The sequence below is a fragment of the Kitasatospora sp. NPDC088742 genome (genome assembly GCF_055584905.1).
Genome location: NZ_JBVJLD010000016.1, coordinates 1 through 54809 on the forward strand (window position 1 = coordinate 1; position 54809 = coordinate 54809).

Consider the following 54809-nt stretch of genomic DNA (forward strand, 5'->3'; position numbering starts at 1 on the left):
TTAGTTGCAGTAGTGGTTCCCATGAACGTTGTGTGCGCCTGCTGATGTATCGCAGGCGCATTTTTGTTTCCCGGCTCTTCCCCGGGTGGGTGCTCATCGCGGCGACTCGAAACGCACGCTGTGTGGGTTTCGGACAGCCCCTTGAAGGAGATTTTTTATGGCTAATGGCACTGTGAAGTGGTTCAACGCGGAAAAGGGCTTCGGCTTCATCGAGCAGGAGGGTGGCGGCCCGGACGTGTTCGCCCACTACTCGAACATCAACGCCAACGGCTTCCGTGAGCTGCTCGAGGGCCAGAAGGTCGAGTTCGACGTCACGCAGGGCCAGAAGGGCCCGCAGGCCGAGAACATTCGCCCGCTGTAGTTCTCTGTCGCGGCACCCGCCCGACAGCGAGGGGCCCGCACCGCGCAACACGCTCGGTGCGGGCCCTTCGGCATTGCACCACCGCGCTCCACCACCGGCCGTTCAGGCCCCTTGGCTCCGCCACCGGCAGCCATCCCCACGCGAGGCGCCCTGCGCCGCGTCCGGATCGGCGCCCTGCCGTGAGATCTCACGGTGCGAGGATCCGCCCTCCCGCCACCGGCGGCCGGGCAGACCTGAGGTGACGTGCCGCACGGTTTCACCGTCCACGCCCCGCCCGTTCCATACTTTCGGCCCGTCCCTTGCGGCCTCCTGCCGGCGCCTCGCGCTACGGAGCTACCTCGCGACGTGCCGGCCAGGAAGGTTTCCGATGAACCGCTCCAGTCGCTCCTCCTACCAGAACGCCAACTCCCGCTCCTCCCGCTCCCGCTCCGGCGAGGCCGGCTCCGGAGCGCGCTCCGGGTCGCGCTCCGGCGGCAGCTCCTTCTACGGCGACCGGCCCTCCGGTGGCCAGCGCTCCTCCGGCCGGAGTAGCCGTCAGGGCTCCGGCCCGCAGGGCGAGTTCGCGATGCCGGTCAGCACCACCCCGGCGCTGCCGGCCGTCGAGTCCTTCGACGAGCTGGACATGCCGAAGGCACTGCTGTCGGTGCTGACCCGCCAGGGCGTCACCACGCCGTTCCCGATCCAGGCCGCCACGCTGCCCAACTCGCTGGCCGGCCGCGACGTGCTGGGCCGGGGCCGCACCGGCTCCGGCAAGACCATCGCCTTCGGCCTCGCCGTGCTGGCCCGCACCGCCGGCCGCAAGGCCGAGCCCCGCCGCCCGCTGGCCCTGGTCCTGGTCCCCACCCGCGAGCTCGCGCAGCAGGTCACCGAGGCCCTCACCCCCTACGCCCACGCCGTCCGCCTGAAGATGGCGACCGTGGTCGGCGGGGTGTCCATCGGACGTCAGGCACAGGCGCTGAACCGCGGGGCGGAGGTCGTGGTGGCCACCCCCGGACGCCTCAAGGACCTGATCCAGCGCGGCGACTGCCAGCTCGACGGCGTCGGCGTGACCGTCCTCGACGAGGCCGACCAGATGGCCGACATGGGCTTCCTGCCGCAGGTCACCGAACTGCTCCAGCAGGTCGCCGAGGGCGGCCAGACGATGCTGTTCTCCGCCACCCTGGACCGCAACGTCGACCGGCTGGTGCGCACCTTCCTCAAGGACCCGGTCACCCACTCGGTCGACCCCTCCGCCGGGGCGGTCAGCACCATGGAGCACCACGTGCTGCACGTGCAGAGCAGCGACAAGGACGCCACCATCGCCCACATCGCCTCCCGCGAGGGCGGGGTGATCATGTTCACCGACACCAAGCACGGCGCGGACCGCCTGGTGCGGGACCTGCTCGCCAACGGGGTGAAGGCCGCGGCCCTGCACGGCGGCAAGTCCCAGCCGGAGCGCACCCGCACCCTGGAGCAGTTCCGCACCGGCGCGGTGACCGCGCTGATCGCCACCAACGTCGCCGCCCGGGGCATCCACGTCGACGGCCTCGACCTGGTCGTCAACCTCGACCCGCCGAGCGACCACAAGGACTACCTCCACCGGGCCGGCCGCACCGCGCGCGCGGGCGAGTCCGGCACCGTGGTCACCCTGGTGCTGCCCAACCAGCGCCGCCAGATGGCCCGGATGATGAGCACCGCCGCCATCACCCCCGAGTCCACCCGGCTGCACTCCACCGACGAGGAGCTGGCCCGCATCACCGGCGCCCGCGTCCCGACCGGCATCCCCACCGTCATCGCCGCGCCGGCCGTCGAGCGCCGCGGCCGCTCCACCGACGGGGGCCGCCGCGGCCGCCCCGGTACGGGCCGCGGCGCGCGGACCGGCGGCAGCCGCCGGGGAGCGCCCCGCCGTGTCGCCCTCGCCGCGTAGCCGATCGGGCGTCCCGCCTCACCGCGCACCCACCCGTACCCGAAGGAGCCGCCCGTGAGCATCACCCTGGAACGCCCGACCGCCGACACCACGGTCGGGGACCTCATGCAGCACCCCGGGCTGCAGATCAGCGACGACGCCACCGCCGACAAGGCCATGGACATCCTGCTCAGCTCCGGCGCCGACCACCTGCTGGTCCGCGACGAGGACGGTCACTGTGCCGGCCTGCTGACCCGCCTGCACCTGGCACCGTTCCAGGCCCGCTCCTGGTACACCGAACGGACCCCGGTCCGCGACATCGTCCACGACCGGGGTCCGTTCGCCACCGCCGACATGCCCGTGGGCACCGCGGTCACCGCCATGCGCTCGCGCGGCCTCGACTCCTGGCCGGTCATCGACCACGACGGCCACGCCATCGGCGTGTTCACCGCCTAGGACGTTCTCCCCGGCCGGTGACGTGGCGTCAGGCGAACTGGCCCGGACGGTAGTCGCCGGCCGGGGTCCGCAGGATGACGTTGGCGCGGTTGAAGGCGTTGATCAGGGCGATGGCCCCGATCAGGGCGCCGAGCTGGTCCTCGTCGAAGTGCCGGGCGGCGCGCTGCCAGACCTCGTCGCTGACGCCGCCGGCCGCGTCGGCGATCCGGGTGGCCTCTTCGGTGAGTTCGATGGCGGCGCGCTCGGCCTCGGTGAAGACGGTGGCCTCGCGCCAGGCGGCGACCAGGTTGAGCCGCTCGGGGTTCTCGCCGTGGTGGACGGCGTCCTTGAAGTGCATGTCGGTGCAGAAGCCGCAGCCGTTGATCTGGCTGGCGCGGAGCTTGACCAGCTCCTGGGTGGTGGCGGGGAGGCCCGAGTCCTCCAGGACCTTGCCGGCCGCGATGATGTGCTTGAAGACCTTGCCGAGGACCGGGTTGGTGTAGGGGTTGAGGCGGATCTCCATGGTGTGCTCCCTGTTTCGGTGCTCGTACCGCGTTGTCATCCCTTCGACGGAACGGACCGGCGAGGTGTGACAGCCTCCGGTTGTGACCCGCGTCACGGCCCGTCAGAGCCGGGGCGCCCCGGGGTGGTAGGCGCGCTGGCGCTCGACCGGGGCGGTGGCGAAGTCGCCGCTGCCGTTGACCACCTCGCCGGCCGCCAACTCCAGCCCCCGGGCCAGGCCGTTCCCCTTGAGCACCGCGCCGCGCCCGTCCGGATCGGGGTGGGTGTGGTCGCCGCCGCCCGCCAGCCGGACGGACTGGGCGGTGAGGGCGCCGATCACCTGGCAGCCGTCGCCGATCGCCGAACGGCCCACGATCTCGGGGCCGTTGAGCAGCCTGGTCCGGTCGCCGACGGCGACGACCGCGTCGGCCCGGTTGGCCTTGATCCGGGCGCCGCCGTCGCCGATCAGGTTCCCGTCGCCGATCCGGACCCGGCCGCCCGCCTCGGCGAGCACGGCGGTGCCCGGGCGCAGGACGTTGCCGGAGCCGATCGAGCAGCTACTGAGCCCGTCGCACTCCACCGTCACGCCCGGGTAGAAGACGTTGTCCTGACCGAGCGTCACCCGACGGGAGATCAGCACCGAGAACGGGTCGTGGACCACGTTCCCGTTCCCCGGCGCCAGCAGTTCGGTCACGGTGCGCAGCCCCGCCGCGGTCCGTACCGCGTCCAGCGCGGCGAGCCAGTTCTCCACGAAATCCCCCTCGGTCGTTGAGCTCCGTGCCCGATCGTGCCCCATCGCGGGAGGTGGAGGGGAAGTTGTTCGGACAACGGACACCCATGACGGGTGGCGCGTTCACGCGCCGTCGCTACGGTCACACCGCCCGGCGCTGTCCCGGGTGCGCGCACGGGTGGCTAGCCGGCCGGGTGCGCCGAACCTGTCGAGGAGACGAACCCCTATGCAGCGCAAGGCCTTCAAGGCCGCGTTGGTGCTCGTGACCGCGAGCGCCCTGGTGGGCGGCGCGGTGGTCACCGCCAACGCGGAGCCGTCCGAGCAGTACCGCAACGACCAGGGTCACGACGGCTGGTACGGCGGCGGCAACGACATCCGCAACGTCATCTACATGGTGGGCGACGGCATGGGCCGCACCCACGTGACGGCCGGCCGCGACCGGTTCTACGGTGCCGCGGGCCGCCTGAACATGGAGCGCTTGCCGGTCGTCGGCCAGGTCGCCACCTTCGCGGTCGAGAAGGGCAGCAACAAGCCCGCCCTGGTGACCGACTCGGCGTCCTCCGCCACCGCCTGGTCCTCCGGCGTGAAGACCTACAACGCGGCGCTCGGCGTGGACTCGTACGAGAAGCGCGTCGTGACGCTGATGGAGCAGGCCAAGGCGGCCGGCTTCTCGACCGGCAACGTCTCGACCGCCGAGATCACCGACGCCACCCCGGCCGGCCAGTTCAGCCACGTGCTGCTGCGCGGCTGCCAGGGACCGGTCTACTCGGACGCGGCCTGCCTGCCGAAGAACGCCGACGGCAGCTACGAGGCCAAGCCCTCGGACGCCACCCTGATCACCCCGGTGGCCGAGCAGATCGCCCGCAACGGCACGGCGGACGTCATCCTCGGCGGCGGCCTGGCCCGCTTCGAGCCGGACGACCAGAAGGCGCTGAAGGACCGCGGGTACCAGGTGCTCGGCAGCTTCGGCGACCCCGCGCTGCCCGCCCAGACCGCCGCCAGCCAGAAGGTCGCCACCAAGGCCGACCTGGACGCGGTGCGCAGCGGCAAGGTCGTCGGCCTGTTCAACCGCGGCAACCTGACGGTGGAGGCGGCCAAGTCCGCGCTGCCGGCCGGTGCCCCGGAGAAGGCCGAGCCGGCCCTGGCGGACCTCACCACCAAGGCGATCGACCTGCTCGGCAAGCGCAACCGCAAGGGCTTCTTCCTCCAGGTCGAGGGCGCCCAGATCGACAAGCGCTCGCACGCCAACGACGCCGCCCAGACCCTGGGCGAGATCAAGGCCTTCGACGACGCCGTGGCCAAGGCCGTGGAGTTCGCCAAGCGCGACGGCCACACCCTGGTGATCGTCACCGCCGACCACGAGTGCGCCGGCTTCAACATCATCGAGAAGGGCACCTTCACCAACGCGGAGGCCGCCGCCCCGCCGGTGAACGTGGACGCGGGCAACACCGCCAACAACAGCTCCCCCTCGCGCACCGGTGGCAACACCAAGGACGCGACCCGGTCCACCGGCATCGTGAACGGCGCCGGCTCCAAGGACCCGAAGAACTTCGCCCCGGCCACCTTCCGCACCCCGGACGACGCCGCGGGCGTGGCGGACGGCAGCCCCGAGGCCAGCCTCTGGCTGACCTACCTGTCCGGCAACCACACCGGCGCCGACGTGCCGCTGTTCGCCTTCGGCCCGGGCTCGCAGCGCTACGCCGCCAGCCAGGACAACACCGAGCTGTACGGCAAGATGTACCGCTCGCTCTTCAACCGCTCGCCGCGCTGACCCGCGCCGACACCCCGTCAGGACGGCTGACGACCCGTCCGACACCGGGGGCCGGGAGGGCGCACGCCCCCTCCCGGCCCCCGGCCGTACTCCCGCCCCCAGGAGCCCCGCCGTGCCCGTGAACCGCCGTGCCCTCGTCCTCCCCCTCCTCGCCCTGGCCCTGCTCACCGGCTGCACCTCCGCCACGACGGGGCCGCAGGAGGCCGCGGCGCCGCCCGCTCCGAGCCAGGTCTCGCTGCCGGCGCCCAAGGAGATCCCCTCCCCCACCGCCGCGCTGGCCGGTGCGGTCCGCCCCGGCGAGGTCCGGCTGGAGCAGGGCCCGTTCACCGACCGGGTCTCGCTGACCCGGCTGACCCTCGACAAGGGCTCCGCCGTCGGCGGCCACCTGACCATCACCTCGGACGTCAGCGACGTGCTGGCCCTGGAGCTGCGGGCCGCCTTCTACGACCAGCAGGGGCAGTTGGCCGGCACCGGCACCTTCCGCTACCAGGAGGAGGAGTCCGAGGGCGCCCACCTCGGCCCCCGCGCCGCCGAGTCCGGCATCGACTTCTCGATCCCGGCCGAGAAGCTCACCTCGACCCCGGTCACCGCGGTGCTCTCGCTGCCGGTCCTCGTCAATGAATGAGCGGGGTGACGAATGAGCGTGCCCGCCCCCCGGTGAGGGGGGACGGGCACGCCGTGGGGTGGTGACGTCGGGTCAGACGGCCGGGAAGGGGTCCAGGTCCGGCTTGAGGGTCTGGCCCGGGGCGGGCGGGGTGCGGTCGACCAGGTAGTCGGTGACCAGGGTGTTCAGGGCGGCGCTGCGGCCGACCGCGCAGTGCTCGATGGAGTCGACGGTGACCAGGACGGCGCTGCCGAGCTCGCGCTGCATGCGCTGGGCGAACTTGTACTGGGTGGCCGGGTCGTAGAGGTTGCCGATGACCATCACCGGGTTGGCGGTCTTCTTGTTCCACGGGCCGGTGTAGCGCTCGGAGGTGAGCGCCGGGGCCGGCCAGGTCGCGCACGGGGGCGCGTCGAAGGCCTGGTAGCGGCCGAAGGTCGGGGACTCGAGCTCCCAGGCGCGGGCCAGCAGCGGGAAGAGCTGCGGGACCGGCGGGTACGGCTTGTCCTGGCAGTTGACGCCGTAGTAGGAGTCGTCCGCGGTGTACGGGGTCTCGGCCGGGGCCTCCCGGAGGGCGGCCGGGGCGAGCTTGGCCAGCTGCGCGGCGGCGCCGATCAGCGGCTGACCGCCCGTCAGGGAGCGGGCGCCCTGGGCGTTGATCACGGTGTCCAGGTCCTGGATGGACTTGGCCAGCGGGGCCAGCCTGGTCTGCGCGTACAGCGCGTTGGCGACCTGGCTGGTGAAGGTGGAGAGGGTGACGACGGAGCCGTCGGGCAGGGTCACCGGGTTGGTGCGCAGGTGGTCCCGGATGGCGTCGAAGCGGGCCCGGGTGTCGCCCACGCCGAAGGCGCAGCGCGGGGCCGCGGCCGCGCTGCAGCGCTTGAGGAAGGCGTCCAGCGAGATCTCGAAGCCGTCGGCGCGCTCGCGGTCGTACTCCAGGCCGTCGGCCAGGCGCAGCTGCGGGTCGACGTTGCCGTCGACGATCACGGCGCGGACCTTGGACGGGTACATGTTGGCGTAGGTGGAGCCGATCAGGGTGCCGTAGGAGAAGCCCGCGAAGGTGAGCTGGGCGTCGCCGACGGCCTGCCGCATCCGGTCCAGGTCGCGCACCACGTTCATGGTCGACATGTGCTTGATCAGCGGGCCGGCGTTCTTGCCGCAGGCGGCCGAGTAGGCGCGGTTGGCGGCCATGGTGTCGCGGACCTCGGTCGCGGTGACCGGGACGCCGGTGGCCTTCGCGAAGACCGCGTCGGCCTCCTCGCCGGTGGTGAAGCATCGCAGCGGGTTGCTGCGGGCCACGCCGCGCGGGTCGAAGCCGACCAGGTCGAAGCGGTCCTGGACCTTCTTGGAGAAGCGGCTGGTGGTGGCCCAGAGGTAGCCGCTGCCGCCGGGGCCGCCGGGGTTGAGGAAGAGCGAACCTATTCGGTTGGCCGGGTCGGAGGCCCGGCGGCGCAGCATGGCGATGCCGATCTTCTCGCCGTTCGGCTTGGCGTAGTCCAGCGGCACCGGGTAGGTGGCGCAGTCGTAGATGCCCGGGTCCGGCTTGCTCGGATCGGGATTGCACGGTGTCCAGGACACCGGGTCCACCTTGGCCGGAGCTCCTCCGGCGGACGGCGCGGCGACGGCCACACCGGGTACCAACAACAGGGCGCTGGCCGCAGCCAGGCCCGCACTCCAGACACGAGACACGGAACCCCCCTCGACATGTCCAAATCAGGCGCGGCCAGCATGCCAGTTCGGAGATCGTCGAGGAAGGCCCCGGGCGGGATCGGTTCCGGTTCAGGCCAACAGCTTCGCCTTGGCCTGCTGGAACTCCTCCTCGGTCAGCGTGCCGCCGCTCCGCAGCTCCGCCAGCTTCGCCAACTCGTCGGCCTGGGTGGGCTTCTGACCCCCCGTCGGCTGTCCGCCGGCGGCCTCCTGGACGTAGGCCCGGAAGGCGGCCTCGCTGCGCTGCACCTGTTCGCGGTCCCGTTCGCCCATCGAGCGGCCTCGGGCGACCAGGTAGACCAGCACCCCGAGGTAGGGCAGCAGGATCACGAAGATCAGCCACCCGGCCTTGCCCCAGCCGCCCATGGTGTGGTCGCGGAAAATGTCCCCGATCACCTTGAACAGCAGGAAGAACCAGAGCACCCAGAGGAACAGCCAGAGCATCGTCCAGAAGAGGTTGAGCAGCGGGTAATCGTCCATCGGAACTCCCTCGGACCGCCGCCCGCACCGTGCGGACGGCGGTCCGATCATATGGAGACATTCAGGACATTACGGGCAGGCGCGCCCTGATCCGCTAGCCGACGTTCGGGGTGGTCCCGGCGAAGTACTGGCGGGCGACGTTGTACGCGTTGTTCGCCACGTTCCGGCCGAGCAGCGCGCCCTGCTCCTTGTCGAAGCGCCAGTGCACACCGCCGTAGAGGCGGGACATGCCGTCCTCGTCGGCCGCCTGGCTGAAGGTGTCCCACTTCAGCGTGACGTCCGCGGCCGGGGCGTTGGTGTCGTACTTCAGGCTGCCGGCCTTGACCACGGCGCTCTCGCCGTAGGTGTCGCTGCCGGTCCACAGCTTCATGTACTCGCCCCAGGTGGCGCCCCAGACCGAGTGGCCGGAGATGTACGAGGTGAAGGCCGGGGTCGGCAGGTAGGACTTCCAGTCCTTGCCGTCCATGGCGACGGTGCCCTGGCCGGGACCGCCGAAGGACTGGATCTGCCGGCCGTCGTAGGCGTAGCGCATCATGGTGAGCGGGCGGGCGTAGTCGAAGTACTTCTTCGACTCCCAGGCCGCGTTGCCGCTGTCGCCCATCGCCAGGTTGAGCCCGAAGAACATCTTCACGTCCTGGCTCAGGGTGTGGAAGTCGCGGCGGGCGACCCACTGGGCCTGGCGGTTCTGGTGACCGGTCGGGCCCTCCTTGGGCTCGATCCAGAACTCGGCTATCGCCTTCTGGCGGTCCGTCAGACCGGCGCTGATCTGGCGCAGCTCCTCGACCGCGGCGGTGGCCTGCGGGGTGCCGTAGGCCGGCGGGGCGATCGGCCGGAACTGGCTGTTGGAGCGCAGCGCGTACGGCTTGGTGGTCGCGAACTGGAGACCGGCGAACTTCTGGGTCACGCCGTTGACGATCAGCGGGCTCCAGCGGTCCGGGGCGATCACCTTCGACTTGTCGAAGGCGTTGAGGTCCTGCGCCGGGTTGAGCGGGGTGTAGCCGGAGGTGCCCGGGTCGGAGTAGGCGGGGGTGCCGAGCTGGTTGGCCCCGTCGTCGTGGCGGTAGTTCAGCACCGCGTCGCAGGCGGTGTGCGCGATGCCGGCCGGGGTGGAGGTGTTGACCTCGGCGTTGGCCGGGTCGTAGCCCTGCTGCTGGAGCAGCGCGTCGAAGCTCGCGGTCTGCTGCGGGAACAGGTCCTTCAGCGCGCGGTGCGCGGCGTAGGCGACGGCGGCCTTGCGGTTGGCGTAGCTCCGCTTCCACCAGACCTGGCGCAGCTGGCCGCCGAGGCGGGTGCCGATCGCCCGGGCGTCGTACGCGGCCCAGGCGTCGTAGGCACAGGTGGAGACGATCGCGTGGTAGCGGGCGGCGACCGTGGGAAGGACGTTGGGGGCGCCGTTCAGGTCCACCTGGGCGATGGTGGCCTGGACGGTCTTCTCGTTCCAGGCGAGCAGCAGGTTGGCCCCGCCGTCCTCGTACTCGGCCCAGCTCTCCTGCAGGGCGAACCGGCTGGCGGCCGAGTCCGCGGTGTCCTCGGCGGCGGTGGCGACGCCGGTGGCCAGGGTACCGGCGGACAGCACGGCCGCCACGGCGAGCACGGTGCTCCGGCGCAGGCCGGTGGCGAGGGTGGATCTCATGGATACGCGTCCCTTCGATCGGGTGGACCTCACGACGCGGGACACTCTCGACCGACGCGCCACGGCCCCTCCAGTCGAATTCCGACACTTCGTCAGAGTTGACCGGAGGGGCCGCTTCCCTTTCCGTTGAAGGGCAGTTGGGCGGTGGTGCGGGTGGATCAGCGGGCCGCCGCCGAGGTGAGGGACCGGAGCTCGGTACGGGCCGCGGTGCGCAGCATGTCGGAGGCGATGGCGTCGGCGTCCTGGCGGAAGAGGGTGTTGAGGCCCGGCTTGCCGCTGCCGACCTGGGTGAACCAGCGGGTGTGCTCGGTCGGGATGCCCAGCGCGTACAGGTCGGGGTGGACGGTGCCGTCGGCGGCGATCAGGCGGAACGGGGCCGGGGTGACGTTCAGACCGCCGGTGTAGACGATCCCGCCGGTCGTCTCGTCGACGTGCTGGTACTCGCCGATGGTGCCGTCGGCCAGCAGGGAGCGGGTCAGCGGGGAGGTGTCGCGGTAGAGGTCGGGGGTGGGGATGCGGGCGTCGATCAGGGCGGTGGCGGTCCGCTCGGAGCCGTTCACCTGCGGGGAGGAGATCCGGAAGGTGCCGCTCTGCTCGTCGGCGGCGAAGTCGGTTGCGGGGCCGGCCACCTCGACCACCCCGGCCTCGATCAGGGCGACCAGCTGCTCGACCCGGGCGATCGGCGGACCGGCCGAGAGCAGCGAGTTGACGGGCAGGAAGTCGCGCTGGAACTCGCGGGCGTAGCTGTCCGGGCGCAGGCCGCCGAAGTCGACCGCCTCGCGCACCACGTTGCGGATGTCGCGCAGCACGTCCAGCGCGGCCTTCAGCGGGCCCTCGGCGTTGCCCTGCTCTGCGGCGGCCAGGTCGGCCCGCATCACCTCCAGCAGGCGGGCCTCGAACTCCCGGCTGTCGGCGAAGAGTTCGCCCTGGAACGGGCGGGCCAGCGCCTGCAGGTCGATCGGCTCGGCCGGGGTGGTGGCGCCGGTGCGGCGGTGCGCCTCCTGGTGGACGTGGTCCACCTCCCGCATCAGCAGCGGCAGCACGTCCTCGTTGAAGACCAGCTGGCCGCTGCCGGTCTCGGCCAGCCGGCGGGCCCGGGCCTCGGCCACCGCCTGCTTGGTGAGGAAGACCGGGGTGTGGGTGTGGTCGGGGTCCTTCTGGTTGCGGCCGCGGGCCGGGATCGGCAGGCCGCTGCGCGAGCCGGTGACGATCTTCGGCTCCAGGCCGCTGGGCAGGTAGCGCAGCGCCTCGCCGTCCCGCTCGAACAGCCCGCCACGGCCGATGGTCAGACTGAGCATCACGTCGTAGAAGGAGAGCCCGAGACCGCGGATCGCGACGGTGGAGCCGGGGGCGATGGTGTCCTTGTCCAGCTTCATGTCGGCGGCGGAGTCCCCGCACAGGTAGGCGGTGCCCGGGTGGCGCTCGGTGAAGGCGAGCATCCGCCGCTCGAACTCGTCCGGCTGGTTGGTCGGGTGGCCGGTGGCCAGCAGCACCTTGTCTGCCTCGATCAGGTAGGGCACGTGGTACGGCGCCAGGTCGACCCGGAGCACGTGGCCGCCGGCGCCGCGCGGCACGATGTGCTCCACCCGGCCGTTCAGCTCGACCACCTCGACCCGCTCCGGCAGGCTGGCCAGGATGCTCCGGTAGACGGCCTGCTGGTACTGGCCGTAGCGCTGCCGGGAGGCGTAGTCGTCCGGGCCCAGCAGCGGCTCGCCGTGGGTGACGGCCCGCTCGGCGATCCACTGGCCCAGCGAGGGGCCGGCACCGGGGCGGGCCGGGCCGCCGTCCGGGTCACCCGAGTACATCGTCACCTGGCCGACCACCGTGTTCATCGTGAACCAGTCGTCCTGGTCCGTGCGCCACACCCGGCCGGAGCCGATCTCCACCGCGTCGATGACGTGGATGCGGACCTGACGGCCGCTCAGCTCACCGTCGTTCAGCCGGGCGGCCAGGCGCTCCAGTACGGAGAGGCCGCGCGGACCGGAACCGACGACGGCGATGGAGAGGGGCTCGGTGGCAGTGGCGTCAGTGGTCACGATTTCCGTCCTTGGTGAGGGTGCCGGTTTCGATGACACAAACGTACGGCCGAATTCCCGGCATTGTTCCCCGGGGCCGCCGATGGGGGATCTCGGAGAATCCGGTGATCCGAATTCTGGAATTCCCCCGGAAAAGCAAGAACCGGAGGACGGCGTCATCGCCGTCCCCCGGCCGGGGGAATCCGTTCAGCTCGGTGGGGCGAGGGTCGGTCAGGCCGTCACGGCGGCCGGCCGGACGTGCTCCAGCTCCTCGATCTGCTGCTGGAGCTGCCGGCGCTGACGCCGGTCCTGACGGGTCAGCACCAGGGCCGAGGTGACCGCCGCGATCAGCACCAGGTTCTTCAGGATGTACTGGCCCTCCAGCGTGCCGACCATCGGCATCACCCAGGTGACCTCGGGGAACAGGATCAGCGGGGCGGTCGTCCCGGCCATGTGGCCGAGGAACGCCAGGTAGGTGAGCCGGGGGATCCGGCCGCTCAGTAAGACCAGGCCGAAGCCGACCTCGAAGACCGCGATCAGCACGCAGGCGAGGTGCCCGTGCAGCACGCCGAAGGTCAGCGCCTCGGTGGTGCGGACCGCCAGCGGCTCGGCCGGACTGAGCCCGGGCCAGAACTTCGGCAGGCCGAACCAGATGAACACCAGGGCCACGCTCACCCTGAGCAGCAGCGAGAGGCGGCCCTCCATGCTGACGGGCAGGATTTCGGCGCGGATGCGCCTTCGGATCGTGACGGCGGAAGAGCGTTCTCTGGTGCTGGGCATCGTCGATTCTCGCTTTCTCGGAGACTCCGAGGGACGGGGAGTCCGCACCGAAATGGAAAGCGTGGTACTGCGTCTCCATTTCCTGTGGGTTTTCTACTTCCACAAATGTACGGTCCACGCTCGACCCGTGGCCGTTCGTCCCTTCGATGGGGGGTGCCCGGCAAACCCGATGGGCACCCCCTCCCGAGTCAGCGCTGACGCGCCGTCATCACCACTTGCTCCAGTCGATGTTCCAGCCGCTCATGCCGTTGGACGCGTCCACCTGCTTGCCCACGGAGTTCTTCACCGTCACCACGTCGCCGACGATCGAGGCGTCGTAGAAGCTGCCGGCCGGGGTGTCCGCCGAGCCGTCGCCGGCCGTGTCGTACAAGCCGATGCAGCCGTGGCTGGTGTTCTGGCTGCCGAAGACCGACCGGGCCACGTTCTTGCCGTGCACGTAGGTGCCGGTCGGGGTGAGCCGCAGGGCGTGCGGCATCTCGACCTTGTAGGCCGGGCCCTCGTGGTTGGGCACCGTGCTGGAGTCCATGGTGGTGGTGCCCTCCTTGGCCATCACCACCATGGTCCCGTTGAAGGTGTTCTGGGAGGCCGGCTCGCTGGCCCCCGCGCTGATCGGCACGGTGAACGGCGCCTTGCCCTCCTCCGTCACCACCATCTGCTTCGAGGTCGCGTCCGCGACGCTGACCCGGGAGCGGCCGATGTTGAAGGTCTGGGTGCTGTTGACCTCGCCGTAGACCCCGGGCGAGGTCTCCACGCTCTTGAGGTCGTACTTGACCGTCACCTTGCTGTTCGACTTCCAGTACTTCTCCGGGCGGAAGTCCACCCGCTGGGTGCCGAACCAGTGCGGCTTCACCACGGCGTTGTCGGCGGTCTGGAAGCTGACCGCCTTCTCCACCGCCTCCTTGTCCTTCACCGGGGTGGTGAAGGTGAGCGAGACGATCATGCCGACGCCGTAGGTCTGGTTGTCCGCGACGTTGTCCCGCGGGCCCGCGCCCTTCTTCGGGGTCAGCGTGGTGAAGGTGCTCTTCTTACTGGCCGCCACGCCCTTGTCGTCCACCGCCTGGGCGTCCACCTGGTAGTCGGTGGAGACCTCCAGGTTGTTCTTCGGCGCCCAGCCCAGACCGTCCGCGGTCAGCTCGCCCGGCACCTCGGCGCCGTCCTTGCCGGTCACCTTGACGGTGGTCAGCTTGCCGCCCGCCACCGCCACCTTCAGCACGCCGGACGGCTTGACCTCCTTGGTCCCGTCCGCCGGCTCCACGCTCACCACGGCCGCCGAGGTCTTCGGCGCCTCCGACGACGGCTTCCCGCCACCTTCACCACCGCTGCCACCACTGCCACTGCCGCCGCCGGTACTGCCGCTGCACGCCGCCGTCAGCATCAGCACGCCGCCGACCACGCCCGCAACCAGGGCCCTGTCTGCCCGCCTCATCCGTGTACTCCCCACATCGCCTACGGTCTCTGTATACGTCCACACGGGGGGTGAAGGTTGCGTCAGGTGACCCAGTCCTTGTCACGAATGGGCAACAGCTGCACGGACCGCCCCACGACGGCTCGGTGAACGCCCGGCAGCCGGCCGGGTCACCCGCCCATCATGCGGCCCGACTCCTCGGCGGCGGCGGCTGGGGTCCCCCTCACCACTCCCCCGGCGGACGGGCGGACGGCTCGGCCGCGGCCAGCTCGACGGCGGTGCGGGAGGCCGTCAGGCCCGGCAGGGTCCGGACGTCCGCACCGGTCAACTGCCGCCAGCGCAGCAGCTGCTGCTCCAGCTCCTCCGTCGGCAGCCGCAGGGCGCGAGCCGCCCTCGGCGGGTCGAAGCCGTGGTCGGCGAAGGCCCGGACCGCCTCGGCCAGGTACGGGTACGTGCGGGCGGCCGCCACCGCCGGGGCCAGCAGCGGATCCAGCCGGTCCACGGCGGCGGCCGTCACCGCCAGCGGCCACAGCTCCGCGTACCGCCACACGCCCGGGCGACCCGCCGCCAGCCGGTGCGCGGCCCGGGCGTCCCGCACCGAGCGGCGGGCCGCCTCCGGGCCGATCCGCTCCAGGCCGACGGCCACGCAGCCGCCGCCGAGCAGTGCGGTCACGGCCCGCTCCTCCGCCCCCTGACCCAGGATCAGCCAGCCTCCCGGCGGGCCGTCCGGAGCCACCACCGCGAACCGGCCCGGCACCCGGCCCAGCCGCTCCCGCAGCCGCTCCGCCCCCGCCTCGCCCGGGGCCGCCGCCGCCCGGCCGGCCAGCCACGCCTGGAAGGACACCGCCGGATCGAACCCCGCCGCCTCCGCCCCCGCCCGCAGCTCCCCCTCCGGGCCCGCCCCGGCCGCCAGCCGCACCAACCGCTCCCGCGCGGCCAGCACCTCCCGGTGCCCGTGCACCAGCGCCGCCACCACCCCGGCCGCCCCCTCCCCCGGGTACGCCCGCCGGTACCCCGCCAGCACGGCCGCGAGCCCGGCCCCCTCCGCCGCCCCGGCCGCCCCGTACCGCCGGGCCGCCTCCTCCTCGATGCTCACCACCCACGCCCCTCCCGCCCCAGGAGCGACCAACATAACGGCCCCGAACGGTCACGCCCAGGGGCTCAGGTTGGTGAGGCCGGGGGCGCGAGGAACTGCGCGCGGGGGAACGGCAGCACGTGCAACTGGCTGACGTGCCCTCAGTTTCAGGTGAGCCGTCTTCCGAACTAGCGCCCCCGGGCGCACGTCCGCGGCACGTCGGTACGGTGGGCCGGTCGTCGTTGGTGGGTGGAGGGCATGGCGTGAGTGCGTTCGTGGTGGTCGGGGAGAGCGTGGCGGACATCGTGCGGGTGGCCGGGCGGGAGGACGTGGTGCATGCCGGGGGGAGTCCGGCGAACGTCGCGTACGGGCTGGCCAGGCTGGGGCGGCGGGCCGCGCTGCTGACGCAGTTGGGGGCCGACCCGGTCGGGGAGCTGATCGCGGCTCACCTGCGCGGCGCCGGGGTGGAGCTGCTGACGGACGGTCAGACCGGGGTGGCGACCCCCACCGCCGTGGTGACGCTGGGGCCGGACGGGCAGCCGTCCTACGACCTGGACGTGCGCTGGACCCTCGCGGACACGGAGGCGGCGCCCGCCGACCATCTGCACCTGGGCTCGGTGTCCGCCGTGCTGGCGCCCGGCGCCGCCGCGGTGCTGGCCCTCGCGGAGCGGATGCGCGCCGCCGGAGCGAGCGTCAGCTACGACCCCAACGTCCGCCCCGCCCTGCTCGGCACCCCGGACATCGCGCTGCCGCGGGTGGAGCGCTGCGTCGCGGTGGCCGACCTGGTGAAGGCCAGCGACGAGGACCTGGCCTGGCTGTACCCGGGCCGGACGGAGCGGGAGGTGGCCGAGCACTGGCTGGCCCTCGGCCCGGCCGTGGTGCTGGTGACCCGGGGCGCCGCCGGCTCCGCCGCGTACACCCGGTACGCCGAGGCCGAGCAGGCCGCCGCCCCGGCCGAGGTGGTGGACACGGTCGGGGCGGGGGACGCGTTCACGGCGGCGGCGCTGGACCGGCTGGCCTCCCGGGGGCTGCTGGGTGCGGCGGCCCGGCCGACGCTGGCGGTGCTCGACCAGCGGGAGCTGATCCGGCTGCTGCGGCACGCGGGCCGGGCCGCCGCCCTCACCGTCTCCCGGGCGGGCGCCAACCCGCCGAGCGCGGCCGAGCTCTCAGCCCGCTGACATCAGCCGGACGACACCGCCGGCATCGGGTGCGCGGCACCGGCGATCTCCAGCACGCAGACCGGCGGGTCGCTCGGGCCGATCCGGACGGTGAACGGCACCGGCGGGTCCTCGGGCAGGGTGTCCTCCAGGGTCCACGGCCCCTTGCCGGTCAGCCGGAGGCTGCCGACCTCCTTGCCGTCGACCAGCAGCTCGGCCTCGGCGTGCAGGCCCTGCCGGAGGAAGACGGTGACGGAGTGCCCGCCCTGGTCGCGGTGAAATCGGTGACGGCGCATACCGAACCCCTCTCGCCGCTTCCATCGTCCCCCGCCACCGGGAGGCCGTCCATCTGCCGCCCGGCCCGGGATGCCGGATACTGACCACCCTCACATACTGGGACAAAACTGGCACTCCGTCAGTTCGCTCCCAGGAGGCAGCCATGGCCCAGGCGTCCGGCCCGCTCTACGACCCGTCAGGCCCCGTACCGTCCCGGGGCGGTGCGCGCCGGTCCAACTCCGGGGCGGTCACCGGCCTGGTGCTGTTCGCCGGCGTGATGATGGCGGTCAGCGGGGTGATCGGGATCCTCCAGGGCGTGGTGGCGCTCGCCAAGGACGACGTCTACCTGACCACGCCGAACTACACCTTCTCGTTCAGCCTGACGTCCTGGGGCTGGATCCACCTGCTGCTCGGCGCGGTGCTCGCCCTGGTCGGCTTCGGGATGCTCACCGGCGCGGCCTGGGCGAGGGTGGTCGGCATCGCCCTGGTCTCGCTGCACCTGGTGCTGAACTTCCTCTTCCTGCCCTACTACCCGCTCTGGTCGCTGATCGCCATCGCGATCGACGCCTTCGTGGTCTGGGCCCTCTGCACCTACCGCGACTGACGCCCGGCAGGCCCCCAGAGGGCCCGGACCACGGCCGGTCACATGTTGATCATGTGGCCGGCCAGGCCGTGCACGGCCTCCTTGACGGCCTCGCCGAGGGTCGGGTGGGCGTGCACGTTGCGGGCCACCTCGTGCACGGTGAGGTCCCACTGCTGGGCCAGCGTCAGCTCGGGCAGCAGCTCGGTGACCTCGGGGCCGATCATGTGGGCGCCGAGCAGCTCGCCGTGGGTCTCGTCGCTGATCACCTTGACGAAGCCGACCGGGTGGCCCAGCCCGTGCGCCTTGCCGTTGGCGGTGAACGGGAACTTGGAGACCTTCACCGCGTAGCCGAGCTCGCGGGCCTGGGCCTCGGTGTAGCCGAAGCTGGCGATCTGCGGCTGGCAGTAGGTGGCGCGCGGGATCATCGCGAAGTCCACCTCCATGGTCTCCGCGTCGCCGATGGTCTCGGCCGCGATGATCGCCATCGCCTCGGCGGCGTGAGCCAGCATCAGCTTCGCGGTCACGTCGCCGATCGCGAAGATGTGGTCCACGCTGGTGCGGCCCCGGCCGTCGATCGCGATGGCGCCGCGGTCGGTGAGCTTGACCCCGGCGTTCTCCAGGCCGTAGCCCTGGGTGCGCGGCGCGAAGCCGATCGCCTGGAGCACCTTGTCGGCCTCCAGCACCTGCTGCACGCCGTCCTTGGTGACGGTGACCTTCACCTTGGCCGCCGGGTCGCTGTCGTCGATCGACTCGACCCGGGTGGAGGTGAGCACCTGGATGCCCAGCTTCTTGTACTGCTTCGCCAGCTCGGCCGAGACCTCGGCGTCCTCCAGCGGCACCATCCGGTCGAGGAACTCGACGATGGTGACCTGCACGCCGTAGTTGTGCAGCACGTAGGCGAACTCGACGCCGATCGCGCCGGCGCCCGCGATGATGATGCTGCCGGGCAGCTGGTCGGTGAGGATCTGCTCCTCGTACGTCACCACCCGGTCGCTCAGGCTGGTGCCGGGCAGCAGGCGGGTGGAGGCGCCGGTGGCGATGACGCAGTGGTCGAAGGTGACCAGCTCGAAGCCGCCGCCGTTCAGCTCGACCTGGAGGGTGTGGTCGTCGACGAAGGTGCCACGGCCGTCGTACTCCGTGATCCCGTTCTTCTTCATCAGGTAGTGGACGCCCTTGACCCGGCCGTCGGCGACCGTGCGGCTGCGCTTGAACGCCTCGGTGTAGTCGAAGCTGACCGAGCCCTCGACCTTGATGCCGAAGGTCTTGGCCTCCTTGGTGAAGATGTGCGCCAGCTCGGCGTTGCGCAGCAGCGCCTTGGACGGGATGCAGCCGACGTTCAGACAGACGCCGCCCCAGTACTTGGACTCGATCACGGCCGTGCGCAGGCCCAGTTGGGCTGAGCGGACGGCCGCGGTGTAGCCACCGGGCCCGGCACCGAGGACGACGACGTCGTAGTGTGCTGCGCTGCTCATGCGGATGTGCTCCTGCGGTCGCTGGATTGAGGGCGGTGATCAGATTGTCATGCCAGCCGCTCTCCGGCCATCCGCTCCAGCCGGGAGATCCGCTCGGCCATCGGCGGGTGGGTGGCGAACAGCCGGGTGCCTGCCTCGCCGGTGCGGAACGGGCTGGCGATCATCATGTGGCTGGCGGTCTTCAGCCCGGGCTCGGGCGGCAGCGGCAGGCGCTGGGTGCCGCCCTCCAGCTTGCGCAGCGCGCTGGCCAGGGCCAGCGGGTCCCCGGTGATCCTGGCTCCGTCGGCGTCGGCCTGGTACTCCCGGGAGCGGCTGACGGCCAGTTGGATCAGGGAGGCGGCCAGCGGGCCGAGGACCATCATGGCCAGCATCCCGAACAGGCCCGGGCCGTCGTCGTCCTCGCTGCGGCCGAACGGGATCAGCCAGGCGAAGTTGACCAGGAACATCACCACCGAGGCCAGCGCGCCGGCCACCGAGGAGATCAGGATGTCCCGGTTGTGGACGTGGCTGAGCTCGTGGCCGAGCACCCCGCGCAGCTCGCGCTCGTCCAGCAGCCGCAGGATGCCCTCGGTGCAGCAGACGGCGGCGTGCCGCGGGTCGCGGCCGGTGGCGAAGGCGTTCGGCGCGTCGGTGGGCGAGATGTAGAGCCGGGGCATCGGCTGGCGGGCGGAGGTGGAGAGCTCGCGGACGATCCGGTAGAGCTGCGGCGCCTCGATCTCGCTGACCGGGCGGGCCCGCATGGCGCGCAGCGCGAGCTTGTCGCTGTTCCAGTACGCGTAGGCGTTGGTGCCGAGGGCGACCAGCAGCGCGAGGACGAAGCCCGCCCGGCCGAAGAAGCTGCCGATCACCAGGATCAGCGCCGACAACCCGCCGAGCAGCGCGGCCGTCCTCAACCCGTTGTGCCGGTGCACGCAGGCCCTCCAGGTGGTGCGGTGGGAAGCCCTTCTGACCTCATCCCTACTACGAGATCAACGTGCCCGCACGGGCCCTTCGTTCCCTGAGCAGTTCCGGTACGTCAGAACAGCGAGCCGGAGACCACCTGGAGGACGAGCTGCGGGGCCACCGACAGCACGCCGGCCACTGCGGCCGTCAGGGCGATGCCGGCCTTGAGCGGGCCCGGGACCTGACGGACCGTCCCCTCGCCCGGGGCGAAGAGCTTCGCGGTCCAGGTGAGGTAGTAGTAGAGGGCGATCACCACGTTGGCCGCCATCACCACGGCCAGCCAGCCCAGGCCCGCGTCCACCGCCGCCCGGAAGACCACCACCTTGCCGAACAGGCCGACCACGCCCGGCGGCAGGCCGGCCAGGCAGAGCAGGAAGAAGGCCAGCGCCAGCGCGGACCAGCGGTTGCGGGCGAACAGGCCCCGGTAGGAGTCCAGCGCACCGCCGCCGCAGACCGCGACCACCGCGAAGGCACCGAGGTTCACGGCCCCGTAGACCAGCGCGTACGCGGCGGTCGCCCCGACCGGCTCGGCCGTCCCGGCGTACCCGGCGGCGGCCAGCGGCACCAGCAGGTAGCCGGCCTGGCTGACGGAGGACCAGGCGAGCAGCCGGACCGCCCCGTCCCGGTCCGCGCCGCGCTGGCGCAGCGCCGCGACGTTGCCGGCGGTCATGGTGACGGCGGCCAGCACCGCGAGCACCAGGCCCCAGGTGTGCCCGTACGGACGGAAGGCCAGCGTGGTGACCAGGGCCAGACCGGCCAGACCGGCCGCCTTGCCGACCACCGAGAGGTAGGCCGCGACGGGCACCGGGGAGCCGACGTAGGTGTCCGGCACCCAGAAGTGGAAGGGGACGGCGGCGGTCTTGAAGGCGAAGCCGACCAGGGTGAGCACCGCACCCGCCTCGGCCAGGTGGCGCAGCTGTGCCGGAGCCTGCGTCAGGCCCTCGGCCACGGCGGAGAAGTGGAGGCTGCCGGAGGCGGCGTAGACGAAGCCGACGCCGAGCAGCATCACGGCGGTGGCCGTGACGGAGGAGAGGAAGAACTTCATCGCGGCCTCGGCGCCCCGCCCGTCCCGGCGCAGCGCGACCAGCGCGAAGGACGGCAGGGTGACGACCTCCAGGGCGACCACCAGGGTGGCCAGGTCCCGGGCGGCGGGCAGCAGGGCGGCGCCGGCGGCGCTGCTCAGCAGCAGGAACCAGTACTCGCCGTCGGGCAGCTGCTCGGAACTGACGGTGTGTACGGAGAGCAGGGTGACCAGCAGCGCGCCGGCCAGCGCCAGCAGCTGGAAGACCAGCGCGAAGTCGTCGGCCACGTAGGAGCAGCCGGAGCCGGTGATGCAGAAGGTCGAGCGCGGGTCGCCGAGCGCGAGCGGCAGCAGCGCGGCCAGCGCGAGCACCAGGGACCCGCCCGCCAGCCAGGAGAGCAGCCGCTTCTGACTCCCCTTCAAACTGTGCTCTTTCAAAAACAGGTCCGCCACCAGCACCACCAGCGCCCCCAGCGCGGCGATCAGCGGCGGGGCGATCGCCACCCAGTCGACGGACTGGATCAGCGAGCCCGGGTCGGCGGCGGCGAGAGGAGTCATGACGGTCCGTCCCGGGGAGGTGGGGAGGAAGGTGAGCACGGGTCAGCCACCCCCGAGCAGGTGCTTGACGGCCGGGTCGGAGAGCCCGAGGAGCAGTGCGGGCCAGAGCCCGGCCAGCAGGGTGAGGGCGGCCAGCGGGGTCCAGCTGACGGCCTCGTAGGCCTTGATGTCCGCGAGCTCCGGCCCGTCCTGCTTCGGGTCGCCCATGCAGACCCGCTTGACCACGACCAGCAGGTAGGCCGCGGTCAGCAGGGTGCCGAGCCCGGCCAGCACCAGGTAGGTGAGGAAGGCGGGGCGGGAGAGCCCGGCGGCCGGGTCGAAGGCGCCGTACATGGCGAGCAGTTCGCCCCAGAAGCCGGCCAGGCCGGGCAGGCCGAGGCTGGCCACGGCGGCGAAGGCGAGCAGCCCGCCGATCCGCGGCGCCCGGCCGTAGAGCGCGCCGCCCGTCGCGCCGGCGAGGGTGTCCAGGTCGGCGGTGCCGTAGCGGTCCTTGACGGCGCCGACCAGGAAGAACAGCAGGCCGGTGATCAGACCGTGGGCGATGTTGGCGAACAGCGCGCCGTTCACCCCGCTCGGGGTGAGGGAGGCGATGCCGAGCAGCACGAAGCCCATGTGGCCGACCGAGGAGTACGCGATCAGCCGCTTGAGGTCGCCCTTGGCGCCGGGCCGGGCCAGCGCCAGGCAGGCCAGCGAGCCGTAGACGATGCCGACGGCGGCCAGCGCCCCGAGGTACGGGGCCAGCGTGACGGTGCCGTCCGGGACCACCGGGAGCAGCACCCGGACCAGGCCGTAGGTGCCCATCTTGAGCATCACGCCGGCCAGCAGCACCGAACCGGCCGTGGGCGCGGCGGTGTGCGCGTCCGGCAGCCAGCTGTGCAGCGGGAAGGCCGGGGCCTTCACGGCGAGGCCGATCATGATCGCCAGGGCGGCGGTCACCTGGGTCCCGTGGCTCAGGCCGGAGCCGTGACGCTGCGCCAGCTCGGTCATGTCGAAGGTGCCCGCCTGATGGCCGATCAGCAGGAAGCCGAGCAGCATCACGGCGGAACCGAGCAGGGTGTAGAGGATGAAGCGGTTGGCCGCCGGGACCCGCCGGCCGCTGCCCCAGCGGGCGATCAGGAAGTACATCGGAATCAGCACGATCTCGAAGGCCAGGAAGAACAGCACCAGGTCGAGCACCAGGAAGGTGGCGAGCATGCCGGTCTCCAGCAGCAGCACCAGCCCGGTGAAGGCGCGGGCGCCGGGGCCGTCCGGCAGGCGCTTGGTGGAGTAGACGGCGCACAGGAAGGTGAGCAGCGCCGTCAGCACCACCAGCGGCAGCGAGATGCCGTCCACCCCGAGGTGGAAGCGGACGCCGATGGCCGGGATCCAGGCCACGTCGGTGACGCCCTGGATCCGCGCCGGGCGGTCGTGGTCGAAGGCGGCGGCCAGCCCGATCGAGCCGAGCAGCACCGCGCCGGTGACGCCGACGCCGAGCCGCAGCGCGGCCCGCTCGCCGAGCGGCGCCAGGGTGGCGGCGGCGCCGAGCAGGGGCACGGCCAGGAGCGCGATGAGGAGCACGTTCATCGACGGCCTCCGACGAAGTGGTGAGAGAGGGTCACGAGCCCACCGCCACCAGGACGGTGAGCACCACCACGGCGGCCAGCAGCGCGCTCAGGTAGGTCTGGACGTTGCCGGTCTGGGTGCGGCGGACGGCCCAGCCGAGCAGCTTGGCGCCCTGGCCGCTGCCCTGGACGTAGGTCTCGACGACCTCGCGGTCCAGGAAGCGCACCAGCCGGGCGGCCGCGACGGTCGGCCGGACGAAGAGCGCCGAGTAGAGCGCGTCCACGTGGAAGCCGTGCAGCGCGGGCCCGTACAGCGGGCCGAGCAGCAGGCGCCCCGGGTCGGTGGCCGGAGCGGGCTGGGGGGCGGCGGGCGTCAGCGACTCGGCGGCCGGGGCCCCCGGCTGCTCGGGCACCCGGGCGGCGGCGTCGACGGCGCGGGAGGTGACGGTCCGCCAGGCGGCCCAGCCGATCAGCAGACCGGCCACGGCCAGGCCGGTGCCGATCACGGCCGTCGCGGTGGACGGGCGGAGCTCGCCGCCGTCCAGCAGCGCGGGCAGCCAGTCGGCGCGCAGGCCCGCGATGCCGAAGGCCATGGCCGGCAGCGCCAGCACCCAGAGCGGCCAGCGCATCGCGGCGGGCTCGGCGTGCTGCGGGTCGGCCTCGTCGACCTCCGGGGAGTACGGGGCGTGGGCTGGGCGGCCGAGCGGAACGTCCGAGCTGTGGAAGGCAAGCAGCCAGAGCCGGGCCGCGTACGCGGCGGTGAGCAGCGCGGTGAGCCCGGCGGAGACCAGCACGATCCAGCCGGCGGCGGCCGGGACGGCGGACGCCGGGCCGAGGCCGTTGGTCAGCGCCTCGCCGGTGGCGGCGTGCTCGGCGGCGGTGAGCACCGACTCCTTGGTGAAGAACCCGGTGAACGGCGGCAGGCCGACCAGGGCGACCAGCGCGATGCCCAGTGTCCAGTAGGCGTCCGGGACCTTCTTGCGCAGGTCGGGGATCCGGGCCATGGCCGAGAGCGAGTTGGTGTGCGCGGCGTGGATGACCACACCGGCCGCCAGGAAGAGCAGGGCCTTGAAGGCGCCGTGGCCGACCAGGTGGAAGACGGCGGCCTGCCGGTCACCGGCGGCCAGCGCGCCCGCCATGTAGCCGAGCTGACCGACCGTCGAGTAGGCGAGGACCCGCTTGAGGTCGTCCTGCGCGAGGGCGCAGAGCGCGGACCCGACCATGGTGACGGCGGCCATCACGGCCAGCACCACCAGCGCGGCGGTGGAGGCCAGGAAGACCGGCAGCAGCCGGGCCACCAGGTAGATGCCGGCCGCGACCATGGTGGCCGCGTGGATCAGCGCGGAGACCGGCGTCGGGCCGGCCATCGCGTCCGGGAGCCAGGTGTGCAGCGGGAACTGCGCGCTCTTGCCCGCCACGCCGCCGAGCAGCAGCAGCGCGGTGAGGGTCGGGTGCGAGAGCTGGCCCTCGGTGGCGGCCTTGAGCACGCCCTCGATCCGGAAGGTGCCCGCGTCGGCGCCGAGCAGGAAGATGCCGATCAGGAACGGCACGTCGCCGAGCTTGGTGACCAGGAAGGCCTTGAGGCTGGCGGAGCGGGCGTCGGCGGTCTCCCAGTGATGGCCGATCAGGAAGTACGAGCAGATGCCCATCACCTCCCAGCCGACCAGCAGGACGACGAGGTCCCCGGAGTAGACGACCAGGAACATCGCGGCGGTGAAGAGCGAGACCAGCGCCGCGTACGAGGGGTAGCGCGGGTCGTCCTTGAGGTAGGCGGTCGAGTACACCTGCACGCAGGTCGCGACCAGGCCGACCAGCACCGAGATCAGTGAGCTGTAGCCGTCCAGGTGGAGGGCGAGCGAGAGGTCCGGGCCGCCGGTCGGGGCCAGCCGGGTGGCGGCGTCCAGGGTGCCGTCGGTGCCGAGCTGGAGCGCGACCACCAGGGCCAGCACCGCCGAGGCGAGCACCGGCAGCACGGCCAGCGGCCGGGCCAGGCCGGGGGCGCGGCGGCCGGTCGCCAGGGTGGCGGCGGCGCCCAGCGCGGGGAGCACCGGGACCAGGATCGGGAGGGCGAGGTTCATGCGGCGGCCTCCGCCGGCTCTGCTTCATCGGCTGACGTGTCGTCACCCAGGCCGTTGACCCGGTCGACGTCGGCGGTGCCGCGGGTGCGGAAGACCAGCAGCACGATGGCCAGGCCGAGACCGATCTCGGCGGCGGCCAGCGTGATCGTGAACAGGGTGAGCGCCTGACCGGCGTGCAGGGTGTCCCGCAGCCAGACGTCGAAGGCGACCAGGTTGAGGTTGACGGCGTTGAGCATCAGCTCGACGGACATCAGGACCAGGACGGTGTTGCGCCGGGCGAGCACGCCGTAGACGCCGACACCGAACAGCAGCGCGGCAAGCACGACGGGGTAGGCGAGGTGCATCGCGCTCAGCGCTCCTTCTGACTGGTGGCCTTGCCGGCCCGTAGCTTGCCGGCGCGGGGCTTCGGCTTGCCGGCGTCCTTGCTGCGGGAGAGCACGATGGCGCCGACCAGCGCGGCCAGCAGCAGCACCGAGAGCGCCTCGAAGGGCAGCACCCAGTGCCGGAACAGGTACTGGCCGGTGGCCTTCGCGCTGCCGCCGCCCGCACCGAGGTCGATCCAGCTGGTGCGGAACGCGTCCACCACCAGGGTCACCAGCACGGCGGCGCTGCCCAGGCCGACCGCGAGGGCGGCCCAGCGGTTGCCCGAGTCGGCGTCCGGGGAGCGGCCGATCGGGGCCCTGGTCAGCATCAGCCCGAAGAGCACCAGGACCACCACCGAGCCCAGGTAGATCAGCACCTGCACCCAGGCGATGAACTCGGCAGTGAGGAGCAGGAACTCCACGGCCAGGCCACCGAGCGCGACCACCAGCCAGAGCGCGGCGTGCACCAGCTGACGGGTGGTCACGGTGAGCACGGCCGCGCCCAGCACGGCGACGCCGACCAGCAGGAAGACGATCTCCGCCCCGGTCGGCGAGAGGAAGGAACGGGTGGCCGGCTCCAGCGAACCGGCCGCGGTCGAGAGCAGGCTCACTGGTCGTCAGCCTCCTTGGCGAGCGCTGCCGCCGCCTTCTCGGCGGCCTTGCGGGCCATCGCGATCTCCTTGGGCTCCTCGGCCGCCGGGTCCAGCGCGGGCGGTGCGGGCACCGTCCACATCCAGTCGCGCAGCCGCTCCTTCTCGTGGGTGAGCTCCAGGATGTCGGTCTCCGCGTACTCGAACTCCGGGGACCAGAACAGCGCGTCGAAGGGGCAGACCTCGATGCAGATCCCGCAGTACATGCAGAGCGAGAAGTCGATCGCGAAGCGGTCCAGCACGTTGCGGGTGCGGGCTCGGGCGTTCGGGTCGGCGGCGGGCAGCGTCTCCTTGTGGGAGTCGATGTAGATGCACCAGTCCGGGCACTCGCGGGCGCAGAGCATGCAGACCGTGCAGTTCTCCTCCAGCAGCGCGATCACGCCGCGGGTGCGGGGAGCGAGCTCGGGCTGGACGTCCGGGTACTGCGCGGTGACGGTCTTCTTCGTCATCGTGCGGAGCGTGACGGCGAGGCCCTTGGCCAGGCCGGAGCCGGGAAGCTTCATTTACTGGATCGCCACCTTCACGATGCCGGTCAGCGCGAGCTGCGCCAGGGCCAGCGGGATCAGCCTGGTCCAGGCGAACTTCATCAGCTGGTCCTCGCGCAGGCGGGGCCAGGTGACGCGCAGCCAGATCACCACCAGGGCGAGCGCGAAGGTCTTCACGATCGTCCAGAGCCAGCCGAGCTGGTCCTCGAACGGACCGTGCCAGCCGCCCAGGAAGAGGACGGAGGTGAGCGCGGAGACGACCAGGATGCCCGCGTACTCGGAGAGCAGGAAGAACGCGAAGCGGATGCCGGTGTACTCGGTGTAGGCGCCGAAGATGATCTCGGAGTCGGCCACCGGCATGTCGAACGGCGGCCGCTGGAGCTCTGCCAGGCCCGCGACGAAGAACACGAAGGCGCCGGTGAGCTGCCACGGCACCCACCACCACTGGAAGCTCTCCACGATCCCGGGCAGGGAGAGGGTGCCGGCCGCCATCGCCACGGAGGCGGCGGCCAGCAGCATCGGGAGCTCGTACGCCATCAGCTGGGCGGCGGTGCGGAGCCCTCCGAGGAGGGAGAACTTGTTGGCCGAGGCCCAGCCCGCCATCAGGGAGCCGAGCACGCCGATGCCCATCACTGCGAGCACGAAGAAGATGCCCGCGTCGATGCTCTGGCCGACGAAGCCGTCCGGGCCGACCGGGATCGCCAGCAGCACGATCAGGTACGGGAGGAGGGCGACGGCGGGCGCGAGCTGGAACACGCGGCGGTCGGCCTCGGCCGGGACCACGTCCTCCTTCTGCACGAACTTCACGCCGTCGGCCACCAGCTGGGCCCAGCCGTGGAACCCGCCCGCGTACATCGGGCCGAGGCGGCCCTGCATGTGCGCCATCACCTTGTGCTCGGTCTGGCCGATCAGCAGCGGGGCGACCAGGAAGACCACCAGCACGGCGACGCAGCGCAGCAGCGTTTCGAGGAGGCTCACGCGCCCTCTCCTTCCTGCGGCTCGGACCCGGCAGCGGGCTTCGCCTCCGGCGTGGGGTCCGCCTCCGGCGTGGGGTCCGCCTCCGGCGTGGGGTTCGCCTCCGGCGTGGGGGCGGGCTCCGCCTCCGGCGCCGGTGCAGCCGCAGGCGTCGGCGGGACCGCCGGGGCGCCAGGGCCGCCGCTGACCGGCGGGGCCGGGGGTGCGGGGCGGGTCGGGGCGGGGGCCGGCTGGTCGGTCGACGGGGCCGGGTTGTGCCACGGGGCGTCGGAGGAGCGGGGGGCCGGGCGTGACGGGGTGTCAGCCGGCGGGGTGGCCTCGGCCTGGCTGACGGAGCCGTCGCTGATCGACCGGGTACGGCGCTGGCGCGGGGCGGCTTCGGGCACCGCAGCACCCTCGGCGGCCTGGCTGACCGAACCGTCGTCGATGGAGCGGGTACGGCGCGGACGCGCCTCCGCGCCTTCCGCTCCGGCGGCGGCCGCCGCCGCGCGGGGCGTACGGGCGGCCCGGGCGGGGCGTTCGGCGACCGGCGGGAGGGTGCCCTTGAGCGGGCCCCACTCGTTCGGGTCCGGCACACCGGCCGGCTGCATCTTCCGCCGGGCCGGGCCGTCGCCCTCGCTCTCTCCCGGCTCCTTCGCGCCGGGCCAGGCCTTGGCGACCCGGGCCGCGAGCACGAACTCCTTGCGCAGCGGGTGGCCCTCGAAGCCGTCCGGCAGCAGCAGGGTGATCAGGTGCGGGTGGCCGGTGAAGTCGATGCCGAACATCTCGGCCGTCTCCCGCTCGTGCCACCCCGCCCCGGCGTACACGCCGATGGCGGTGGGCAGCGCGGCGGCGGCGCGCGGCACCCGGGTGCGGAGCAGCAGGTGGCGGACCGGGCCGGAGCCCGCGTCGGCCAGGTGGGCGGCGACGGAGAAGCCGTCGGCCAGTTCGTCCACCGCGCTGAGCCAGTCGAAGAAGGCCAGGCCGAGGGTGTCCCGGGCGGCGGTGAGCGCCTCGATCCAGCGTTCGGCGGGCACGTCCACCGTCAGCAGCTGGTACGCCTCGGCGGCGGTGGCCCACTCGCCGAAGACCTCGGACGCGCTCTCGGCGGTGATCTGGGGGTGCGTCACTTCTGCTCCGCCTCCGGGCCGGCCACCAGCGGGCGGCGCAGGGCGGCATCCGGCGCCGCGTACCGCTGCGGCAGCGACTCGGCCGCGATCTTCTCCTGGAGCTTGAGGATGCCCTGGAGCAGCGCCTCGGGCCGCGGCGGGCAGCCGGGCACGTAGACGTCGACCGGGATGATCTGGTCCACGCCCTTGGTGACGGAGTACGAATCCCAGTACGGGCCGCCGGAGTTGGCGCAGGCGCCGAAGGAGATCACGTACTTCGGCTCGGGCATCTGCTCGTACAGCCGCTTGACGGCCGGGGCCATCTTGTCGGTGACGGTGCCGGAGACGATCATCAGGTCGGCCTGACGCGGGCCGGGGGCGAACGGGATCACACCCATCCGGATGAAGTCGTGCTTGGCCATCGACGCGGCGATGAACTCGATCGCGCAGCAGGCCAGTCCGAAGTTGAAGCACCAGAGGCTGTACCGGCGGCCCCAGTTGAGCACCACCTTGACCGGGTCGGGCGCCAGCCGGGCCAGCGGGCCGACCCTGCGGACCTCCACCGCGCCGGGGTTGGCCGGGTCCGGGATGCCCAGGGGCACCGGACCGCCGTGGTCGTGGCTCAGGTCCATTCCAGAACGCCCTTCTTCCAGGCGTACAGCAGACCGACCGCCAGGAAGCCGATGAAGACGAACATCTCGATCAGGGTGGCCGCGCCGTAGCCCGGGTCGGCGAAGACCGTCGCCCACGGGAACAGGTAGATCGCGTCCACCGCGAAGATGACGTAGAGGAACGCGTAGACGTAGTACCGGACCTGGGTGTGCGCCCAGCCCTCGCCCACCGGGTCGACGCCGCACTCGTACGCGAGCAGCTTCTCCGGTGAGTGCACCACCGGCCGGAGCAGGCGGTTCACGGTGAACGAGACCGCGACGAACAGCACGCCGACCACGGCGAGCAGCCCCACGGCCGCGTAGGCGTCGAAATAGCCGGCTCCCGCAGCAGGGTCGGCAGCGGCCAACTGCCCCTCCATGCGTCCGCCCTTCTCCTACTACTCACGCTGTCCCAGCGATGTCAGAGCGTGAGTCTATGTGCACCGCCCCCTCCCGCCTCACCCTGCCCGACCAGCAAGACGGTCCGTGGACGGGAGGGGGTGGGGATATCCCCACCCTGTGGACACCCACAGCCCTCATGGCCTCCTCCGGTCCCGCCCCGCCATGCTGGGCGCGGAAGATCTACTGAGAGGCTTGGCACGTGATGAAGGAGAACCAGAACCTCCGCCCCCCGCTGTACGGCAAGCTGATGTGGCGGCAGGTCCAGCACCTGCTGCTCAACCTGCCGGTGGGGGTCGTGGGGTTCGCCGTCACCTCGGTCCTGCTGGTGGCCGGGCTCGGGCTCTCCGTCACCGTGATCGGGCTGCCGCTGCTCGCCTTCGGCCTCGGCACCTGCCGCCGCCTCGGCGCGCTCGGCCGCCGACGCTCCGCCCTGGTCACCGGCGAGCCCCCCGTCCTCGCGCCGCCCGCCCAGCTCACCCGCCCCGGCCTGGCCGGCCGGGTGACCGCCCAGATCACCGACTCGCTCTCCTGGCGCTCGGCGCTCTACTGCCTGGTGATGGTGCCCTGGGGCATCCTCTCCTTCGTCCTCACGCTGGTGATGCTCATCGTCGGGTGGCCGGTCCTCCCCTGGGCGATGCGCTTCCTGTTCGCCACCGACCGGGTGCTGACGGACAGTCTGCTGATGCCCAGTGCCCTCTCCGAGCGGGTCCGCGAGCTGGAGGACGACCGGGGTGTGGTGGTGGACACCGCCGCCGCCGACCTCCGCCGGATCGAACGCGACCTCCACGACGGCGCCCAGGCCCGCCTGGTCGCCCTCGCCATGGACCTGGGCCTCGCCAAGGAGAAGCTCACCGAGACCTCCGACCCCCAGAGCCTGGCGTCCGCCGCTCAGATGGTCGGCGCCGCCCACGGCGAGGTGAAGCTCGCCCTCCAGGAGCTCCGCGACCTGGCCCGCGGCATCCACCCCGCCGTCCTCACCGACCGCGGCCTGGACGCCGCCCTCTCCGCCGTCGCCGCCCGCTGCACCGTCCCCGGCGGCGTCACCGTCCACGTCGACCTCCCCGACCGCCCGGCCTCCGCCGTCGAGGGCATCGCCTACTTCACCGTCAGCGAGCTGCTCACCAACATCTCCAAGCACGCCCGCGCCACCACCGCCAGCGTCGAGGCCTGGCGCTCCGCCGACCGCCTCATCCTCCAGGTCAAGGACGACGGCCAGGGCGGCGCCACCCCCCACCCCAACTCCGGGCTGGCCGGCCTCACCGACCGCATCACCGCCGTCGACGGCCTCCTCCTCATCGACAGCCCGGCAGGCGGCCCCACCACCATCACCGTCGAACTCCCCTGGCACACCCGCACCCAGCGAAGCTGACCTCCGGTCAGGTCGCAGCGGTGTGCCCACCCGGAGGCGCCTCATCGGGCCCCCGGGTGTCGTGCGCCCTGAACACGAAGGCCGAGGAGTCACCGTCCAGGGCGATCGTCAGCGAGGCCTCCAGTGCCTTCGCGAGCCGTGTGAGCAGCGGCAGCGTGGGCACCGAGTCCCCACCCTCGACATTGGAGATCTGCGGCTGGGTCATTCCGGCCCGCCGCGCCACCTCCGCCTGCGACAGCCCCAACTCGGTCCGGCGGTCGTACACGGCCTGCCCGAGGGCGAAGGCGTAGCCCGCCTCCACGTACGCCTGGGACTCCTCAACCGGCTCGCCGAGAAGCTTCCTGGTCCGACGGGTCTTCCACTCCGCGTGGCTCATGCTCTCTCCTCCTTGGCCCGGTCGTAGCTGTGCTCGGCTGCGCCGTGCTCCGCCTCGCAGAGTCGGTCTCGCGCTGGCGGGTCTTGCGGAAGACCGTGAGCAGGACGATCCGCTGATCCGACGTCAGCCAGTACGTGATCCGCACGGCGTTGCCGTCCATGGCGAAGCGCAGCTCTCTCAGCTTGCCACCGAGATGCCGCGAGTAGGGCTCGCCCAACGTGGTCGGCCGTGCCGCGAGCATGTCCGCCGCGCTTTCCGCCTTTCCGGTTCGATCTCGATCCGCCAGAGGTCGGCCACAGCACTCAGTATATGGAAATCTGTATATGCGGGCCATCTCCCGGCATGACCGGGCCCGGCAGGGTGGGGTCCCGTTCCCTTGCGCGGTTCGGGGGGCCTGCCGGGCCCGGGGTCGAGGGGGTGTCAGGTCGTCGGGAGGGTGCCGAGGGTGACGGTGGCGGTGGAGGTCTTGCCGTCGCGTTGGTAGGTGACGGGGACCTGGGCGCCGGGCTGGAGGGAGGCCAGGGCGGTGGTGAGGGTGTTCATGGTGGTGATGGGGGTGTCGCCGAGCTTGGTGATGACGTCGCCGGCCTGGAGTCCGGCGTTGGCGGCGGGGCCGCCGGAGGTGACGGAGGCGATGACGACGCCGGCGGGGCGGAAGTCGGCGTCGAAGTAGGTGCGGGCGGTGATGCCGAGGGCGGCGCGGCCGGAGTTGGTGACCTTGCCGTCCTTGATGAGCTGGTCGGCGATGCTGGTGATGGTCGCGGCCGGGATGGCGAAGCCGATGCCGGGGGCGGCACCGCCGTTCATGTCGGGGTCGGTGGCGGCGAGGGTGTTGATGCCGATCACCTGGCTGGCGAGGTTGACCAGGGCGCCGCCGCTGTTGCCGGGGTTGATGGCGGCGGAGGTCTGCACCATGTTGCCGATGGTGGCGCCCGGGGAGTCGCCGCCCTTGGGTTCGGAGACGGTCCGGCCGGTGGCCGAGACGATGCCCTGGGTCACAGAGGAGGAGAGGCCGAGCGGGCTGCCCATGGCGAGGGTGATCTGGCCGACCTCGACCTTGCCGGAGTCGCCGAAGGTGGCGGGCTTGAGGCCGCTCGGCGGGTTGGTGAGCTTGATGACCGCGAGGTCGGACTCGGGGTAGCTGGCGACCAGGGTGGCGTCGAGCGGCTTGCTGCTGTTGGCCAGGGTGACGGTGAAGGTCTTGGCGCTGCCGACCACGTGGGCGTTGGTGACGACGTGGCCCTTGTCGTCGTAGACGATGCCGGAGCCGAGCCCGGTGCCGGTGGTGATCTGCACCACCGTGGGCAGCACGTTGGCGATCACCTTCTGGTAGTCGTCCTGGAGCGAGTTGGAGGCGGTGGGCGCCGCCGAGGTGGAGGAGGCCGAGGCGGAGGCCGAGGACGACGAGGAGGAGGACGAGGCGGAGGACGAGGAACTGCTGCTGGTACAGCCGCTGACCAGCGCGACGGCCGCCAGCAGGGCGGCCCCGGGAAGCAACAGCCGTGGTCCGGTCGGACGGGGGCCGGCCGGGATCGGGCGGGTGGGTTCCTTCTTGGGGTGCACCTGGGATTCCTCCGGTTCCGTGCGCGGGCCGCTGCCGGCAGGCGTGGGCAGCTTTGGCAGGATTGCACCTTTATGTCCGGATATCAGGAACCGACGCGCTGTCAGCCGCCGCTCCCGGAGCGGTGGGTCGGCGGCATAGGCTCTCGGACATGACCTGGTTGATCACCGGCGGAGCCGGTTACATCGGCGGACATGTCGTACGGGAGCTGGTCGCGACCGGGCGGCGGGTGGTCGTGCTGGACGACCTGAGCAGCGGATCGGCGTCCCGGCTGCCGGAGGGCGTGCCGCTGGTGGTCGGCTCCACGCTGGACCGCGCCGCCCTGGACGCGGTGATCGCCGGGCACGGGGTCACCGGCGTGGTGCACATCGCGGCCAAGAAGGCGGTCGGCGAGTCGGTCGAGCAGCCGCTGCGGTACTACCGGGAGAACCTCACGGGCCTTCAGACCGTGCTGGAGGCCGCGGTGGACGGCGGCCTGCGGCACGTGCTGTTCTCCTCCTCCGCCGCCGTCTACGGCATGCCGGACGTGGAGCTGGTCACCGAGGCCACCCCCTGCGACCCGATGAACCCGTACGGCGAGAGCAAGCTGGCCGGCGAGTGGATGGTGAAGGCCGTCGGCCGCGCCCACGGTCTGTCCACCGTCTCGCTGCGCTACTTCAACGTGGCCGGCACCGCCGCCCCCGAGCTGGCCGACGACGGGGTCTCCAACCTGGTGCCGATGGTGCTCCAGCGGCTGACGGACGGTCAGGCGCCGCTGGTCTTCGGCGACGACTACGCGACGCCCGACGGCACCTGCGTGCGCGACTACATCCACGTCGCGGACATCGCCTCCGCCCACGTGGCGGCCGTCGAGCGGCTGGAGGCCACCGGGGAGCAGCTCGCGCTGACCCTCAACATCGGCCGGGGCGAGGGCGTCTCGGTCAAGGAGATGATCTCCGCCATCGCCCGGATCACCGGGCTGGACACCCCGCCGCTGATCGCCCCGCGCCGCGCGGGGGACCCGGCCAGCGTGGTGGCCTCGGCCGAGCTGATCCACCGTGAGCTGGGCTGGAAGGCCGCCCACGACCTGGAGTCGATGATCGGCTCGGCCTGGGAGGCCTGGCAGCGCCGCGGCTGACGGACAGCCGGCGGACGTCAGGCGGACGGCTGACGGAGGCTCAGCAGTCCGCCCCGACGAGGGCCGGGGCCGGGCCCGGGACGCCCAGCACCAGGCGGTAGCAGCGCTTGGCGGTCAAGCGCATCGGCACGGGTGACGAGGTGTAGCCCCGCTCCACCCGCAGCCGCACCTCGGCCGTCCAGCCCGGCCCCGGCCGGACCTCGCTCAGCCGGACCTTGCCGGCGGCCGCCGCGGCCTCCAGGCGGTCCTTCGGCACGCCCTGGGTGTAGTCCAGGCCCGAGACCGAGGCGACGAACGCCTCGGCCGCCCGGTCCGCCTCCGTCGCCGCCCTGGACTTCGCGTTCCGCTCCTGCACGGCGGAGGCCACCACCGCGCCGCCGGCCGCCAGCACCGGCAGCAGGGCCACTCCGACGCAGCCCAGTGCCAACCCGTGCCGTCTCCGGCGCCGCCGACGCCGCCGGAGGCGCTCGGCCTGCTCGACCGCCTTGGCCAGCTTCGCCTGCGCGGCGCGCTCCGCCCGCTCGGCCTGCTCCACCTGCTCGTCGGGCGCCTCGGGCTCAGGCTGCTCCCGCTCCTGCTCCTGCTCCGCGAGCTCCGGCTCCGTCTTCATCTCCGCCATCCCCCGTCATCCCCCCGTCATGACCCGTCAGTTCGGCACGGCCGTGCCGTAGAAGGCGTCCAGAGCGTAGACGCACCGGTCCTTGGACCCGACGAAGACCCTCCCCCCGACGGCCACCGGGGAGCCGGTGAGCTCGCCCTTGGTGCCCAGCTCCCAGCGGAGCTGACCGGTGGTCAGGTCCAGGGTGTGCAGGGAGTGGTCCCGGCTGCCGAGGTGGACCAGGCCGTCGGCGACGGCCGGGGTGCCGACGAGGTCGCCCCGGGCGCGGTAGCGCCAGCGCTCGTGGCCGGAGGCGGTGTCGAAGGCGTGCAGGGTGTCCCCGGCGCCGACCAGGACGGTGCCGCCCGCGACCACCACCGGTTCGGCGCCCTGGCGGCTGCCGGTACGGCCGCGCCAGCGGTCCCGGCCGGTGGCGGCGTCCAGCGAGTAGACGGTGCCGAGGTAGTCGGCGACGTAGACCGCGCCGTTGTCGACGGCGGGCGGGGTGAAGAGCACCACGGCCGCCTCGAACCGCCAGCGCTCGGCGCCGGTGGCGGCGTCCAGGGCGAACACCCGGGTGCCGGAAGTCAGGTAGAGGGTGCCGCCGTGCTCGACCGGACGGGACGGCACGCCCTCGCCGACCGGGATGGCCCAGCGGATGCCGCCGCCGCGCGGGTCGACGCAGCGCAGCCGTCCGCCGCCGTGGTAGTACATCGCGCCGGCCACCAGGGCCGGGCCGGACTGCGGGTTCTCGTAGTCCTGCTGGGCGTCGTCGGCCCGCCAGAGCTCTGCGCCGCTGGCGGCCGAACGGAGCTGCACGCCACCGCCCCTGACGCCGCAGCAGAGCACGCCGTCGGCGGCGTCCAGGGAGTAGATCCAGCCGTCCAGCGAGTTCCGCCAGCGCTCGGTGCCGTCCCGGACGTCCACGGTGTACAGGTGCGGGCCGTCGGCGGCGTGCACCCGGCCGGAGTCCACGGCGAGCGCCCAGGCCACGTCCCGGGTCTTGTAGCGGCGCTGGCCGGAGCCGATGTCGAGGGCGTGCACCTCGAAGCTGGAGACGAACAGGGTGCCCTCGGCGACCACCGGGGTCCCCCAGACGTCGTTGGACATCCGGAACCGCCAGGGGCGCCAGCGCGGAGCCGGGGGCTCGGCGTCGGCGGGCTGCACGGCCCCGGCGGGCGTCGCGCGTCGCACCCAGTCGGTGCCGGGCCCGGCCATCCCGCCGGGCGCCGCCTCGGCCCGGGGGCCGGGCCCTATCGGCACCGCCGCCCCGGCCAGCCGGACGGCCCCCTGGGCGGGCGCTCCGTGACCCGGGGCGCCCTGGCCGGGGACGCCCTGCGGCGGGCGCCCGGCGATCTTCTCGGTGGCCCGCTCGTACGGCTCGCCGGACTGCCCGGGGTGACCGGCCGGCGGCCCCCCGTGCGGATGGGGCTGCGGATGGGGCTGGGGTTGCGGCTGGGGCTGCGGGACGGGCGGCGGCACGACGGTCCGGCGGTTGCGCTTCTGCTCGATCAGGTCGATCGCGCTGACGGGCAGCCAGTCGTCCGCCTCCCCGGCCCCGTCGTCCCGGGAGAACAGGTGCGGGGCCAGCTCGGCCTGGATCTGGGCCGGGGTCGGCCGCTCCATTGCCTCCTGCCGCATGCAGGCCCGGACCAGGTCGTGCAGCTCGGCCGGAAGGCCGGTCAGGTCGGCCTGGTCGCGCAGCAGTTGGAAGACGGTCTCGACCGGGTTGGCGCCCCGGTAGGGGGCGTGGCCGGTGGCGCAGAAGACCAGCAGCGACCCGAGCGAGTAGACGTCGCTGGCGCCGGTCACGCTGCGGCTGTCCTTGGCCTGCTCGGGCGACATGTAGGCGGGGGTGCCGACCGCGACGTTGGTCATGGTGAGCCGGGAGCTGGAGACCCCGGCGGCGATGCCGAAGTCGATCACCCGGGGGCCGTCCTCGACCACCAGCACGTTGGAGGGCTTGAGGTCCCGGTGGACCAGCCCGGCCGCGTGGATGGACTGCAGCGCCTCGGCGATGCCCGCGATCAGCCAGCGGACGGCGTCCACCGGGAGCGGCCCGCAGTGGGCGACCAGGTCCTCCAGGGACGGCGCCGGGACGTACGCGGTGGCCAGCCAGGGCACCCTGGCGTCGGCGTCGGCGTCCACCACGGCGGCGGTGTAGAAGCCGCCGACCGTCTTGGCCGCCGCGATCTCCCGGGCGAACCGGACCCGGAACAGGTCGTCCTCGGCCAGTTCGGCCCGCACCGTCTTGATCGCCACCCGGCGGCCGGAGGCCGAGCGTGCCAGATAGACCAGTCCCATCCCGCCCGCACCGAGCCGCCCGAGCACCTCGAAGGGCCCGATCCGCCTCGGATCGTGCGCCGAAAGCTGGTCCACTCCGTAGCCACCTCCCCGTCCTGCCGCCACCCGGTCGGGGGCGCGACGCCCCCGATTCTCCAATGCCCGCCCCGCCTGATCCAATCTCCCCCGCCGCAGCCCCGGCTGGGGCGGGTTCCGGCCTTCCCGAACGGGAACTGACGGACCGACGGACGACCGCCCCTCGACCGCCGCCGAGGCGGAACTTTTGGTTCCGTTACGGTCACTCTGCGCCACCCGACGGAGCCTCAGCCGACGACCCGTCACGCTGGGGTCCCGTCAGATCACGGGGGGGAACACCCAGGGCTTCCGGAGCTGAATATCCATCAACCCGAGCGGGCTAATAGTCGCATCACCGAATCGCGCCAAGATCTCGCCACGGTAAGCTGACGGCATGACAGGACAAGTTCGCACCGTCGACGGTCGCGTCGCCGGGCGACGCGGACAGGAGACGCGGCAGAAGCTGCTCGACTGCCTCCGCGAGATGCTCAGCACGTCTCCGTACCGGGACGTCAAGGTCATCGACGTCGCCCGGATGGCAGGCACCTCCCCCGCGACCTTCTACCAGTACTTCCCGGACGTCGAGGGCGCAGTCCTCGAAATCGCCGAGGAAATGGCCGAGGACAGCGTCGAGCTCAAGGAGCTCGTCGATGGAAAGTCCTGGGCGGGAAAGACCGGTCTCACCACGTCGGAAGACCTGGTGGAAGGTTTTCTCGCCTTCTGGCGCAAGAACGATGCCATTCTCCGAGTCGTCACTCTCGGTGCGGCCGAAGGGGACAAGCGGTTCTTCAAGATCCGCATGAAGGTCCTCAACTCGGTGGCCGGGCCCCTGGCCGAAGCCATTTCGGCGAACCAGGGGAAGACCGACAGGTCGGTCGACGCCTCCGGACTCTCCGGGGCCCTGGTCTCGCTGCTCGCCTCGGCGGCCGAGCATGCCAAGGCCTTCACCTCCTGGGGAGTGAAGGCCAAGGACCTCAAGCCCACGCTGGCGCTCCAGGTCTACCTGGGCGTCACCGGCAAGAAGCCGCCGAAGTAACCCACCCCGTCCACGCGTGCTCCGTCCCGGTTTCCTGTCCGGGACGTGCCGGACGCCGGCCGTGTCCTCGGGGGAGGTTGGCCGACCGTCACACCGCGCAGCACGCCCGACCAACGCGAAGGACCCCGGGCCCGTGAGGGCCCGGGGTCCTTCGCCGTCCCGGGGGTGCGTCCCGGGAGTCCTGGGTGGCGACGCCGGCGGGGCGCCGGGGCGGCGCCGACGGGGCGTCAGGGGCAGCGGACCACCTGGCCGGCGTAGGCCAGCCCGCCGCCGAAGCCGAACAGCAGCACCGGGTCGCCGCTGCGCAGCTCACCGCGCTCGACCAGCTTGGAGAGCGCCAGCGGGATCGAGGCGGCCGAGGTGTTGCCGGACTCCACCACGTCCCGGGCCACCACCGCGTCCTCGGCCAGGCCGAGCTTGGCCGCGATGGCGTCGATGATCCGCAGGTTGGCCTGGTGCGCCACGAAGCCGCGCAGCTCGGAGGGCTCCAGGCCGGCCTTGGCGCAGGCCGCCCGGGCCAGCGGGGCGAGCTGGGTGGTGGCCCAGCGGAAGACGGTCTGGCCCTGCTGACTGATCGTCGGGTCCCAGCCGGTGATGACCACCGCGTCGCCCTTGTCCGGTTCCGATCCCCAGAGCACCGGGCCGATGCCCGAGCGCTCGTCCGGGACGGCCTCCAGCACTGCGGCCCCGGCCCCGTCCGCGAAGATCACGCAGGTGGTGCGGTCGGACCAGTCGATGGTGTCGGACATCCGCTCGGCGCCGATCACCAGTGCCCGGGTGGCGGAGCCGGCCCGGATCGCGTGGTCGGCGGTGGCCAGCGCGTAGGAGAAGCCGGAGCAGACGGTGTTGATGTCGTACGCGGCCGGGCTCTTCACCCCGAGCCGGGCGGCCACGGCGGCGGCGGTGTACGGGCTGCGCTCGGTGGCGGTGCAGGTGGCCACCACCACCAGGTCGATCTGGTCGGCCGTCAGACCGCTGTTGGCCAGCGCCTTCTGGGCCGCCTCGGTGGCGAGGTCGACCAGGGTCTCGTCCTCCGCGATGTGGCGGGTGCGGATGCCGACCCGGGAGCGGATCCACTCGTCGTCGGTGTCGACCAGCGTCGCCAGGTCGTCGTTGGAGAGGACCTTGGGCGGCTGGTAGTGGCCGAGCGCCACGATGCGGGAGGCGGTCATACCACCCACTCAACATCGTTACCGGCGGGTCGCCCGGTCGCGCACCGGTACAACGTACGAGGTCAGATGCTGTAGGGGCTGGACAACTACCGTGCGGTAGAGCCTCCGTCAGGCGGCCAGCGAGGAGGCGTCGCCCATCACGATGGCCGGCTTGGCGGCCGGGTCCAGCGCCTTGATGAGCTCGACCATCTGCGCCTCGGGCAGCGAGATGCAGCCGTGGGTCGGGCCGCCGTGGTCCACGTGCAGCCAGATGCCGCCGCCCTTGGCCACGCCCATCGGGTACTTGGTGGAGAGCGGGGAGGTGCCGGGCACCCGGTTGTAGTTGATCGCCACCACGTAGTCGAAGGAGCCGGACAGCTGCTCGCCGTTGAAGCCGGTGCCGCCGATGACGAAGGCCTTGTCCTGGTCGTACGGCAGCTTCGAGCCCGGGTCGGCCTTGCGGCCGCCGGCGTCGCTCAGGGCGTAGACGCCGATCGGGCTGCGCAGGTCGCCCTGCTTCTTGTCGGTGGTCCAGCCCTTGTAGGCGTTGTGGCCCTGCCAGGTGGCGCCGGGCTTCCAGCGGTTGTCGGCGGTCCTGGTCCAGAGCACCACGGTGGTCTCGGAGGCCTCGGCCGCCTGGCCGGTGGCGACCACCAGCTGCTTGGTGTCGGCGGGGATCTGGGCGGCGAACTTCGGGCCGATGCCGGGGATCGCGGCGAAGGTGCCGTCTCCCCGGTCGGAGCGGTCCGCGGCGGGCTGCTCGGTCCGCTGGTCGGCCTTGGCCTGCGCCGGGTCGGCGGACGGGGTGACCCCCGACGGGCCGTCAGGGAGCGGGCGGTCCGGCACCCCGGCGGCGGACACCCGCGGCTCGGCGTTGCCGGGCCCGACGGCGAACCAGCCGGAGACGGCGGCCAGCAGGAAGGCGGTGGAGCCGAACGCGACCTTGCCGCCGTGGCTCTTCTTCTTGGGCTTGCGCCGGTGCCCGCGCGGACGCGCTCCTTCCTCCAGGGTCATGGGGGCCGCTGCTGCCCCGCCTCGAGGTTTGGCGCGATGGGAACCGGACATGGAGCGATCCTTCCAAAGCCTCGGGCCGGAACGGAACCCTTGGCGTGTGGTGAGCCTGTGAGCATACGCGCTCGGAAACGCACCGTCCCCCGACTCGGGTTTCCGATCGGGGGACGGTGTGACGGATCCGTCAGAGGCGCATGGCCTGCGGGGTCTCCCGGCGGTTCAGGTCGGGACCCTCGTACTCGCGGATGATCTCATAGCGGGTGTTGCGCTCCACCGGGCGGAAGCCGGCGTCGCGGATCAGGTCGAGCAGGTCGTCGCGGCCCAGCTTGTTCGGGGTGCCGAAGTTGTCCGCGTCGTGGGTGATCTTGTACTCGACCACCGAGCCGTCCATGTCGTCGGCACCGTGGCTGAGCGCCAGCTGCGCGGTGGTGACGCCGTGCATCACCCAGAAGACCTTGACGTGCGGGACGTTGTCGAAGAGCAGCCGGGAGACCGCGAAGGTCTTCAGCGCCTCGGCGCCGGTGGCCATCTCCGTACGGGCCATCAGCTTGTTGCGGACCACGCCGTCCTTGGAGTCGTGGAAGTCGTGCTGGTAGCGCAGCGGGATGAAGACCTGGAAGCCGCCGGTCTCGTCCTGGAGCTCACGCAGCCGCAGCACGTGGTCGACCCGGTGCCGGGGCTCCTCGATGTGGCCGTAGAGCATGGTGCTCGGGGTCTTGAGACCCTTCTCGTGCGCCAGGCGGTGGATCCGCGACCAGTCCTCCCAGTGGGTCTCGTGGTCGACGATGTGCTGGCGGACCTCCCAGTCGAAGATCTCCGCGCCGCCGCCGGTGAGCGACTCCAGGCCGGCGTCGATCAGCTCGTCCAGGATCTCACTGGCCGTCAGGCCGCTGATCCGCTCGAACCAGTGGATCTCGGTGGCGGTGAAGGCCTTCAGCGAGACGTTCGGCAGCGCGGCCTTGAGCTCCCGCAGGCTGCGCGGGTAGTAGCGCCAGGGCAGCGTCGGGTGCAGGCCGTTGACGATGTGGAGCTCGGTCAGCGAGTCGACCTCCATCGCCTTCGCGAGCCGCACCGCCTCCTCGATCCGCATGGTGTACGCGTCCTTCTCGCCCGGCTTGCGCTGGAACGAGCAGTACGCGCAGGAAGCGGCGCAGACGTTGGTCATGTTGAGGTGGCGGTTGACGTTGAAGTGGACGACGTCGCCGTTCTTCACCGTCCGCACGTGGTGCGCCAGACCACCGAGCCAGGCCAGGTCGTCGCTCTCGTAGAGGGCGATCCCGTCCTCGCGGGTCAGCCGCTCACCCGCGTAGACCTTCGCCTCCAGCTCGCGCTTGAGCCCTGCGTCCATGCGGTGCCCCGCCTCCTCAGTACCTCGGTTATCGACCGGAACGAGCCTACGCCTATGCCGCCAACAGCTCGGCCAGCAGCCCCGGGTCGACGTTGCCGCCGCTGATCACGGCGGCGAAGACCCGGCCGTCGAGTTCGGCCGCGCGGTGGAAGTAGGCGGCCGGGGCGACCGCTCCGGAGGGCTCGGCGACCAGGCGGCCGCGGCGGGCCAGCAGGGCGACGGTGGAGCGGATCTCCTCCTCGGAGACGGTCACGATGTCGTCCACGTAGGCCTGGATGTGGTCGAAGGGCAGCACCCCGACGCTCGGCGTGCGCAGCCCGTCGGCGATCGTCCGGTAGGTGAGGTCGGTGGACCAGCTGAGCCGCTCGCCGGCCCGGAAGCTGGCCTGGGCGTCGGCGGCCAGCTCGGGCTCCACCCCGATCACCCGGACGCCCGGGCAGGCCAGCTTGAGCGCGGCCGCGGTGCCGCTGATCAGGCCGCCGCCGCTGACCGGCACCAGGACGGTGTCCAGCTCGTCCGGGGCGTCCTCGGCGATCTCCAGGCCGACGGTGCCCTGGCCCGCGATGATGTAGGGGTCGTCGTACGGCGGCACCCAGACGTACCCGTGACGCTCCGCCAGCTCGGCGGGCAGGGTGTCCCGCTCGCCCGGAGCGACCAGGATCACCTCGGCGCCGAAGGCCCGGGTGTTCTCGACCTTGACGGTGGGTGAGACGTCCGGCATCACGATGACGGCCTTGATGCCGAGCAGCTGGGCGGCGTAGGCCACCGCCTGGGCGTGGTTGCCGCTGGACTGGGCGACCACCCCGCGGGCCCGCTCCGCCTCGCTCAGCGCGGCGAGGCGGTTGTACGCCCCGCGCAGCTTGAACGCGCCGGTCGGCTGGAGGCTCTCGGGCTTGAGCCAGAGCCTCCGGGCACCGTCCTCCGCCCAGGGGGCGGGCAGCAGCGGCGTGCGGACCGCCACTCCCTCGATGCGCTGCTGCGCGGCGCGCAGCTCCTCCAGGCCGACCAGTGCCATCGCTCTACTCCCCCGATTCCAAAGGCAGTTCGCTCACCCGGTTCTCCCACTTGGTGGAGAGCACCACGGTGGTCCTGGTTCGGGCCACCCCCTTGGTGCCGGAGAGCCGCTTGACCACCGACTCCAGGCCCTCCACGTCGGAGACCCGGACCTTCAGCATGTACGAGTCGTCACCCGCGATGAACCAGCAGTCCTCGACCTCGCCGAGGTCCTTCAGCCGGTGCGCCACGTCCTCGTGGTCGGCCGCGTCGGTCAGCTGGAGACCGATCAGCGCGGTGACCCCGAAGCCCAGCGAGGCCGGGTTGACGGTGGCCCGGTACCCGGTGATCACCCCGGCCTGCTCCAGCCGGTTGATCCGGTCCGTGACGCTGGGCCCGGACAGGCCGACCAGGCGGCCGAGTTCGGCGTAGGAGGCCCGGCCGTTCTCCCGGAGAGCCTGGATGAGCTGTCTGTCCACCGTGTCCATGTATCCGCCCGCGTCCTTCCGAACCTCTCCAGACCCACAGATCATTATCCGGATTCAAAGGCGACATGCGCAGATCGACCCGGATATCTCAGAGAACATACCTTCCCGCCGAGCGCTTGCTCACCCGACCTTCCCGCCGTCGCCCAACTCTCCATCCCAACGCCGGTAGAGCGTGTGCGGCACACCGACCGCGTCCAGCACCCGCCCGGCCACGAAGTCGACCAGCTCGCGGGCGGTCGAACCGCCGGCGTAGAAGCCCGGCGAGGCCGGCAGCACCACGGCCCCCTGGGCGTCCAGCTCCACCAGGTGCTTGAGCGTCACCCCGCTGAGCGGGGTCTCGCGCAGGCAGACCACCAGCGGGCGGCGCTCCTTGAGGGTGACGCTGGCGGCCCGCTGGAGCAGGTCCTTGCTCAGGCCCAGCGCGATCCCGGCCACCGCCCCGGTGGTGGCCGGCACCACCAGCATCCCCTTGGCGGGGTACGAGCCGCTGGACGGGCCGGCCGCGAAGTCGCCCGCCGGCCAGTACCGGACCTCGTCGAGGTCCTTGCTCCCGAGCCATTCGGCCAGGTCGTCCCGCCAGTGCGCGTCCCGGAAGGAGATGCCGGTCTCGTCCAGGATGGTGAGGCGGGCCGCCCGGCTCACCACCAGGTCCACGGCCTCCCCCGCCGCCAGCAGCGCCCGGATCACCGAGGCGGCGTACGGCGTCCCGGACGCTCCGGACACCCCGACCACCCAAGGCCGGCGGACGTTCTGCTGATCTGTGCTCATACCGGGCACATTAGGCGGTTCCCCCGCCGCCACTCCTACGCGGGCGGGACCCGGGTGGCGACCACCGTGCTCAGGTCGGGGGCCAGCCGGAGGTCCACCGCGCGCAGGGCCGGGTGGCCCAGCCAGTGCAGCCGGGCGGTGTCCGGTTCGCCCTGGTGGCGGGGCGGCCACTCGGCGCTCGGTGTGAAGTCGTCGACCACCAGGACCCCACCGACCGTCAGCAGCCGCTCCGGGTCGGCCGGTTCGGTCTGCTTGCCGTTGCCGCCGCCGTCCAGCACCAGCAGGTCGGACGGGGCGTGGCGGTAGACCTCGGTCCAGTCCCCGTGCACCACCCGGACGTTCGGGAGCTCGGCGAACACCTCCGCCGCCAGCTCGGCCCGCCCGGCGTCCCGCTCCACGCTCAGCAGCTCGACCCCGGGCCGGGCCGCGCTCGCCAGCCAGGCCAGCCCGACCCCGCACCCCGTCCCGGTCTCGGTGATCCGCCCGGCCGCCCCGGCGGCCAGCGCGTGCAGCAGCCGCCCCTGCTCGGGGCGGCAGGAGTTGCCGAAGCCGTGCGCCCGCGCGGCGGACAGTGCCCGCCGGACCAGCGGGGGCAGTTCGGTCTCGTCGCGGTAGGAGTCGGTGCCGTGAGTGGACATGCCCGCCATCCCATCAGCCCCGGGGCGGCCGCGTCCGGCGTTCGGGCTACCCGGCCTCCACGAGCGGTCCGCCGTCGCGGGCCGGTCCGTCCGGGACCGGGGAGGCGGCCTCCTGCGGCGGGCGCGTGGTCCCCGCTCCCAGTGCGAGTGCCGCCAAGAAGGCGGCCGTGCTGGCCAGCAGGGCGGCGAGCGGCTGGTTGACGGCCCGCAGGACACCCGGCAGGCCGTCCATCCCTCCGACCAGCAGGCCGAGCGCCCCGGCCACCAGCAACAGGACCGCCCCCGCGAAGAGGCCCCGGGCGGCCCGCTCCCGCCGTGTCGGCTCAGCCGTCATTCCCACGTCTCCCCCACCGCACATCCGTTCGTGTGAGGTGAGGGTACGTCAGGAGGGCGGCAGCGCGGCGGCCTTGTCGAGGACCGTCCGTTCGATTCCGCGGAGCAGCCGCTCCACCTCGGGCGGGGTGAACAGGCGGGAGTCGGCGGTCATGGCGATCTCCAGTCCGCCGGGCTGGTCGGCCATGTGCAGGACGTAGCTGACCCTGCCTCCGTGGTCGGTGGCGGGCTGCCAGTCGAGGGTGGCTGCGGGGGCGGCCTCCGGGGTCCAGGTCGGGTCGGGGGCGGGGAGCGGGGCGACGCGCTGGTCGTTGTACCAGCAGGAGCGCTCGAAGACCACGCCCGGATCCTCGGCGTACGGGGCGAGTTCGGCCTCCAGCGCGCTCTTGTCGTAGTAGGCGCTGCGGTAGGTGGCCAGCGAGGCGCGCTTGGTGCGGCCGAGGAGTTCGGCGAAGTCGGCGCCCTCGGTGTCGATGGCGAGGTAGCCCTCCATCGCGAGCGGGCCGGTGGCGCGGGCCAGACCGTTGTGGAACCGGTTGTTGACCATCAGTTGGAGCCCGCAGCGGCCGGTGCCGGCCCACTCGGCCATGGTGAGCGCGGTGGCGGCGAGCAGCACGGTGGGCGGGGTGGCCCGGACGGCCGGGCAGAGCCGGGCCAGGGCCTGCGGCAGGGCCGGGGAGAGCAGGTGGGCGCGGCGGTAGGGCGGGGTGACGGGGGTTGGATCCAGCGGAGTCGGGATCTTGGGGGCGCGGGCCCCGGCGGTGGCCGCGCGCCAGTGCCGGCGGGCAGCCGCGTCCAGTCGCCGGCCGCGGGCGGAGCGCTGTTCGGCGGCCTGCTCCAACGGTTGGAGCTCGGCGGCCGAGGCCTCCCTGACCTGCTCGCGGCCCGCGCCGGTGGAGAGCGCGACCAGGTCCTCCATCAGCCGGGGCAGGCCCCAGGCATCGGCGGCGGTGTGCGAGAAGACGGCGGCCAGGTGGTGCACCAGCCCGTCCTCCACCACCACGCCGAACCGGGCCTGCCACTCGCCCGCGTAGTCGAAGGCCCGGCCCCACAGCTCCTGCCGCAGCGCCGCGCCGAGCTCCGCGGCGGTCTCCGCCGTGCCCGGTCTCAGGTACAGCGTGGCACCGCCCTCGCCGTCCAGCTGCTGGCGCAGCTCACCGCCGGGGGCCTCCACCACCCGGGTGCGGAGGGCGTCGTGGACGTAGAGCAGGCCGCCGAGGGCCTGACGGACCGTCTCCAACGGAAGCGGCGGGGAGACGGGGCCGTCCACCGGGACGTTGTAGGCGTGGTCGCCGGGGCGCAGCGCCTGGAGCGCGTGCCAGATCGCGTACTGGCCCCAGGTGACGGGGCCCTCGCCGCTGCGGGCCCCGGTGCAGCTGACCCGCAGGGTGGTGGCTTCGGTCTTCACCGGACGTCCCTCCGGGCGGCGGAGGCACCGCCCCGTGACTCGACTGGAGCGCACCGCGTGCCGGGCGGGCGGCCGGGAGGGTTGGAGCTCGCTACGGTGTATCCGAACCACCGCTCCACGCAAGGATGTTGACTGACCCTCCGGGGCTCGCACCCCCGTCCGGCTCGCCCGGTAACCTACCGACCCCCCGATCGCCGGGCAAGGGTCGGCAGCGTCCTCCCGGCGGGCCCATGGGCCAGGATGGTGGGCATGACGGCGACGCTGATCGACCTGACCCATCCGGTCACCACCGGGATGCCGGTCTACCCCGGGGACCCGGAGGTGGTGGTGCGGCCCGCGCTGACCACGGCCGCCGACGGGGTCAACGTGCTGGCGCTGCACCTCGGTTCGCAGTCCGGCACGCACGTGGACGCGCCGTACCACGTGGACGTCACCTGGCCGACGCTGGACGGGCTGCCGCTGGCGCTGTTCACCGGCCCGGCGGTGCCGGCCGACCTGCGCGGGCTGGAGCCGCGCAGCGGGGTGACGGCGGATCAGCTGGCCCCGGCGCTGGCCGAGGTGACGGCGGGGAGCGTGCTGCTGCTGGTCACCGGCTGGGCCCGGCACTGGGGCACCGACCACTACCTCGCCCACCCCTACCTCACCCCGGAGGCCGCCGAGGCGGTGGTCGCGGCCGGGATCCGCTCGGTCGGGGTGGACGCGCTGAGCATCGACCTCACCCCGGAGCCGGCCCCGGCCGACCCGGCGGTGGCGGCCCTGCTGGACGCCCTCGCCGACAAGCACGACCCGACCCCGGAGCCCGGTTCGCTGGCCGCCCACCGGGCCCTGCTCGGCGCCCCCGGCGGCGCGGTGCTCTGCGAGAACCTGACCGACCTCACCCCCCTGCTGGAGGCCCACCGGGCAGGCCGCCCGGTGGCGGTCTCCTTCTTCCCGATCCGCCTCACCGCCGCCGACGGCGCCCCCGTCCGGGCAGTCGCCCGCCTGGGCTGAGCGGGCCCCGGCAAACGGACCGCACCGAACGGGGCACGGCCCGGCCACCTGTCATGGTCTAGACCAACTTCCGGTGCCGCCGCTACGCTCTCGTCATGGCAGAGATCATCGGCGTGATCGAGCGGCTGTGGCGCTACCCGGTCAAGTCGACCGGGGGCGAGCGGCTCGACTCCGTGGAGGTGGACGAGCGCGGGCTGGCCGGGGACCGGCTGTACGCCGTACGGGACGCGAGCGGGAAGCTCGGGTCCGGGAAGTCGACCCGGAGGTTCCGCCGGATGGACGGGCTGCTCCGGCTGGGCTCGCGGCTCGGCACCCGGCTGACCGCGCCCGAGCTGCTCGATCCGCTGGGCAAGCCGGTCGCCGATCCGGACGCCTTCCTCCGGGCCTACCTCCAGCGCGAGGACGTGGCGCTGGCCCGGGAGGACACCGTCTCGCACTTCGACCAGCTGCCGGTCAGCGTGCTGACCACCGCCACCCTGGACTGGCTGCGCGCCGAGCTGCCGCTGACGGCGCTGGACGAGCGCCGGTTCCGGCCGAACGTGCTGCTCCGCACCCCGCCGGGCACCGCCCCGTTCGCCGAGGACGGCTGGTTCGGCCGCACCGCAGCCGCGCCCACGGGGCTGGTGCTGGCCTTCGTCCGCTCCAGCGAACGGTGCGTCATGTCCGGTACCGCCCAGCCCGGTCTGCCGCACGCCCCGGAGATCCTGAAGACCATCACCCAGGTGCACGACGGCCGCCTCGACTCCCTGGCCACCGTGGCCCACCCGGGCCGCCTGCGGATCGGCGACCGGCTCAGCCTCCAGGACTGACCGGGGCCGGCCGGTCCGCCACCGCCCAGGCGGTGGCGGCCAGTGGGCGGGAGCGGGCAGTGGCCAGGCCCAGCGCGGTGGCCAGCACCCGCGCCGCGCTGGTGCTGCCGCTGCTGGCCGCCGCCGGCGGTCACGAACATCGTGGTGAGCCCGGCCGCGCCGGCCGAGCCGGTGGCCTGTTGCACCCAGACCGCCAGCGCGAGGGTGAGCAGGTAGCGGGCGGCGGCGGCGAGCAGACCGACGGTCAGGAAGAGCGGTAGCGGGCCGCGCGGCTGTGCCATGTGAAATGACACTAATGCGCGAAGGCGCGGGGGCCAACGGAGTTTCCGTCAGCCCCCGCGCGGCTCACGACGCTCGGGGTCAGCCGAGGCGGATCAGGCCGGCCCGGGCGGAGGAGGGCTTGAGGGTGGGGGTGCCCGCGAAGGTGGCCTGGTAGCCGCCGGAGAGGAGCACGGTGAGCAGCGGGACGAGGCCGCTGCAGGTGGCGGTGCCGTGCGCGTTGGTGACGGCGGTGCAGACCGTGCCGGCGCCGACCGAGAACCTGACGGTCTGTCCGGCCGCCGGGGTGTGGGTGGTGGTGTCGGTCAGGGTGGCGGAGAGCGTCAGGCCGACGGTCAGGCCGCCCGCGCCGACCGAGAACAGGGTGGGTGCGGCGCTCAGCGCGGTGGTGTGCGGGGTCCCGGGGTCGGTGACCACGGTGTAGGTGAAGCGGTCGGCCGACCCGGTGGCGCTGGTGCCGGCCGGGGTGGTGACGGTGACGTCGACGGTGCCGCTGCCCGCCGGGGCGACCGCGGTGAGCCGGTTGTCGGCCGCGACGCTGAACGAAGTGGCCTCCGTGGCACCGAACTTGACGGAGGTGGCGCCGGACAGGCCGGAGCCGTCGACGGTGACCACGGTGCCGCCGGCGGCCGGGCCGCCGGCCGGGGCGATGCCCGAGACCACGGGGGCGGGCGCCGGGGCCTGGGCCCGGACGAAGGCCAGGCCGTACGGGTCGGTGCCGACCGGGACCACGGCGGTCAGGGTGCGGGTGGCGGTGTCCACCACGGAGACCCGGTCGCCCGGGAAGTCGGTGGCGTAGAGGGTGGCACCGCTCGGGTCGAGCGCGAGGCCGCGCACCTTGCCGGCCGCCAGGCTGCCGCTGACGGTCTGGGTGAGGAGGTCCACCACGGTCAGGTTGGCGGCGGCGTTGAAGCTGCCGAGGTAGAGGCTGGCGCCGTCCGGGGAGACCGCCGCCGCGTTGGTGCCGGCGCCGACCGGCAGGGCCGAGACCACGGTGTTGGTGGCGGTGTCGATGGTGCTCAGGGTGGCACTGCTGTAGCCGCCGACGTAGACCGCGGAGCCGTCGGGGCTGACCGCGACGGCCTCCGGGAACTGGGCCACCGGGATGGTGGCGGTCACCGTGTTGCTCGCGGTGGAGATCACCGAGACGGTGTTGGAGTCGGAGTCGGCCACGTAGACCCGGGAGCCGTCCGGCGTGACCGCCAGGTTGAACGGCTGGGAGCCGACCGGGACGGTGGCGGTCACCGCGTTGCTCGCGGTGGAGATCACCGAGACGGTGTTGGCGTTGAAGTCGGTCACGTAGACCCGGGAGCCGTCGGGGCTGACGGCCAGTCCGTTGGGGCCGTCGCCGACCGGGACGGTGGCCGTCACGGTGTTGCTCGCCGTGGAGATCACCGAGACCGCGTCCGAGCCGCTGTCGGCGACGTAGACCCGGCCGCCGTCCGGGGCGGCGGCCACCCCGCGCGGGGCGTCGCCGACCGAGACGGTGGCGGTGACCGTGCCGGTGGCGGCGTCCACCACGGAGACGTCGTCGGTGCCGGAGTTGGCCACGTACAGGTAGCCGGTGCCGGTGACCGCCTGCGCGGTGGAGGCGGCGGCCAGGGTGACCGCGCCGGCCAGCGGGACGGTCAGCAGCAGTGCCGTCAGGCCCGCGGCAGGGCGGCGCAGTACAGCGGATATGGGCATGGGTGGTCTCTCTGCTCGGACGCCGCTCGGCACCGGCCGCCGGGTGTCCGGGGCCGGTGCGGTTCGGTGCGGGCGTCAACGGCGGTGGCCCGCACCGGAACTGACCGGGCCTCCGCTGGACGCCCTCCGTTCTAGGCGGCCCGCGCCGGGCGCGTCCACGGAACGTCGAACTCCGACCGGCCGTCACAGCTCCGCCACCGGCCGTCCACACCTCCCGCACCGGGCGGTGTCGCGGCGCGGGAGCGAGACCGCGCACCTCACGAGGCGTCCGCCACCCGGCCGGCCACGCCGGCCACAGCGCTCGCAGCAGGAGGCGCCCGCGAGAATTCGACCGGCGCGCGCCGCGCAGAACGCGCCGTGCAGCGGGCCGTGCGCGGGGAACACCCGAACGATCAGTGCGCCCGCACCAGACAGAACGGGTGCCCCGCCGGATCCACGTAGACCCGCCAGCCGGTCTCCACGTCCTTGCGGACCGCGCCGAGCGCCAGCACCCTCTCCTCGGCCACGTCCAGGTCCTCCACCTCGACGTCCAGGTGCAGCTGCTGGGGGTGGGCCGGGTCCGGCCACATCGGCGGGCGGTAGTCCTCCACCCGCTGGAACCCGAGCACCATCCCGCCGGGCACGTGCACGGTGGCCCACTCCTCGTCCAGCGACCAGCGCGGGTCCGGCCGGTCCAGCTCGCCGCCGAGCAGCTCGGCGTAGAAGTGGGCCAGCCCGGCCGGGTAGTGACAGTCCAGCACCACGCACTGCAGTTTGCCGATCATCATGCGCTCCCAAGGCTCGGACACGGGTGCTCCCAGCATCCCGCGCGGCCGCCGGACGGCCCGTCCCGACACGGCACCTGGGTGGCAGGACGACCCGCCGTACCGGAATCGCCGCAGGTCACAGGGGTGGAGACGGACCGTCAGGTGGCGTAATGCCGCCGCAACGAAAAACCCGCCGGTACGGCCCTATGGTTCTGGCGAACCGACCCCCTCCCCCCGGAGCACCACGATGACCAGCGAGAACGGCACCCGGCCGACGGCCCGGCGGCTGCGCGCCGACCGCGCCCGGCAGGTGGCCGACGTGCTGCGCCGCCAGGTGCTGGACGGCCGGGAGGCGGCCCGCTCGCTGCCGCACGAGGACCGGCTGGCCGAGGAGTTCGGGGCGTCCCGGAACACCGTCCGGGAGGCGCTGGACCTGCTCCGCGAAGAGGGCCTGATCCGCCGGGTGCCGGGCTCCGGGACCCTCGTGGTGGCGGAGAAGGTGCCGCACGGCCTGAACCGGCTGGAGGGCCTGGCCGAGACCCTGCACGAGCACGGCGAAGTGGTCAACGAGGTACGGGCGTTCGGCCCGGTCCGGGCCCCCGGCCCGGTGGCCCGCCGGTTCGGGCTGCCGGACGGCGCCGAGGTGGTCTACGTGGAACGGCTGCGGCGGCTGAACGGGCTGCCGCTCTCCCTCGACCTCACCTACCTGGCGCCGGACATTGGCGCCGGGCTGGACGCCGCCGACCTGGCCGGGCGGGACATCTTCCACCTGATCGAGGAGGTGGCCGGCCAACCGCTCGGCCGGGCGGACATCACCCTGGAGGCGGTCAACGCCGACCCGCACTCCGCCACCGTGCTCGAAGTCCCGCGCGGCGCCGCCCTGTTGATGCTGGAGCGGCTGACCACGCTGGCCGACGGCCGCCCCGTCGACCTGGAGTACGTCCGCTTCCGCGGCGACCGGCTCACCATGCGCGGGCAGCTCCTGCGCGACCTCCCCTGACACCCACCTCTCCGAGAGGCACTCCCATGGCACTCGCCGACCACCGCTCCGACGTGCCCGTGACCATCGACGCCTCGCTCTGCATCGAGGGCTGCACGCTCTGCGTGGAGATGTGCCCGCTGGACTCGCTGGCCATCGACCAGGAGAACGGCAAGGCCTACATGCACGTGGACGAGTGCTGGTACTGCGGCCCCTGCGCCGCCCGCTGCCCCACCGGCGCGGTCACCGTCAACATGCCTTATCTGCTGCGATAGTTGAGGAACGCCAGACCATGAGAGCACGCACCGGCGCCCTGCTGGCCGCCGCCACGCTGACCGCCGCCACCGCCTGCTCCTCCGCCGGGGCGGCCGGGGACGGCGCCACCGTCACCGTGGTGGTGGGCTACCAGTCCAAGACCATCAACACCGTCACGGCGGGCACCCTGCTGCGCGCCCAGGGGTACTTCGAGCAGCGCCTCGCCGGGCTGGGGAAGCAGAACGGCCGCACGTACAAGGTCAGTTGGCAGGACTACGACTCCGGCGCGCCGATCACCGCGCAGATGCTGGCCGACAAGACCGACATCGGCTCGATGGGCGACTACCCGCTGCTGATCAACGGCTCCCGGGCCCAGGAGGCCGGCGGCCCCGGCACCCGGCTGGTCTCGGTGACCGGCTACAACCTGCTCGGCGCCCTCAACTCCGTGGTGGTGCCCAAGGATTCGCCCGCGCACACGCTGGCCGACCTGAAGGGCAGGAAGGTCTCCACCTCGGTCGGCTCGGCCGCCGACGGCACCCTGGTGCAGGCGCTGCGCAAGGCCGGAGTGCCGGACGACGGCATCCAGAAGCAGAACCAGCAGCCCGCCGTCGGCGCCTCCGCGCTCAAGGCGGGCGGCGTGGACGCGCTGGCCCAGTTCGTCGCCTGGCCCGGTGCGGTGGTCTTCGCCGGGGACGGCCGGCTGCTGTACGACGGCGCCGCGCTGGCGAAGCCCACCCTGCACGGGGTGGTGATCCGGCAGAAGTTCGGAGCCGACAAGCCCGAGGTGGTGAACGCCTTCCTGAACGCCCAGCAGGACGCGACGAAGTACCTCAACGAGCAGCCGCTGGCCGCCAGTCGGAAGGTGGCCGAGGCCACCGGCCTGCCCGCCGAGGTGGTGCACCTCTACAACGGCCCGAACGGCATCGCCACCTTCGGCACCGAGCTGCGCCCCGAGCTGCTCACCGCGCTGCGCGAGGACGTGCCCTTCCTGAAGTCGGTCGGCGTGCTCAAGGCACTGGACCTGGACGCCTTCCTGGACCCGTCGTACCTGGCGAAGGCCGCGCTGCCCGCCGTCGCCCCGGCCCGGATCACCGGCGCCGACCAGCTCTGCGGCCGGCCGGTCACCGATCCGGCGACGGCCGGCGAACTCTGGCTGGAGGGCGAGGACGCCACCCGGCCGGCCGCCGACCCGGGCTGCCTGCTGAAGGCCGTGAAGGCCGCCGAGGCCGGCGGGAAGAAGGTCCGGGCCGCCTACCTGCCGGACACCGCCACCGGCACCCGCTGGTTCGCCGACCACGACCTCTGGGTCCGGGACGGTGAGAAGCTGCTGCCGTTCACCACCGAGGACGGCGCGAAGGCGTACCTGGCCGCGCACCCCGGGGCGCAGCAGCTCTCCTACCGGGAAGCCCTGGCCGCCTCATGACCCGGCGCCTGGTGCGGCTGGCCGCGCTGCTCGGCGCGGTCGGGCTCTGGCAGCTGCTGACGGCGCGGCAGGTCCGGCTCTGGGTGCGCTTCGACCACTTGCCGACGGCGGTCCAGGTCTGGCAGGCCTTCGGCCTGCGGCTGGGCACCGAGGAGTACTGGCAGGACCTGGCGGAGAGCCTGCGCCGGATCGGCACCGGCTTCCTGCTGGCCGGGCTGCTCGGCGTCGCCGCCGGGGTGCTCACCGCCCGCTCGCGCTGGGCCGCCGACCTGCTCGGCCCGGTGCTGGAGGTGATCCGGCCGGTGCCGGCGATCGCGCTGGTGCCCGTCGCCATCATGCTCTTCCCCGAGAACGAGCAGGGCATCGTGGCGATCACCTTCGCCGCCGCGTTCTTCCCCGTCACGGTGGCCACCCGGCACGCGGTGCGGGCCGTGCCGCCGCTCTGGGAGGAGGCCGTCCGCACCATGGGTGGCGGGCGCGGGCGGGTGCTGTGGAGCGTGGTGCTGCCGGCCGCCCTGCCCGGGGTGGTCGGCGGGCTCTCGGTCGGCCTCGGGGTCTCCTGGATCTGCGTGATCTCGGCCGAGATGATCTCCGGTCAGTTCGGCGTCGGCTACCGCACCTGGCAGGCGTACACCGTGCTGGACTACCCCGGCGTGTTCGTCGGGATCGCCACCATCGGCCTGCTCGGCTGGCTCACCTCCGGCGCGGTCGAGCTGCTCGGCCGCCGGCTGACCGCCTGGCTGCCACCGCGCCCCGGAGGTGCCGGATGAGCCTGCGACTGACCGCCCGGGGGCTCTCCCTCGGCCACCCCGGACACCCGGTGATCGAGGGCCTGGACCTGGAGGTCGCCCCCGGCGAACTGCTCACCGTGCTGGGCGCCTCCGGCTGCGGCAAGTCCACCCTGCTGCGCGCGCTGGCCGGCCTGCTGCCGCCCACCGGCGGCGAGCTGCTGGCCGACGGCGAGCCACTGCGCGGCCCGTCCGCCGAGCGCGCCCTGGTCTTCCAGGAGGACGGCCTGCTGCCCTGGCGCACCGCCCGGCGCAACGTCGAACTCCCGCTCGCCATCGCCGGGTCGCGCCGCTCCGAGCGGCGGGCCCCGGCGCTCGGCTGGCTGGACCGGGTCGGCCTGGCCGACCACCAGGACCGGCTGCCACGGCAGTTGTCCGGCGGGCAGCGGCAACGGGTGCAGCTGGCCCGGGCGTTGGCGGGCTCACCGAAGGCCCTGCTGATGGACGAGCCGTTCGGCGCGCTGGACGCGCAGAACCGGCACGCCATGCAGCAACTCCTGCTCACCGTCCGGGAGAAGGAGGGCTGCACGGTGGTCTTCGTCACCCACGACGTCGACGAGGCGCTGCTGCTCGGCGACCGGGTCGCGGTGCTCGGCGGCGGCCGGCTGCTGGCCCTGCACGAGGTGCCCCGGCCGGGCGCCTCCCGCCCCGAGCTGCGCGACCACCTGCTCACCACCCTCTC

At 72.8% G+C, this 54809-nt stretch carries 56 protein-coding genes (1 of these 56 running past the window's edge); 18 read left to right on the plus strand and 38 right to left on the minus strand.

Annotated elements, in window-relative coordinates; translation table 11 throughout:
* The first annotated feature begins 157 nt into the window (after positions 1-157).
* The 3 genes from ACZ6ZR_RS14935 (at position 158) to ACZ6ZR_RS14945 (ending at position 2702) form a co-directional block, all read left to right on the plus strand.
* Complete coding sequence (locus ACZ6ZR_RS14935; protein WP_030918248.1) at positions 158-361, plus strand: cold-shock protein; 204 nt, start codon at positions 158-160, stop codon at positions 359-361.
* A gap of 367 nt (positions 362-728) precedes the next feature.
* Positions 729-2267: a DEAD/DEAH box helicase gene (locus tag ACZ6ZR_RS14940; RefSeq protein ID WP_465642513.1), complete on the plus strand. Its 1539-nt coding sequence runs from the start codon at positions 729-731 to the stop codon at positions 2265-2267.
* A 54-nt stretch (positions 2268-2321) separates the two neighbouring features.
* Positions 2322-2702, plus strand: coding sequence for a CBS domain-containing protein (locus tag ACZ6ZR_RS14945; protein WP_465642514.1), 381 nt, complete (start codon positions 2322-2324; stop codon positions 2700-2702).
* 28 nt (positions 2703-2730) lie between these two features.
* On the opposite strand, the gene ACZ6ZR_RS14950 is transcribed toward ACZ6ZR_RS14945, so the two are convergent.
* The gene (locus ACZ6ZR_RS14950; protein ID WP_465642515.1) at positions 2731-3204 is read right to left on the minus strand and encodes a carboxymuconolactone decarboxylase family protein; all 474 of its coding nucleotides are present in this window, start codon (positions 3202-3204) and stop codon (positions 2731-2733) included.
* Positions 3205-3306: 102 nt separating this feature from the next.
* The gene (locus tag ACZ6ZR_RS14955; protein WP_465642516.1) at positions 3307-3933 is read right to left on the minus strand and encodes an LbetaH domain-containing protein; all 627 of its coding nucleotides are present in this window, start codon (positions 3931-3933) and stop codon (positions 3307-3309) included.
* A gap of 205 nt (positions 3934-4138) precedes the next feature.
* On the opposite strand from ACZ6ZR_RS14955, the gene ACZ6ZR_RS14960 reads away from it, so the two are divergent.
* Together ACZ6ZR_RS14960 and ACZ6ZR_RS14965 are read left to right on the plus strand one after the other, a co-directional pair.
* The gene (locus ACZ6ZR_RS14960) at positions 4139-5683 is read left to right on the plus strand and encodes an alkaline phosphatase (RefSeq protein ID WP_465642517.1); all 1545 of its coding nucleotides are present in this window, start codon (positions 4139-4141) and stop codon (positions 5681-5683) included.
* A gap of 112 nt (positions 5684-5795) precedes the next feature.
* Positions 5796-6308, plus strand: a complete 513-nt coding sequence (locus ACZ6ZR_RS14965) for a hypothetical protein (protein ID WP_465642518.1) — start codon at positions 5796-5798, stop codon at positions 6306-6308.
* A gap of 72 nt (positions 6309-6380) precedes the next feature.
* Here the strand turns inward: ACZ6ZR_RS14965 and ACZ6ZR_RS14970 are convergent, their stop codons facing one another.
* From ACZ6ZR_RS14970 to ACZ6ZR_RS15000, 7 genes are all read right to left on the minus strand, one after another.
* A complete protein-coding gene (locus tag ACZ6ZR_RS14970; RefSeq protein ID WP_465642519.1) occupies positions 6381-7862 on the minus strand; it encodes an alpha/beta hydrolase in 1482 nt (493 codons plus the stop codon).
* A 201-nt stretch (positions 7863-8063) separates the two neighbouring features.
* On the minus strand, positions 8064-8471 hold the full coding sequence (locus ACZ6ZR_RS14975) for an SHOCT domain-containing protein (RefSeq protein WP_465642520.1): 408 nt from the start codon (positions 8469-8471) through the stop codon (positions 8064-8066).
* 94 nt (positions 8472-8565) lie between these two features.
* On the minus strand, positions 8566-10104 hold the full coding sequence (locus ACZ6ZR_RS14980; protein ID WP_465642521.1) for a vanadium-dependent haloperoxidase: 1539 nt from the start codon (positions 10102-10104) through the stop codon (positions 8566-8568).
* Between the two features lie 158 nt (positions 10105-10262).
* Positions 10263-12140, minus strand: a complete 1878-nt coding sequence (locus tag ACZ6ZR_RS14985) for an FAD/NAD(P)-binding protein (RefSeq protein WP_465642522.1) — start codon at positions 12138-12140, stop codon at positions 10263-10265.
* A 210-nt stretch (positions 12141-12350) separates the two neighbouring features.
* Positions 12351-12899, minus strand: a complete 549-nt coding sequence (locus ACZ6ZR_RS14990; protein ID WP_465642523.1) for a DoxX family membrane protein — start codon at positions 12897-12899, stop codon at positions 12351-12353.
* 208 nt (positions 12900-13107) lie between these two features.
* Complete coding sequence (locus ACZ6ZR_RS14995) at positions 13108-14325, minus strand: L,D-transpeptidase (RefSeq protein ID WP_465642524.1); 1218 nt, start codon at positions 14323-14325, stop codon at positions 13108-13110.
* Positions 14326-14527: 202 nt separating this feature from the next.
* A complete protein-coding gene (locus tag ACZ6ZR_RS15000) occupies positions 14528-15400 on the minus strand; it encodes a hypothetical protein (RefSeq protein WP_465642525.1) in 873 nt (290 codons plus the stop codon).
* 242 nt (positions 15401-15642) lie between these two features.
* Between ACZ6ZR_RS15000 and ACZ6ZR_RS15005 the strand changes: the two genes are divergently transcribed.
* Positions 15643-16557 (plus strand): carbohydrate kinase family protein, encoded by a 915-nt coding sequence (locus tag ACZ6ZR_RS15005; RefSeq protein ID WP_465642526.1) that lies wholly within the window; start codon positions 15643-15645, stop codon positions 16555-16557.
* Between the two features lie 2 nt (positions 16558-16559).
* Here ACZ6ZR_RS15005 and ACZ6ZR_RS15010 read toward each other — a convergent pair whose 3' ends face one another.
* Positions 16560-16832, minus strand: coding sequence for a hypothetical protein (locus ACZ6ZR_RS15010; RefSeq protein WP_465642527.1), 273 nt, complete (start codon positions 16830-16832; stop codon positions 16560-16562).
* 143 nt (positions 16833-16975) lie between these two features.
* Between ACZ6ZR_RS15010 and ACZ6ZR_RS15015 the strand changes: the two genes are divergently transcribed.
* The gene (locus tag ACZ6ZR_RS15015) at positions 16976-17416 is read left to right on the plus strand and encodes a DUF7144 family membrane protein (protein WP_465642528.1); all 441 of its coding nucleotides are present in this window, start codon (positions 16976-16978) and stop codon (positions 17414-17416) included.
* 38 nt (positions 17417-17454) lie between these two features.
* Here the strand turns inward: ACZ6ZR_RS15015 and lpdA are convergent, their stop codons facing one another.
* From lpdA to ACZ6ZR_RS15075, 12 genes are all read right to left on the minus strand, one after another.
* Positions 17455-18867, minus strand: a complete 1413-nt coding sequence (gene lpdA / locus ACZ6ZR_RS15020) for a dihydrolipoyl dehydrogenase (RefSeq protein ID WP_465642529.1) — start codon at positions 18865-18867, stop codon at positions 17455-17457.
* Positions 18868-18914: 47 nt separating this feature from the next.
* Positions 18915-19778, minus strand: coding sequence for a zinc metalloprotease HtpX (gene htpX / locus ACZ6ZR_RS15025; protein WP_465642530.1), 864 nt, complete (start codon positions 19776-19778; stop codon positions 18915-18917).
* Positions 19779-19882: 104 nt separating this feature from the next.
* Positions 19883-21388 (minus strand): NADH-quinone oxidoreductase subunit N, encoded by a 1506-nt coding sequence (locus ACZ6ZR_RS15030; protein WP_465642531.1) that lies wholly within the window; start codon positions 21386-21388, stop codon positions 19883-19885.
* A 42-nt stretch (positions 21389-21430) separates the two neighbouring features.
* Positions 21431-22951, minus strand: a complete 1521-nt coding sequence (locus ACZ6ZR_RS15035) for a complex I subunit 4 family protein (protein ID WP_465642532.1) — start codon at positions 22949-22951, stop codon at positions 21431-21433.
* A 31-nt stretch (positions 22952-22982) separates the two neighbouring features.
* Positions 22983-25007 carry an NADH-quinone oxidoreductase subunit 5 family protein gene (locus ACZ6ZR_RS15040; protein ID WP_465642533.1) on the minus strand — a complete coding sequence of 675 codons (2025 nt, stop codon included), beginning with the start codon at positions 25005-25007 and terminating at the stop codon, positions 22983-22985.
* Positions 25004-25351, minus strand: a complete 348-nt coding sequence (gene nuoK, locus ACZ6ZR_RS15045; RefSeq protein WP_465642534.1) for an NADH-quinone oxidoreductase subunit NuoK — start codon at positions 25349-25351, stop codon at positions 25004-25006. Before nuoK ends, ACZ6ZR_RS15040 begins: the two co-directional genes overlap by 4 nt.
* Before the next feature lie 5 nt (positions 25352-25356).
* Positions 25357-25980: an NADH-quinone oxidoreductase subunit J family protein gene (locus ACZ6ZR_RS15050; protein ID WP_465642535.1), complete on the minus strand. Its 624-nt coding sequence runs from the start codon at positions 25978-25980 to the stop codon at positions 25357-25359.
* Complete coding sequence (locus tag ACZ6ZR_RS15055; protein ID WP_465642536.1) at positions 25977-26522, minus strand: NuoI/complex I 23 kDa subunit family protein; 546 nt, start codon at positions 26520-26522, stop codon at positions 25977-25979. The genes ACZ6ZR_RS15050 and ACZ6ZR_RS15055 overlap by 4 nt, the downstream gene beginning before the upstream one ends.
* Positions 26523-27482, minus strand: a complete 960-nt coding sequence (nuoH, locus tag ACZ6ZR_RS15060; RefSeq protein ID WP_465642537.1) for an NADH-quinone oxidoreductase subunit NuoH — start codon at positions 27480-27482, stop codon at positions 26523-26525. It abuts the gene before it with no gap.
* On the minus strand, positions 27479-28588 hold the full coding sequence (locus tag ACZ6ZR_RS15065; protein ID WP_465642538.1) for an NADH-quinone oxidoreductase subunit C: 1110 nt from the start codon (positions 28586-28588) through the stop codon (positions 27479-27481). Before ACZ6ZR_RS15065 ends, nuoH begins: the two co-directional genes overlap by 4 nt.
* Positions 28585-29199, minus strand: a complete 615-nt coding sequence (locus ACZ6ZR_RS15070) for an NADH-quinone oxidoreductase subunit B (protein ID WP_465642539.1) — start codon at positions 29197-29199, stop codon at positions 28585-28587. Before ACZ6ZR_RS15070 ends, ACZ6ZR_RS15065 begins: the two co-directional genes overlap by 4 nt.
* Positions 29190-29597, minus strand: a complete 408-nt coding sequence (locus ACZ6ZR_RS15075) for an NADH-quinone oxidoreductase subunit A (RefSeq protein ID WP_465642540.1) — start codon at positions 29595-29597, stop codon at positions 29190-29192. Before ACZ6ZR_RS15075 ends, ACZ6ZR_RS15070 begins: the two co-directional genes overlap by 10 nt.
* 224 nt (positions 29598-29821) lie before the next feature.
* Here ACZ6ZR_RS15075 and ACZ6ZR_RS15080 point away from each other — a divergent pair, with 224 nt between their 5' ends.
* A complete protein-coding gene (locus ACZ6ZR_RS15080; RefSeq protein WP_465642640.1) occupies positions 29822-30988 on the plus strand; it encodes a sensor histidine kinase in 1167 nt (388 codons plus the stop codon).
* Between the two features lie 7 nt (positions 30989-30995).
* Here ACZ6ZR_RS15080 and ACZ6ZR_RS15085 read toward each other — a convergent pair whose 3' ends face one another.
* From ACZ6ZR_RS15085 to ACZ6ZR_RS15095, 3 genes are all read right to left on the minus strand, one after another.
* On the minus strand, positions 30996-31364 hold the full coding sequence (locus tag ACZ6ZR_RS15085) for a helix-turn-helix domain-containing protein (RefSeq protein ID WP_465642541.1): 369 nt from the start codon (positions 31362-31364) through the stop codon (positions 30996-30998).
* Entirely contained in the window at positions 31306-31698 is a 393-nt protein-coding gene (locus tag ACZ6ZR_RS15090; RefSeq protein ID WP_465642542.1) for a type II toxin-antitoxin system RelE/ParE family toxin, read from the minus strand. Before ACZ6ZR_RS15090 ends, ACZ6ZR_RS15085 begins: the two co-directional genes overlap by 59 nt.
* Positions 31699-31784: 86 nt before the next feature.
* Positions 31785-32927 carry a S1C family serine protease gene (locus ACZ6ZR_RS15095; RefSeq protein ID WP_465642543.1) on the minus strand — a complete coding sequence of 381 codons (1143 nt, stop codon included), beginning with the start codon at positions 32925-32927 and terminating at the stop codon, positions 31785-31787.
* Between the two features lie 149 nt (positions 32928-33076).
* On the opposite strand from ACZ6ZR_RS15095, the gene galE reads away from it, so the two are divergent.
* Positions 33077-34042 (plus strand): UDP-glucose 4-epimerase GalE, encoded by a 966-nt coding sequence (gene galE / locus ACZ6ZR_RS15100; RefSeq protein WP_465642544.1) that lies wholly within the window; start codon positions 33077-33079, stop codon positions 34040-34042.
* A gap of 40 nt (positions 34043-34082) precedes the next feature.
* Here galE and ACZ6ZR_RS15105 read toward each other — a convergent pair whose 3' ends face one another.
* Both ACZ6ZR_RS15105 and ACZ6ZR_RS15110 read right to left on the minus strand, forming a co-directional pair.
* Complete coding sequence (locus ACZ6ZR_RS15105) at positions 34083-34652, minus strand: hypothetical protein (RefSeq protein WP_465642545.1); 570 nt, start codon at positions 34650-34652, stop codon at positions 34083-34085.
* Positions 34653-34688: 36 nt separating this feature from the next.
* Positions 34689-37019 carry an outer membrane protein assembly factor BamB family protein gene (locus ACZ6ZR_RS15110; protein WP_465642546.1) on the minus strand — a complete coding sequence of 777 codons (2331 nt, stop codon included), beginning with the start codon at positions 37017-37019 and terminating at the stop codon, positions 34689-34691.
* Between the two features lie 373 nt (positions 37020-37392).
* On the opposite strand from ACZ6ZR_RS15110, the gene ACZ6ZR_RS15115 reads away from it, so the two are divergent.
* Positions 37393-38034 carry a TetR family transcriptional regulator gene (locus ACZ6ZR_RS15115; RefSeq protein WP_465642547.1) on the plus strand — a complete coding sequence of 214 codons (642 nt, stop codon included), beginning with the start codon at positions 37393-37395 and terminating at the stop codon, positions 38032-38034.
* A gap of 227 nt (positions 38035-38261) precedes the next feature.
* Here ACZ6ZR_RS15115 and ACZ6ZR_RS15120 read toward each other — a convergent pair whose 3' ends face one another.
* The 9 genes from ACZ6ZR_RS15120 to ACZ6ZR_RS15160 all read right to left on the minus strand — a co-directional run bounded on the left by ACZ6ZR_RS15120 (position 38262) and on the right by ACZ6ZR_RS15160 (position 46172).
* Complete coding sequence (locus ACZ6ZR_RS15120; protein ID WP_465642548.1) at positions 38262-39206, minus strand: beta-ketoacyl-ACP synthase III; 945 nt, start codon at positions 39204-39206, stop codon at positions 38262-38264.
* A gap of 108 nt (positions 39207-39314) precedes the next feature.
* Complete coding sequence (locus ACZ6ZR_RS15125; protein WP_465642549.1) at positions 39315-40199, minus strand: L,D-transpeptidase family protein; 885 nt, start codon at positions 40197-40199, stop codon at positions 39315-39317.
* 181 nt (positions 40200-40380) lie between these two features.
* Complete coding sequence (gene mqnE / locus ACZ6ZR_RS15130) at positions 40381-41544, minus strand: aminofutalosine synthase MqnE (RefSeq protein ID WP_465642550.1); 1164 nt, start codon at positions 41542-41544, stop codon at positions 40381-40383.
* Positions 41545-41596: 52 nt separating this feature from the next.
* The gene (locus tag ACZ6ZR_RS15135) at positions 41597-42559 is read right to left on the minus strand and encodes a threonine ammonia-lyase (protein ID WP_465642551.1); all 963 of its coding nucleotides are present in this window, start codon (positions 42557-42559) and stop codon (positions 41597-41599) included.
* Positions 42560-42563: 4 nt separating this feature from the next.
* Positions 42564-43025 (minus strand): Lrp/AsnC family transcriptional regulator, encoded by a 462-nt coding sequence (locus tag ACZ6ZR_RS15140; protein WP_110672680.1) that lies wholly within the window; start codon positions 43023-43025, stop codon positions 42564-42566.
* Positions 43026-43145: 120 nt separating this feature from the next.
* Positions 43146-43793: a UbiX family flavin prenyltransferase gene (locus ACZ6ZR_RS15145; RefSeq protein ID WP_465642552.1), complete on the minus strand. Its 648-nt coding sequence runs from the start codon at positions 43791-43793 to the stop codon at positions 43146-43148.
* A 35-nt stretch (positions 43794-43828) separates the two neighbouring features.
* On the minus strand, positions 43829-44431 hold the full coding sequence (locus ACZ6ZR_RS15150) for an O-methyltransferase (protein WP_465642553.1): 603 nt from the start codon (positions 44429-44431) through the stop codon (positions 43829-43831).
* Between the two features lie 46 nt (positions 44432-44477).
* Complete coding sequence (locus ACZ6ZR_RS15155; RefSeq protein ID WP_465642554.1) at positions 44478-44765, minus strand: hypothetical protein; 288 nt, start codon at positions 44763-44765, stop codon at positions 44478-44480.
* A gap of 48 nt (positions 44766-44813) precedes the next feature.
* On the minus strand, positions 44814-46172 hold the full coding sequence (locus ACZ6ZR_RS15160) for a condensation domain-containing protein (RefSeq protein ID WP_465642555.1): 1359 nt from the start codon (positions 46170-46172) through the stop codon (positions 44814-44816).
* Positions 46173-46421: 249 nt separating this feature from the next.
* On the opposite strand from ACZ6ZR_RS15160, the gene ACZ6ZR_RS15165 reads away from it, so the two are divergent.
* The 3 genes from ACZ6ZR_RS15165 (at position 46422) to ACZ6ZR_RS15175 (ending at position 48231) form a co-directional block, all read left to right on the plus strand.
* Entirely contained in the window at positions 46422-47162 is a 741-nt protein-coding gene (locus ACZ6ZR_RS15165; protein WP_465642556.1) for a cyclase family protein, read from the plus strand.
* 95 nt (positions 47163-47257) lie between these two features.
* A complete protein-coding gene (locus tag ACZ6ZR_RS15170; RefSeq protein WP_465642557.1) occupies positions 47258-47971 on the plus strand; it encodes an MOSC domain-containing protein in 714 nt (237 codons plus the stop codon).
* Between the two features lie 77 nt (positions 47972-48048).
* Positions 48049-48231 (plus strand): hypothetical protein, encoded by a 183-nt coding sequence (locus tag ACZ6ZR_RS15175; protein WP_465642558.1) that lies wholly within the window; start codon positions 48049-48051, stop codon positions 48229-48231.
* A gap of 100 nt (positions 48232-48331) precedes the next feature.
* Here the strand turns inward: ACZ6ZR_RS15175 and ACZ6ZR_RS15180 are convergent, their stop codons facing one another.
* The gene (locus tag ACZ6ZR_RS15180) at positions 48332-49936 is read right to left on the minus strand and encodes a YVTN family beta-propeller repeat protein (RefSeq protein ID WP_465642559.1); all 1605 of its coding nucleotides are present in this window, start codon (positions 49934-49936) and stop codon (positions 48332-48334) included.
* A gap of 392 nt (positions 49937-50328) precedes the next feature.
* A complete protein-coding gene (locus tag ACZ6ZR_RS15185; protein ID WP_465642641.1) occupies positions 50329-50700 on the minus strand; it encodes a VOC family protein in 372 nt (123 codons plus the stop codon).
* A gap of 229 nt (positions 50701-50929) precedes the next feature.
* On the opposite strand from ACZ6ZR_RS15185, the gene ACZ6ZR_RS15190 reads away from it, so the two are divergent.
* The 5 genes in view from ACZ6ZR_RS15190 to ACZ6ZR_RS15210 are tightly spaced (at most 26 nt apart) and all read left to right on the plus strand, a layout consistent with a single transcriptional unit that may run on beyond the window.
* Entirely contained in the window at positions 50930-51682 is a 753-nt protein-coding gene (locus tag ACZ6ZR_RS15190; protein WP_465642560.1) for a GntR family transcriptional regulator, read from the plus strand.
* 26 nt (positions 51683-51708) lie between these two features.
* On the plus strand, positions 51709-51936 hold the full coding sequence (locus ACZ6ZR_RS15195; protein ID WP_345278921.1) for a 4Fe-4S dicluster domain-containing protein: 228 nt from the start codon (positions 51709-51711) through the stop codon (positions 51934-51936).
* A 17-nt stretch (positions 51937-51953) separates the two neighbouring features.
* Positions 51954-53339 (plus strand): ABC transporter substrate-binding protein, encoded by a 1386-nt coding sequence (locus ACZ6ZR_RS15200; RefSeq protein WP_465642561.1) that lies wholly within the window; start codon positions 51954-51956, stop codon positions 53337-53339.
* Positions 53336-54109: an ABC transporter permease gene (locus tag ACZ6ZR_RS15205; protein ID WP_465642562.1), complete on the plus strand. Its 774-nt coding sequence runs from the start codon at positions 53336-53338 to the stop codon at positions 54107-54109. Before ACZ6ZR_RS15200 ends, ACZ6ZR_RS15205 begins: the two co-directional genes overlap by 4 nt.
* Positions 54106-54809, plus strand: the 5' portion of a protein-coding gene (locus ACZ6ZR_RS15210) for an ABC transporter ATP-binding protein (RefSeq protein WP_465642563.1). The gene runs 4 nt beyond the window's last position; 704 of the gene's 708 nt are visible here — the first part of the coding sequence; the start codon lies at positions 54106-54108; its stop codon lies beyond the right edge, outside the window. The genes ACZ6ZR_RS15205 and ACZ6ZR_RS15210 overlap by 4 nt, the downstream gene beginning before the upstream one ends.

Excerpts from the sequence above, each read along its gene's own strand:
- ACZ6ZR_RS15120 (WP_465642548.1), bottom strand. The coding sequence starts at position 39,206 with ATGACCGCCTCCCGCATCGTGGCGCTCGGCCACTACCAGCCGCCCAAG.
- ACZ6ZR_RS15115 (WP_465642547.1), top strand. The coding sequence starts at position 37,393 with ATGACAGGACAAGTTCGCACCGTCGACGGTCGCGTCGCCGGGCGACGC.
- ACZ6ZR_RS15010 (WP_465642527.1), bottom strand. The coding sequence starts at position 16,832 with ATGCGCCGTCACCGATTTCACCGCGACCAGGGCGGGCACTCCGTCACC.
- ACZ6ZR_RS15140 (WP_110672680.1), bottom strand. The coding sequence starts at position 43,025 with ATGGACACGGTGGACAGACAGCTCATCCAGGCTCTCCGGGAGAACGGC.
- ACZ6ZR_RS15200 (WP_465642561.1), top strand. The coding sequence starts at position 51,954 with ATGAGAGCACGCACCGGCGCCCTGCTGGCCGCCGCCACGCTGACCGCC.
- ACZ6ZR_RS15080 (WP_465642640.1), top strand. The coding sequence starts at position 29,822 with ATGAAGGAGAACCAGAACCTCCGCCCCCCGCTGTACGGCAAGCTGATG.
- ACZ6ZR_RS14995 (WP_465642524.1), bottom strand. The coding sequence starts at position 14,325 with ATGAGGCGGGCAGACAGGGCCCTGGTTGCGGGCGTGGTCGGCGGCGTG.
- ACZ6ZR_RS15135 (WP_465642551.1), bottom strand. The coding sequence starts at position 42,559 with ATGGCACTGGTCGGCCTGGAGGAGCTGCGCGCCGCGCAGCAGCGCATC.
- ACZ6ZR_RS15040 (WP_465642533.1), bottom strand. The coding sequence starts at position 25,007 with ATGAACCTCGCCCTCCCGATCCTGGTCCCGGTGCTCCCCGCGCTGGGC.
- ACZ6ZR_RS15090 (WP_465642542.1), bottom strand. The coding sequence starts at position 31,698 with ATGGCCCGCATATACAGATTTCCATATACTGAGTGCTGTGGCCGACCT.
- ACZ6ZR_RS15155 (WP_465642554.1), bottom strand. The coding sequence starts at position 44,765 with ATGACGGCTGAGCCGACACGGCGGGAGCGGGCCGCCCGGGGCCTCTTC.
- ACZ6ZR_RS14980 (WP_465642521.1), bottom strand. The coding sequence starts at position 10,104 with ATGAGATCCACCCTCGCCACCGGCCTGCGCCGGAGCACCGTGCTCGCC.
- galE (WP_465642544.1), top strand. The coding sequence starts at position 33,077 with ATGACCTGGTTGATCACCGGCGGAGCCGGTTACATCGGCGGACATGTC.
- ACZ6ZR_RS15185 (WP_465642641.1), bottom strand. The coding sequence starts at position 50,700 with ATGATCGGCAAACTGCAGTGCGTGGTGCTGGACTGTCACTACCCGGCC.
- ACZ6ZR_RS14990 (WP_465642523.1), bottom strand. The coding sequence starts at position 12,899 with ATGCCCAGCACCAGAGAACGCTCTTCCGCCGTCACGATCCGAAGGCGC.
- ACZ6ZR_RS15085 (WP_465642541.1), bottom strand. The coding sequence starts at position 31,364 with ATGAGCCACGCGGAGTGGAAGACCCGTCGGACCAGGAAGCTTCTCGGC.
- ACZ6ZR_RS15125 (WP_465642549.1), bottom strand. The coding sequence starts at position 40,199 with ATGACCCTGGAGGAAGGAGCGCGTCCGCGCGGGCACCGGCGCAAGCCC.
- ACZ6ZR_RS15015 (WP_465642528.1), top strand. The coding sequence starts at position 16,976 with ATGGCCCAGGCGTCCGGCCCGCTCTACGACCCGTCAGGCCCCGTACCG.
- ACZ6ZR_RS14950 (WP_465642515.1), bottom strand. The coding sequence starts at position 3,204 with ATGGAGATCCGCCTCAACCCCTACACCAACCCGGTCCTCGGCAAGGTC.
- ACZ6ZR_RS14935 (WP_030918248.1), top strand. The coding sequence starts at position 158 with ATGGCTAATGGCACTGTGAAGTGGTTCAACGCGGAAAAGGGCTTCGGC.
- ACZ6ZR_RS14960 (WP_465642517.1), top strand. The coding sequence starts at position 4,139 with ATGCAGCGCAAGGCCTTCAAGGCCGCGTTGGTGCTCGTGACCGCGAGC.
- ACZ6ZR_RS15170 (WP_465642557.1), top strand. The coding sequence starts at position 47,258 with ATGGCAGAGATCATCGGCGTGATCGAGCGGCTGTGGCGCTACCCGGTC.
- ACZ6ZR_RS15105 (WP_465642545.1), bottom strand. The coding sequence starts at position 34,652 with ATGAAGACGGAGCCGGAGCTCGCGGAGCAGGAGCAGGAGCGGGAGCAG.
- nuoK (WP_465642534.1), bottom strand. The coding sequence starts at position 25,351 with ATGCACCTCGCCTACCCCGTCGTGCTTGCCGCGCTGCTGTTCGGTGTC.
- ACZ6ZR_RS15035 (WP_465642532.1), bottom strand. The coding sequence starts at position 22,951 with ATGAACGTGCTCCTCATCGCGCTCCTGGCCGTGCCCCTGCTCGGCGCC.
- ACZ6ZR_RS15055 (WP_465642536.1), bottom strand. The coding sequence starts at position 26,522 with ATGAAGCTTCCCGGCTCCGGCCTGGCCAAGGGCCTCGCCGTCACGCTC.
- ACZ6ZR_RS15180 (WP_465642559.1), bottom strand. The coding sequence starts at position 49,936 with ATGCCCATATCCGCTGTACTGCGCCGCCCTGCCGCGGGCCTGACGGCA.
- ACZ6ZR_RS15150 (WP_465642553.1), bottom strand. The coding sequence starts at position 44,431 with ATGTCCACTCACGGCACCGACTCCTACCGCGACGAGACCGAACTGCCC.
- ACZ6ZR_RS15075 (WP_465642540.1), bottom strand. The coding sequence starts at position 29,597 with ATGGAGGGGCAGTTGGCCGCTGCCGACCCTGCTGCGGGAGCCGGCTAT.
- ACZ6ZR_RS15205 (WP_465642562.1), top strand. The coding sequence starts at position 53,336 with ATGACCCGGCGCCTGGTGCGGCTGGCCGCGCTGCTCGGCGCGGTCGGG.
- lpdA (WP_465642529.1), bottom strand. The coding sequence starts at position 18,867 with ATGAGCAGCGCAGCACACTACGACGTCGTCGTCCTCGGTGCCGGGCCC.
- ACZ6ZR_RS14940 (WP_465642513.1), top strand. The coding sequence starts at position 729 with ATGAACCGCTCCAGTCGCTCCTCCTACCAGAACGCCAACTCCCGCTCC.
- ACZ6ZR_RS15195 (WP_345278921.1), top strand. The coding sequence starts at position 51,709 with ATGGCACTCGCCGACCACCGCTCCGACGTGCCCGTGACCATCGACGCC.
- ACZ6ZR_RS15145 (WP_465642552.1), bottom strand. The coding sequence starts at position 43,793 with ATGAGCACAGATCAGCAGAACGTCCGCCGGCCTTGGGTGGTCGGGGTG.
- ACZ6ZR_RS14975 (WP_465642520.1), bottom strand. The coding sequence starts at position 8,471 with ATGGACGATTACCCGCTGCTCAACCTCTTCTGGACGATGCTCTGGCTG.
- mqnE (WP_465642550.1), bottom strand. The coding sequence starts at position 41,544 with ATGGACGCAGGGCTCAAGCGCGAGCTGGAGGCGAAGGTCTACGCGGGT.
- ACZ6ZR_RS15165 (WP_465642556.1), top strand. The coding sequence starts at position 46,422 with ATGACGGCGACGCTGATCGACCTGACCCATCCGGTCACCACCGGGATG.
- ACZ6ZR_RS15070 (WP_465642539.1), bottom strand. The coding sequence starts at position 29,199 with ATGGACCTGAGCCACGACCACGGCGGTCCGGTGCCCCTGGGCATCCCG.
- ACZ6ZR_RS15190 (WP_465642560.1), top strand. The coding sequence starts at position 50,930 with ATGACCAGCGAGAACGGCACCCGGCCGACGGCCCGGCGGCTGCGCGCC.
- ACZ6ZR_RS15030 (WP_465642531.1), bottom strand. The coding sequence starts at position 21,388 with ATGACTCCTCTCGCCGCCGCCGACCCGGGCTCGCTGATCCAGTCCGTC.